At 57.0% G+C, this 57,375-nt stretch carries 50 protein-coding genes, 1 tRNA gene, 1 pseudogene and 1 riboswitch (1 of these 53 only partly in view); of the genes and pseudogenes, 19 read left to right on the top strand and 33 right to left on the bottom strand.

Annotated features, from left to right (window positions below):
- On the top strand, window positions 1–806 hold the 3' portion of the coding sequence (locus tag MJ257_RS05685) for a polyprenyl synthetase family protein (RefSeq protein WP_240268323.1). 175 nt of this gene lie to the left of the window's left edge; the window shows 806 of its 981 coding nt (coding positions 176–981); its start codon lies beyond the left edge, outside the window; its stop codon occupies window positions 804–806.
- Between the two features lie 72 nt (window positions 807–878).
- Here the strand turns inward: MJ257_RS05685 and MJ257_RS05680 are convergent, their stop codons facing one another.
- The 9 genes from MJ257_RS05680 to MJ257_RS05640 form a co-directional block, all read right to left on the bottom strand.
- Window positions 879–2,141 (bottom strand): MDR family MFS transporter, encoded by a 1,263-nt coding sequence (locus MJ257_RS05680; protein ID WP_240268322.1) that lies wholly within the window; start codon window positions 2,139–2,141, stop codon window positions 879–881.
- Between the two features lie 284 nt (window positions 2,142–2,425).
- Window positions 2,426–3,298: a UbiA-like polyprenyltransferase gene (locus MJ257_RS05675; RefSeq protein WP_240268321.1), complete on the bottom strand. Its 873-nt coding sequence runs from the start codon at window positions 3,296–3,298 to the stop codon at window positions 2,426–2,428.
- Window positions 3,299–3,609: 311 nt separating this feature from the next.
- Window positions 3,610–4,893, bottom strand: a complete 1,284-nt coding sequence (locus tag MJ257_RS05670) for an aspartate aminotransferase family protein (protein ID WP_240268320.1) — start codon at window positions 4,891–4,893, stop codon at window positions 3,610–3,612.
- A 23-nt stretch (window positions 4,894–4,916) separates the two neighbouring features.
- Entirely contained in the window at window positions 4,917–6,968 is a 2,052-nt protein-coding gene (locus tag MJ257_RS05665; RefSeq protein ID WP_240268319.1) for a peptidase U32 family protein, read from the bottom strand.
- Between the two features lie 469 nt (window positions 6,969–7,437).
- Entirely contained in the window at window positions 7,438–8,238 is an 801-nt protein-coding gene (locus MJ257_RS05660) for an energy-coupling factor transporter transmembrane component T family protein (protein ID WP_240268318.1), read from the bottom strand.
- Window positions 8,228–9,163, bottom strand: a complete 936-nt coding sequence (locus tag MJ257_RS05655; protein WP_240268317.1) for an energy-coupling factor transporter ATPase — start codon at window positions 9,161–9,163, stop codon at window positions 8,228–8,230. Before MJ257_RS05655 ends, MJ257_RS05660 begins: the two co-directional genes overlap by 11 nt.
- Window positions 9,163–9,984 (bottom strand): ATP-binding cassette domain-containing protein, encoded by an 822-nt coding sequence (locus MJ257_RS05650; RefSeq protein WP_240268316.1) that lies wholly within the window; start codon window positions 9,982–9,984, stop codon window positions 9,163–9,165. The genes MJ257_RS05655 and MJ257_RS05650 overlap by 1 nt, the downstream gene beginning before the upstream one ends.
- 44 nt (window positions 9,985–10,028) lie before the next feature.
- Window positions 10,029–10,583 (bottom strand): Gx transporter family protein, encoded by a 555-nt coding sequence (locus tag MJ257_RS05645; RefSeq protein WP_193416659.1) that lies wholly within the window; start codon window positions 10,581–10,583, stop codon window positions 10,029–10,031.
- Window positions 10,567–10,956: a NusG domain II-containing protein gene (locus tag MJ257_RS05640; protein WP_240268315.1), complete on the bottom strand. Its 390-nt coding sequence runs from the start codon at window positions 10,954–10,956 to the stop codon at window positions 10,567–10,569. The genes MJ257_RS05645 and MJ257_RS05640 overlap by 17 nt, the downstream gene beginning before the upstream one ends.
- 531 nt (window positions 10,957–11,487) lie before the next feature.
- Between MJ257_RS05640 and MJ257_RS05635 the strand changes: the two genes are divergently transcribed.
- The 4 genes from MJ257_RS05635 to MJ257_RS05620 all read left to right on the top strand — a co-directional run bounded on the left by MJ257_RS05635 (window position 11,488) and on the right by MJ257_RS05620 (window position 15,285).
- Window positions 11,488–11,646, top strand: a complete 159-nt coding sequence (locus MJ257_RS05635) for a hypothetical protein (protein ID WP_055106627.1) — start codon at window positions 11,488–11,490, stop codon at window positions 11,644–11,646.
- A gap of 126 nt (window positions 11,647–11,772) precedes the next feature.
- Window positions 11,773–13,128, top strand: a complete 1,356-nt coding sequence (locus MJ257_RS05630; RefSeq protein ID WP_240268314.1) for a spore germination protein — start codon at window positions 11,773–11,775, stop codon at window positions 13,126–13,128.
- Window positions 13,121–14,200, top strand: coding sequence for a GerAB/ArcD/ProY family transporter (locus MJ257_RS05625; protein ID WP_240268313.1), 1,080 nt, complete (start codon window positions 13,121–13,123; stop codon window positions 14,198–14,200). Before MJ257_RS05630 ends, MJ257_RS05625 begins: the two co-directional genes overlap by 8 nt.
- Window positions 14,197–15,285, top strand: a complete 1,089-nt coding sequence (locus MJ257_RS05620) for a Ger(x)C family spore germination protein (RefSeq protein ID WP_240268312.1) — start codon at window positions 14,197–14,199, stop codon at window positions 15,283–15,285. The genes MJ257_RS05625 and MJ257_RS05620 overlap by 4 nt, the downstream gene beginning before the upstream one ends.
- 3 nt (window positions 15,286–15,288) lie before the next feature.
- On the opposite strand, the gene MJ257_RS05615 is transcribed toward MJ257_RS05620, so the two are convergent.
- Window positions 15,289–16,212: an AraC family transcriptional regulator gene (locus MJ257_RS05615; RefSeq protein ID WP_240268311.1), complete on the bottom strand. Its 924-nt coding sequence runs from the start codon at window positions 16,210–16,212 to the stop codon at window positions 15,289–15,291.
- A gap of 185 nt (window positions 16,213–16,397) precedes the next feature.
- On the opposite strand from MJ257_RS05615, the gene MJ257_RS05610 reads away from it, so the two are divergent.
- Window positions 16,398–17,135, top strand: coding sequence for an SDR family oxidoreductase (locus MJ257_RS05610; protein WP_240268310.1), 738 nt, complete (start codon window positions 16,398–16,400; stop codon window positions 17,133–17,135).
- A 70-nt stretch (window positions 17,136–17,205) separates the two neighbouring features.
- On the opposite strand, the gene MJ257_RS05605 is transcribed toward MJ257_RS05610, so the two are convergent.
- A complete protein-coding gene (locus tag MJ257_RS05605) occupies window positions 17,206–17,625 on the bottom strand; it encodes a hypothetical protein (protein ID WP_240268309.1) in 420 nt (139 codons plus the stop codon).
- A 158-nt stretch (window positions 17,626–17,783) separates the two neighbouring features.
- Between MJ257_RS05605 and MJ257_RS05600 the strand changes: the two genes are divergently transcribed.
- From MJ257_RS05600 to MJ257_RS05590, 3 genes and pseudogenes are all read left to right on the top strand, one after another.
- On the top strand, window positions 17,784–18,353 hold the full coding sequence (locus MJ257_RS05600) for a cupin domain-containing protein (protein WP_240268308.1): 570 nt from the start codon (window positions 17,784–17,786) through the stop codon (window positions 18,351–18,353).
- Window positions 18,354–18,476: 123 nt separating this feature from the next.
- A pseudogene (locus MJ257_RS05595) lies at window positions 18,477–18,832 on the top strand (NAD(P)H-dependent oxidoreductase); the annotation flags it as partial.
- Window positions 18,833–18,875: 43 nt separating this feature from the next.
- Window positions 18,876–19,514, top strand: coding sequence for an HD domain-containing protein (locus MJ257_RS05590; protein ID WP_240268307.1), 639 nt, complete (start codon window positions 18,876–18,878; stop codon window positions 19,512–19,514).
- 80 nt (window positions 19,515–19,594) lie between these two features.
- Here MJ257_RS05590 and MJ257_RS05585 read toward each other — a convergent pair.
- Both MJ257_RS05585 and MJ257_RS05580 read right to left on the bottom strand, forming a co-directional pair.
- A tRNA-Thr gene (locus tag MJ257_RS05585) sits at window positions 19,595–19,667 on the bottom strand.
- A 79-nt stretch (window positions 19,668–19,746) separates the two neighbouring features.
- Window positions 19,747–20,046, bottom strand: a complete 300-nt coding sequence (locus MJ257_RS05580) for an MTH1187 family thiamine-binding protein (RefSeq protein WP_155608263.1) — start codon at window positions 20,044–20,046, stop codon at window positions 19,747–19,749.
- A gap of 523 nt (window positions 20,047–20,569) precedes the next feature.
- Window positions 20,570–20,821: riboswitch (cobalamin riboswitch) on the top strand.
- Between the two features lie 178 nt (window positions 20,822–20,999).
- Between MJ257_RS05580 and MJ257_RS05575 the strand changes: the two genes are divergently transcribed.
- The 5 genes from MJ257_RS05575 (at window position 21,000) to MJ257_RS05555 (ending at window position 29,884) form a co-directional block, all read left to right on the top strand.
- The gene (locus tag MJ257_RS05575) at window positions 21,000–22,976 is read left to right on the top strand and encodes an anaerobic ribonucleoside triphosphate reductase (RefSeq protein WP_240268306.1); all 1,977 of its coding nucleotides are present in this window, start codon (window positions 21,000–21,002) and stop codon (window positions 22,974–22,976) included.
- Window positions 22,973–23,491: an anaerobic ribonucleoside-triphosphate reductase activating protein gene (gene nrdG, locus MJ257_RS05570; RefSeq protein WP_240268305.1), complete on the top strand. Its 519-nt coding sequence runs from the start codon at window positions 22,973–22,975 to the stop codon at window positions 23,489–23,491. Before MJ257_RS05575 ends, nrdG begins: the two co-directional genes overlap by 4 nt.
- A gap of 237 nt (window positions 23,492–23,728) precedes the next feature.
- A complete protein-coding gene (locus MJ257_RS05565; RefSeq protein ID WP_240268304.1) occupies window positions 23,729–26,062 on the top strand; it encodes a ribonucleoside-diphosphate reductase subunit alpha in 2,334 nt (777 codons plus the stop codon).
- A gap of 606 nt (window positions 26,063–26,668) precedes the next feature.
- A complete protein-coding gene (locus MJ257_RS05560) occupies window positions 26,669–27,700 on the top strand; it encodes a ribonucleotide-diphosphate reductase subunit beta (protein ID WP_240268303.1) in 1,032 nt (343 codons plus the stop codon).
- A gap of 165 nt (window positions 27,701–27,865) precedes the next feature.
- Window positions 27,866–29,884, top strand: coding sequence for a Na+/H+ antiporter (locus MJ257_RS05555; protein ID WP_240268302.1), 2,019 nt, complete (start codon window positions 27,866–27,868; stop codon window positions 29,882–29,884).
- Between the two features lie 332 nt (window positions 29,885–30,216).
- Here MJ257_RS05555 and MJ257_RS05550 read toward each other — a convergent pair whose 3' ends face one another.
- The 3 genes from MJ257_RS05550 to MJ257_RS05540 are packed head-to-tail and all read right to left on the bottom strand — an operon-like array spanning window position 30,217 to window position 32,263.
- Window positions 30,217–30,591, bottom strand: a complete 375-nt coding sequence (locus MJ257_RS05550) for a VOC family protein (RefSeq protein WP_240268301.1) — start codon at window positions 30,589–30,591, stop codon at window positions 30,217–30,219.
- Complete coding sequence (locus MJ257_RS05545) at window positions 30,591–31,355, bottom strand: class I SAM-dependent methyltransferase (protein WP_240268300.1); 765 nt, start codon at window positions 31,353–31,355, stop codon at window positions 30,591–30,593. Before MJ257_RS05545 ends, MJ257_RS05550 begins: the two co-directional genes overlap by 1 nt.
- Window positions 31,356–31,375: 20 nt before the next feature.
- Window positions 31,376–32,263: a TIGR01777 family oxidoreductase gene (locus MJ257_RS05540; RefSeq protein WP_240268299.1), complete on the bottom strand. Its 888-nt coding sequence runs from the start codon at window positions 32,261–32,263 to the stop codon at window positions 31,376–31,378.
- A gap of 151 nt (window positions 32,264–32,414) precedes the next feature.
- Between MJ257_RS05540 and MJ257_RS05535 the strand changes: the two genes are divergently transcribed.
- Window positions 32,415–32,720, top strand: a complete 306-nt coding sequence (locus MJ257_RS05535; protein ID WP_240268298.1) for a putative quinol monooxygenase — start codon at window positions 32,415–32,417, stop codon at window positions 32,718–32,720.
- Between the two features lie 228 nt (window positions 32,721–32,948).
- Here MJ257_RS05535 and MJ257_RS05530 read toward each other — a convergent pair whose 3' ends face one another.
- The 9 genes from MJ257_RS05530 to MJ257_RS05490 all read right to left on the bottom strand — a co-directional run bounded on the left by MJ257_RS05530 (window position 32,949) and on the right by MJ257_RS05490 (window position 44,362).
- Entirely contained in the window at window positions 32,949–33,815 is an 867-nt protein-coding gene (locus tag MJ257_RS05530; protein ID WP_240268297.1) for an SDR family oxidoreductase, read from the bottom strand.
- Between the two features lie 137 nt (window positions 33,816–33,952).
- Entirely contained in the window at window positions 33,953–34,714 is a 762-nt protein-coding gene (locus tag MJ257_RS05525; protein ID WP_240268296.1) for an AAA family ATPase, read from the bottom strand.
- Window positions 34,714–36,654, bottom strand: coding sequence for an ABC transporter ATP-binding protein (locus MJ257_RS05520; protein WP_240268295.1), 1,941 nt, complete (start codon window positions 36,652–36,654; stop codon window positions 34,714–34,716). Before MJ257_RS05520 ends, MJ257_RS05525 begins: the two co-directional genes overlap by 1 nt.
- Window positions 36,632–38,410, bottom strand: coding sequence for an ABC transporter ATP-binding protein (locus MJ257_RS05515; RefSeq protein ID WP_240268294.1), 1,779 nt, complete (start codon window positions 38,408–38,410; stop codon window positions 36,632–36,634). Before MJ257_RS05515 ends, MJ257_RS05520 begins: the two co-directional genes overlap by 23 nt.
- A gap of 166 nt (window positions 38,411–38,576) precedes the next feature.
- Window positions 38,577–39,617, bottom strand: a complete 1,041-nt coding sequence (locus MJ257_RS05510) for an ABC transporter substrate-binding protein (RefSeq protein WP_240268293.1) — start codon at window positions 39,615–39,617, stop codon at window positions 38,577–38,579.
- 159 nt (window positions 39,618–39,776) lie between these two features.
- Window positions 39,777–40,739, bottom strand: a complete 963-nt coding sequence (yjfF, locus tag MJ257_RS05505; protein WP_240268292.1) for a galactofuranose ABC transporter, permease protein YjfF — start codon at window positions 40,737–40,739, stop codon at window positions 39,777–39,779.
- Window positions 40,732–41,760 carry an ABC transporter permease gene (locus MJ257_RS05500; RefSeq protein ID WP_240268291.1) on the bottom strand — a complete coding sequence of 343 codons (1,029 nt, stop codon included), beginning with the start codon at window positions 41,758–41,760 and terminating at the stop codon, window positions 40,732–40,734. Before MJ257_RS05500 ends, yjfF begins: the two co-directional genes overlap by 8 nt.
- On the bottom strand, window positions 41,757–43,277 hold the full coding sequence (locus MJ257_RS05495; RefSeq protein WP_240268290.1) for a sugar ABC transporter ATP-binding protein: 1,521 nt from the start codon (window positions 43,275–43,277) through the stop codon (window positions 41,757–41,759). Before MJ257_RS05495 ends, MJ257_RS05500 begins: the two co-directional genes overlap by 4 nt.
- A gap of 14 nt (window positions 43,278–43,291) precedes the next feature.
- Window positions 43,292–44,362 carry an ABC transporter substrate-binding protein gene (locus tag MJ257_RS05490; protein ID WP_240268289.1) on the bottom strand — a complete coding sequence of 357 codons (1,071 nt, stop codon included), beginning with the start codon at window positions 44,360–44,362 and terminating at the stop codon, window positions 43,292–43,294.
- 248 nt (window positions 44,363–44,610) lie between these two features.
- Here MJ257_RS05490 and MJ257_RS05485 point away from each other — a divergent pair, with 248 nt between their 5' ends.
- Genes MJ257_RS05485 through MJ257_RS05475 form a run of 3 tightly spaced genes read left to right on the top strand, consistent with a single transcriptional unit; the run spans window position 44,611 to window position 49,130 of the window.
- Entirely contained in the window at window positions 44,611–46,440 is a 1,830-nt protein-coding gene (locus MJ257_RS05485) for a cache domain-containing sensor histidine kinase (protein WP_240268288.1), read from the top strand.
- A complete protein-coding gene (locus MJ257_RS05480; RefSeq protein ID WP_240268287.1) occupies window positions 46,415–48,082 on the top strand; it encodes a helix-turn-helix domain-containing protein in 1,668 nt (555 codons plus the stop codon). The genes MJ257_RS05485 and MJ257_RS05480 overlap by 26 nt, the downstream gene beginning before the upstream one ends.
- On the top strand, window positions 48,051–49,130 hold the full coding sequence (locus MJ257_RS05475; protein ID WP_240268286.1) for a substrate-binding domain-containing protein: 1,080 nt from the start codon (window positions 48,051–48,053) through the stop codon (window positions 49,128–49,130). The genes MJ257_RS05480 and MJ257_RS05475 overlap by 32 nt, the downstream gene beginning before the upstream one ends.
- 76 nt (window positions 49,131–49,206) lie before the next feature.
- On the opposite strand, the gene MJ257_RS05470 is transcribed toward MJ257_RS05475, so the two are convergent.
- The 7 genes from MJ257_RS05470 to MJ257_RS05440 form a co-directional block, all read right to left on the bottom strand.
- On the bottom strand, window positions 49,207–49,809 hold the full coding sequence (locus tag MJ257_RS05470) for a P-loop nucleotide/nucleoside kinase family protein (protein ID WP_240268285.1): 603 nt from the start codon (window positions 49,807–49,809) through the stop codon (window positions 49,207–49,209).
- 171 nt (window positions 49,810–49,980) lie between these two features.
- On the bottom strand, window positions 49,981–50,526 hold the full coding sequence (gene ssuE / locus MJ257_RS05465; RefSeq protein ID WP_240268284.1) for an NADPH-dependent FMN reductase: 546 nt from the start codon (window positions 50,524–50,526) through the stop codon (window positions 49,981–49,983).
- Window positions 50,527–50,705: 179 nt separating this feature from the next.
- A complete protein-coding gene (locus tag MJ257_RS05460) occupies window positions 50,706–52,403 on the bottom strand; it encodes an NAD(P)H-hydrate dehydratase (protein ID WP_240268283.1) in 1,698 nt (565 codons plus the stop codon).
- Between the two features lie 29 nt (window positions 52,404–52,432).
- Window positions 52,433–53,101 carry an NAD(P)-dependent oxidoreductase gene (locus MJ257_RS05455; protein WP_240268282.1) on the bottom strand — a complete coding sequence of 223 codons (669 nt, stop codon included), beginning with the start codon at window positions 53,099–53,101 and terminating at the stop codon, window positions 52,433–52,435.
- 234 nt (window positions 53,102–53,335) lie between these two features.
- On the bottom strand, window positions 53,336–53,719 hold the full coding sequence (locus MJ257_RS05450; RefSeq protein ID WP_240268281.1) for a DUF1634 domain-containing protein: 384 nt from the start codon (window positions 53,717–53,719) through the stop codon (window positions 53,336–53,338).
- Window position 53,720: 1 nt separating this feature from the next.
- Window positions 53,721–54,527 (bottom strand): sulfite exporter TauE/SafE family protein, encoded by an 807-nt coding sequence (locus MJ257_RS05445; protein WP_372489747.1) that lies wholly within the window; start codon window positions 54,525–54,527, stop codon window positions 53,721–53,723.
- 97 nt (window positions 54,528–54,624) lie between these two features.
- The gene (locus MJ257_RS05440; protein ID WP_240268279.1) at window positions 54,625–55,053 is read right to left on the bottom strand and encodes a GNAT family N-acetyltransferase; all 429 of its coding nucleotides are present in this window, start codon (window positions 55,051–55,053) and stop codon (window positions 54,625–54,627) included.
- A gap of 133 nt (window positions 55,054–55,186) precedes the next feature.
- On the opposite strand from MJ257_RS05440, the gene MJ257_RS05435 reads away from it, so the two are divergent.
- Entirely contained in the window at window positions 55,187–56,122 is a 936-nt protein-coding gene (locus tag MJ257_RS05435) for a hypothetical protein (RefSeq protein ID WP_240268278.1), read from the top strand.
- Between the two features lie 99 nt (window positions 56,123–56,221).
- Here MJ257_RS05435 and MJ257_RS05430 read toward each other — a convergent pair whose 3' ends face one another.
- Complete coding sequence (locus MJ257_RS05430) at window positions 56,222–56,446, bottom strand: YezD family protein (RefSeq protein WP_178025137.1); 225 nt, start codon at window positions 56,444–56,446, stop codon at window positions 56,222–56,224.
- Window positions 56,447–57,375 lie beyond the last annotated feature (929 nt).

Genomic DNA, 57,375 nt, shown 5'->3' with positions numbered 1-57,375 from the left:
GCTTCGGCCCCGAACCCGATCCGAAGAAGGTATGGCGGCTTGCAGCCGCCGCGGAATTCATTCACGCCGCGTCCCTCATCCATGACGACATCATCGACGATTCGCCGATGCGGCGCGGCCAGAAGGCGATGCATATCAAGCTGGGCGTCAGCGGCGCGTTGCATGTCGGCAACTATATGTCCGCCAGAGTCATCGAGCTGATCTCCGTGTATTCCGCGGAACGGGAGAAATTCGTTTACGATCTCTCCTCCATGGCGACAACGAAGTTATGCTTGGGCGAATATCAACAGCTCTCTCATTTGTTTGATTACGACGTGACGATTTCGGAGTACTTGGAGAAGTCGAAGAACAAAACCGCCCAACTCATGGCGACCTGCCTGCAGATCGGCGCGAAAGCCGCCGGTGCGGACGCGGAGACGGCGGAACTGCTGTACACCTTCGGCGAAAAGCTTGGCATGTCGTTCCAAATTCGCGACGACGTGCTCGACTTCACCCAATCCGCAGAGAAGCTGGGCAAGCCGGCCGGCAGCGACCTGCGCAGCGGCCAGGTCACGCTCCCCGTCCTCTATGCCCTGCAGGATGTGGCACTTGCGCCATCGATCCGGGCGATTACGGCAGACAGCCCCATAGACGAAGTTGACGCCGTTGTAGCGGCAATCCAAGCGAGCGGCGCGCTTGAACAAACCGAGGAGTTGAGCCGCCGGTACCTGAGCGAGGCGCAAGACATCATCGATCGTCTGGGCCATTATCCGGCGCACCGCGATCTGCAGGCGCTGCTGAATTATTTTGGCGGCCGGGAGAAGTAATCCATACGAAAAAGCGCGAACCTCAGGGAGGAATGCCCTTGCGGTTCACGCTTTTTTTGCGTCTATAAGCGACTAAGAGGTTCCCGAAGAAGGGGCTTCGGGCTCGGGAGACATGCGGTAGAGCTGAAGATAAAACGCAACACTGACGAGGGCGAAGGCCAAGATGACCGTAAACACGCCCATAGGGGGCAGCCAGGCCGACAGGGTGATGGTCACCGGCGCCAGCATCCGGCCAAAGGTATATTGCAGGTTGTCCGCCCCCATATACTGCCCCCTCGCCCGCTCCGGCGCATAACGGCTAATAAAGCTTTGCGTAACCGGCATCCTGACCATTTCTCCGAAGGTAAACAAAACGGTTACCGTAAACAGGTACCAGATCTGCGGATTCAGTCCGACGGCAAAGGTACCTCCTCCGGAGAGCAGTGCGGACATCACAAATATATCCCGTTCCTTCCAATGACGAAGCCATTTGGTGATCGGGAGAACGAACAAGACGAACAAGAGTCCGTTAAACCCGAGGATCCAGCCGTAAATCTCCTTCCCCGACAACGTCAAGCCGCCCCCGTTCCAATGAAACAACGCCTGGGCCGGTACGTCATTGGATAAATAGACCGCCAAATATAAATCCAGCTGCATGATCGGCACGAGGGCAAAGACTCCGGCCAGCAGATAGACGAGAAACACCCGATCGCGGAGAATGACGCCGTATCCTTCCCACTGCTCTTTCAACAACCGGGGAAGAGACACGGACTGCGCCTGCTCCCCCCCGGTTGCAAGCGGCCTCGTCTCTCGAACCATCATATAGATCGCGATATAGTAAAGCAGCAGGATCCCCGCACAGGTCCACAACAGCTCTTGCCGATATCGGAAAAAGAATACGGCTCCCAGGGCAGGTCCGAGTACCGCCCCCAAATTGTTCGCCGTCGTAAACGTCGCAAACACCTGCCTGCGGTGTTCGGCAGGAACCAGATCGGCCACCATCGCTGAGCTAGCCGGCCTGTAGGCCGCGCCTCCCAGCCCGATGCCGATGTAAGCGAGGTATTCGAGCCAATGGGAGGAAGAAACCGCAAACAGGACGAACATCAGCGCCTGAATCAAGGCGCCGGCCAGCATCACCGGACGGCGTCCGATCCGGTCCGAAAGCGCCCCTCCCACCAGGTTGCCGAGCATGCTAAAGAGCGGGGGCACAGCCATTAATAGACCGGCCATGCGATTTCCCAACGCGGATCCGAAATAGACGGCGATAAACGGGAAGTACATCCAGAACAGCAGGTTAAAGAGCGCCTCTCCCACTAATCTGATTTTCAAATTGGCATCCCAGATACGTAACTGCACGTGCTCCTCCTTCATTTCGTGAACGTGTTCCCGGCCGGGTAACCCCACTATAAGGGATCGCGATAGGAAAATATAGACTTATCTTCGCGGCTGTTTTATACTAATAATATGAAAATCGAATAAGGGCCCTCCTATTTGCGATGTGCCATAAATCGAACATAAGTTCTTAATTTTTCAATCCCTTGCCGGCTTGGTCGCGCGAAGGGATTTTTTCGTTGTACGCGAACACCCCCGCCCATGCATGTCTGGGCGGGGGTCTGACGTCTATACGGCACGCAGCCGGTTTACAACAGGAAGTAATCGGCAAGGGCAAAGAACAGGATGACCATGCTGATGACCTGGTTTAAATTGTAGGAGGCCACGTTCATGCGTTTTCGGTTCGACGGCTTGATGATTTTGTGTTCCGTCATCAGCAGCAGGATGGCCAGGATGATTCCCGTGATATAAAGCCACCCCAGCTGGCGGATCGGGATTAACGCGATCAGCAGCAGGACCATGATGAAATGCAAGCCGGCCGCGATGCGCAAGCCGTTCTTCAGTCCAAACGCGCTGGGAATGGACCAAAGGCCGTGGCTGCGGTCAAAGTCGATGTCCTGCGAGCCGTAGATGATGTCAAACCCGGCAATCCACAGCATGACGATCGTGCCGAGAATAAACGGCGTAAACGCGAACTGGCCGGTGACGGCGAACCAAGCGCCGATCGGAGCCGAAGCGATCGTAAAGCCCAGGTACAAATGGCTGAGATACGTAAACCGCTTGGTATATGAGTAGGATGAAATCAGGAAGATGGCGACCGGCGACAGGATCAGGCACAGCGCATTCAACATCCCCGCGGCAAAAATAAAGATCGCATAGTTGACCGCGACGAACGCCAGCACCTCCTTCGACTCCAACAGCTTCCGCGGCAGGTGGCGATGCGCGGTGCGCGGGTTTTGCGCATCAAAGACGCGGTCCACCACGCGGTTAAAGGCGTTTGCGCCGTTTCGCGCGCCGATTAAGGCGATCAGCCCCCACAGCATCACGCGCCACGACGGGAATCCCTCCGCTGCCCAGATCATCGAGATGATGGCGAAGGGCAGCGAAAACAACGTATGCGAAAACATCACCAATTCGCTGTACAACCGGATTTTGGTGCCGATTTTACGGGCTACTTCCATGGGATGGTCACTCTCCTTCAAAAGCATTCTGCATGAAGCCTCAGTTCCCCCGCCCCTACACCGTCGCCGCCATCCAGATAGCGGTAAAATATACCGCTATTTATCCAGTTAACCGCCGGTTTGGCTGAATTAGCGGTATTTTCTACCCTTATTTCGCGCCCAACGGCGGGTTTTCCCGGCATCGGCGGCAAATAAGGGTACTTTTTACCGCTATTTGGGCGACCGGAGGCCGGGAGCGGTGAAATAAGGGTATTATTTACCGCTATTTCAGCCTGTGGCTGGGGCTGAAGCTGGCTGCCGGGCTGGCGCCGTTACGCCAACTCCGCCAGCACGGCCTCGAGCGCGTCCAGCATGCCGCGCACGTCGTCCTCGGCGATGACCAGCGGCGGCTGGAAGGCCAGAACGTTGCGGTTCACGCCGTTCTTGCCGATGATATAGCCGCGGTCCAGCATCGCCTCCAGCACGTCGTCGGTGAGCTTCGCGCCGCGCTCGGGCTCCTCGGCGCAGAGCTCCGCGCCGAGCATCAGCCCCGCGCCGCGCACTTCGGAGACGTGCTGCGGGAACCGCGCGGCGAGGCGCGTCAAGCCGCCGCGCAGCAGCTCGCCGAGGCGCTCGGCCCGCTCGGGCAGGCGATGCGCCTCGATGTAGTCCAGGACCGCGAGCGCGGTCACGGACGAGACGGGGTTGCCGCCGAACGTGGAGGCGGATGGCCGGTTCAGGCTGGCCGCGATCTCATCGGTGGTGGCGAAGCCCGCCACCGGGATGCCGCTGCCGAGCGCTTTGGCCATCGTCAGGATGTCCGGCGTGACGCCGTACCGGTCCATGGCGAACATCCGGCCCGTCCGGCCGAACCCGGTCTGAATTTCATCGGCGATGAGCAGCACGCCGTGCTGCTCCAGCAGGCGCTTCACTTCAGCGAAATACCAGTCCGCCGGCGCGACGATGCCGGCATTGCCCTGGATCGGCTCGGCGATCATCGCGGCGATGGTATCGCCTTTCTCCGCCAGCGCCGCCTCCAGGGCCGCGAGGGAGCGGCGTGCCGCCTCATCGGCGCTAAGGCCCCGCTCGTACGGCCGGGGAATAAATGTGACGTCCGTGTCCTGGGCCAACTGTGGATCAGTCCGCCACATTTGGAGACCGGTCACGCTCATCGTCAGGTACGTCCGGCCGTGAAGCCCCTGCTCCAGCGCCAGGAAGCCCCGCCGCCCCGTATGCATGCGGGCCAGCAGCAGGGCGCCTTCATTCGCCTCCGAGCCGCTGTTGACGAAGAATGTCCGGCGCAGTCCGCCCGGCAGTACGCCGGCCAGCCGCTCCGCCAAATCCACGTTGGGCTGCGTCAAATAGATTGTGCACGTATGCTGCAGCGTTCGCAGCTGCTCGGCCGTCCGCTCGGCGATTTCCGGGTTGCAGTGGCCGCTGGCCACCACCGACACGCCGGCAAAAAAGTCGGTGTACCGCTTGCCGTCATGCCCGAACAAATACTGCATTCCCCCCTTCACCAGCTGCGGCGGATTCCGATAAAAGTGGCTGGTGCATGGATAAAAATACTGCTCCCGCTTCTTCAACACTTGTTCCGGTCCGATATAGCTCTGCATGTCCCTTCGCTTCCTTTCCGCCGTTAGGCTTGGCTTGCCGCGACTTCCGCTTGCGCGCCGGCAGCGGCATCCTCTTCCGCCGCATTTCCCGCTTCGCTAGCTCCAGCGCCTGCTGCCCCGCTGGCGCTGCCGCCGTCAAACTGCAGCGCGCCCAGCGTGTATCCGGCATACACCGGCGTCAACCGGGCAAACTGTTCCCCGGCCGATTCCGGATCGGCCAGCGCCGCTTTGTAGGCACGCACGATCTCGGCCAACTGCGCCGGCTTGTAGGTGGCACCTTCGATACGGAACACGGACAAGCCTGCCGCTAGCAGCTCTTTTACGACCGGCATCAAGCACAATTCCTTGGCCATCATCAAATGGTTGCGGCCATGGACGTCCCGATAAACCGGGTTTTCGCCTTTATCCGTTTTCAGCACCAAAATGCTGTTGTCGACGTAGTGATTATCTTCCTCGGCGATGGCTTGGTACACCTCCGCGTTCTCGTACAGGTCATGCTCCATATACATGATCGCCGGCGAACCGTGCACGATGGCCTCAATTGGTCCCGGCGCATGAGCCAGCAGCCCCGTCAGATCCTTCAGAGGAAGCTCCATCGACGCAGTCAACCGTCCAACGCCAAGACCACGGTAAAATTCGGCCGACAGCCGGTTGTACACGTTCAGATTGAAATCCCCCACCACCGGGTAGCCTTTGCCGGCAAACTTGCGGATGGCACCGAGATTCGTGACCATCAGGCCGTCAATCGGCAGGCGCTCGCCGAACAACAGCCCTTCATAGAGGTCGAAATGCTGCTCCGTCATCATCCGCGGCAAACCGAGATAGAGCTTGGCGTTCCCTTTCAACGCCGCCAGCTCCTTCACGTCTTCCTTCGTAAACGGACGATCCGGCTCGAACACGTCGCCCGACAGATAGAGATGGTCGGCACCCGCTTCCAGCGCGGCTTTGGCTTGCGCCATGTTGTTGACATGCACGGATACGCCAACCGGAGCGCCATTGTTCCCCGTCATGCCCTTCTCGTCGCCGACGGCCACAAGCGCCTGGCGGATTGCTTCTACGCGCTTCTCGCCAAGCTCCCGCTCTTCCGTCGGGGTGCTGAAGACTTTGCCCGTGCTGTAGAACTTGCCCGTACCTTCATACCGCCGGTTGATGTTGGACAATCCCGGCCGGCCAAACGCGTACCCGGTCGAGAAATCGCGTTTGCGATTTTCGTACAGCAGCTTCGTGTCGCGGCTGCGGTCGAAGCCGACCGGATCGTTAATATAACGGTCGATCGCGTCTCCGTAGGCTTTCACGAGCATGACGACGAACGCGGCGTCGCGCATGCGTCCTTCGATTTTGAAGGAGGTGATGCCGCCGTGGATCAGCTCCGGGATATGCTCGTACATGAACATGTCTTTGACGGCCAGAGGGTATTCCGCCGGATAGACGTTGCCGTCTTTTTTCACGCGGTAATCCCAGCGGCATGGCTTCAGGCATTTGCCCCGGTTGCTGCTCATGCCGAACACCATGGAGCTAAAGTAACAGTTCGCCCCATGCACCGAGCACATATCCCCATGTACGAAGTATTCCAGCTCCATGCCGGTTGCTTGTTGCAGATAGCGGGTCGTCATCAGATCCATCTCTCGCGACGTGACGACGCGGGTCACTCCCATCTCTTGCAAAGCGCGAACCATTTCCACGTTATGCACGTTCATCATGACGGAGGAATGCACCTTAATGTTAAGTCCCATTTCCCGGATCAACGACAAAACGGCGAAGTCCTGCACGATAATCGCATCCGGACCCGCCGATTCCAAGAAACGCAAATACGCCCGCGCTTCGTCCAACTCGCCTTCGTTTAATAGATTGTTGACGGTGACGTACACTTTTTTGCCAAGGCCGTGCGCGATTTTGACCGCCTCCGTAATTTCCTCCAGGCTGAAGTTGAAGCCTTTGCGCATCAAGCGCATATTCAGGCTGGGCCCCCCGAAATAAACCGCGTCGCAGTTCTCTCCAATCACTTCTTTGAAAATTTCAAACGTCCCCGTGGGCGCAAGCAGCTCGACTTCTTTCCCATTAAAAAAACGTGCCACAGTCGTTTCCCCCTCACATGATTAAATGGCCAACCTATCAACCTATCAACCTATCAACCTATCCCATCCAACTCTATCTGCATCTTTCATTTGCGGAGAACCTTGCATTTTGTACAACATTTTCACGGCTATTCCGGTGGGTTGGGCCAAAATGTTGTAAAAACTGCAACATTTCAGTGGCTTCCCGAGCGTTTTTAGCAAAAATGTTGCAGAAACTACAGCATTTCAGCGCCCCTGCGAGTGTTTTCCGTAAAAATGTTGTATGAAATACAACATTCCGCCGACTTTCGTTGCTTGCCCACCCCAAATGTTGTATTTCATACAACAATCCGCGCAGAGGAAGGCAAGCAAGCCTGGGTGCTGGGTGTTGCAAAGGGGCGCAAGGCGCAACCCTAGTGCACAAGCTGTAAACCTAGGTGCAGAGTGCCATGCAGGCGCACACCGCGCATTGCAAAGCCCAGGCACCAGTTCAAATCAAACGGTAAACCACGGCTGCCGCCGCTAGAATCACATAGGACACCACAAACCAGGTGTCCCGTCCCTTCCAGGCCAGCAGGTGGTATTCCGAGCGCGGCGCGCCGATCGTATAGCCGCGGGACTCCATGGACAAGACGAGTTCTTCTGCCCGGCGGAAAGCGCTGACCGTGACCGGAACGAGCAGCGATACCAGCATGCGCCCCTTCTCCTTCCAAGGCAGCTCCTTCAGGTCCGCGCCGCGGGCGGCCTGCGCTTTCAGGATTTTGTGCGTTTCGTCCAGAATCGTCGGAATGAAGCGCAGCGCAATGCTCATCATCAGCGTTAGGCGTTCGGACGAAATGCCGACCCGCCGCAGCGGCTTCAACACGCCGCTGAGACCCTGATTCAACAGCCCCGGCGTCGTCGTAAACGTCAGGATCGCGGTGAAAGACACCAGCAGCCCCATGCGGAAAGCGGCGATCAGCCCGCTGCTGACCCCTCCGCTGTACAGGGTCCAGGAGCCGATGCGCCAGAGCGCCGCCCCCGACTCGACCGTCAAGCATTGAACGACGAAGATGAATACCATCAGGACCCACAGCGGTTTGGCCGCCTTCAGATAATACTTCAGCGGGATCTTGGTCGACAGCATATAGCAGATCGAAAATGCGGCAGCCACAGCCAAAGCGGGCCAGGAGCCCACCGCCACGATCGCGACCAAATACAGCACCATCCCGGTCAGCTTGGCCCGCGGGTCAACGGCATGCACCCAGGAGCCGGTATCGATGCTGCGACCGAACAACAGTTTATTGCGCATGTCCACCGCCTCCTTCCCCGGGAGCTCCGGCCGGGACCGCCTCTTCCGCCTGGGCGGTTGCCGTCCGCCGGTCCTCCGACAGCCGTGCCAACCGCTCGGCCAGCGCCTCCGCCGTCAGGCATGGCGGCTCGCCCGTCAAGCCGTATTGCTCCGCCGCCTTGTTCCAGTAGCGGATGCATGCCGGAATCGCCAGTCCTTCGGCCTCCAGGCGCGATGCCTCTCGTGCCAGCTCCGCCGCGCTGCCCTGAAACGATTTGCGCCCTTCTTTCATCACGATCCACTGCTCCGCGTACGGAAGCATTTCCTCCATCCGGTGCGTCACCACGATCACCGTTTTTCCCGCTTCGCGGTGCAGCCGCGACAGCATTTCGGCCAATTCGGCCCGGCTTTGCGGGTCCAGCGTTGCCGTCGGTTCGTCGAGGGCGATCACGTCCGGCTCCATCGCCAGCACTGAAGCGATCGCCACTTTGCGCATCTGGCCTCCGCTGAGGTGGAACGGGTTTCGGCTGAGGAACGTATCATCCAGCCCGACCTGCGCCAACGCGCGGCTGGCTCGCCCCTTCGCTTCATCTAAAGAACAACCGAAATTGAGCGGCCCAAAGCATAGATCCTTCTCCACCGTGTCCTCGAAGAGTTGCTGCTCGGGGAACTGGAAGACGAGTCCGACCCGGCGCCGCAGCTCCCGCATCGGCGGCATCTTGCCGCCGGCCTCCATCGTCACGTCCAGGACGCGCACCTTGCCGCCCGTCGGCTTCAGGATGCCGTTAAAATGCTGCAGCAACGTGGATTTGCCCGATCCGGAGGCGCCGGCAATCCCGGCAAACACGCCGTCCCCCAAGCGCAAGTCGACCTCTTCCAATGCGCTGTGGCGCCATAGGCTGCGCTCGTCATAGGCAAAGCTGACTTGCTCGAACTCAATGGCCATCAGAGATCCGCCTCCTCTTCGCCGTCCAGTCCGAAGCCGGCTGGAAACGGCACTCCCCGCCGCTCCAGCTCCTGCTGCAGTCTAATCCGATATGGGGCGATCAATCGACAAGCGGAAAGCAGCACCTCATCGCGAAATAGCTCGCCCGGCGTCAGGTCGGCGGCTACCGCCCCGCCGCCCAGCACGATTGCCCGGTCGGACGCCAGGATCTCATCGGCATCATGGGTGATCGATACCATCGTGTAACGGCCGCTTTGTTTCATGTCCCGCAGGATAGCTAGCAGCTCTCCGCGAGCTTTCTCGTCCAGCATCGAAGAAGCCTCGTCGAAGATCACGATGCCCGGTTCCATCGCCAATATCGAAGCGACGGCCACCCGCTGTTTTTGCCCCCCCGACAGCTCGGCGGGATGTTTGGACAGCAGATGGCCGATTTGCAATTTATCCGCATATTCCCGCACGCGGCTCACCATTTCCTCCCGCGGCAAGTTCCGCCCCTCCAAGCCAAAGGCGATATCCTCTTCAACGGTGGCACCGATAAATTGATTATCCGGATTTTGAAACACCATCCCGATCCGCGGACGCAGCTGCGAAACCGTATCCCGGTCCAGCCGGGTTCCTTCCACGACAATGGTGCCGCCGTTAACGGCCAGTAGTCCGCCCAGTAATTTGGCCAACGTCGATTTGCCGCAGCCGTTTGGCCCCACCAGCGATACCCAACTGCCCGAAGGGATGCTCAGCGTGATTTCATGAAGTACGGGATGCGCCGGGTGATACGCGAAGGAAACCTCCCGAAGCTCATAAGCCCATCCGGTTTCGCCCATTTCTCTCTACCCCCTCAGGAATGAAGCGCGGGGCCTCCCCCGGCTTAAGCCGTTTCCGCCAGAAAACCTTCAAATAAAGACAGCTTCGACAGCGACGGAATCAAATATCTCACGGCAATCCCGACCGCAATCCCGGTAAGGACCCCCATAATCAACAGCATCGGCAAGTAATAGAAAATTTTCGACGTGTTGAAGTACAGTGCCGCCGCCGTCAATTGCCCGATATTATGGGCAATCCCCCCCACGATGCTGATCCCGATCACACTCAGCCGCTTCCGGCCGACCAACAGCAGGAACCACATCGCTGCAAAGCTGAACAACGCCCCCATAATACTGAATAGGAAGCTGGAAAAAGTCCCGAAAATAAATGCGGTCAGCAGCGTCTTCAGCAGCACCATCATCAAGGCGTCGCGAGCCCGCAGAAAATAGAGGCAAGTCAGCACCATAATATTGGCTAACCCCAGCTTTGCCCCCGGCACGCTCATGTTCACCGGAATGACGGATTCCACCAGGCTGAGCACGACCGCCACCGCCGCGAAAATCGCCACGATCACCGTTCTTTTTAACATGAGATTGGATTGTTCATTTAACGAGCGCATCGACATCGTCTCCTTCTCCCGAGGATACCACTTCGACCATTAATTTATGTGGTAGGCATACGATCGTCCCGCCGTTCCGGTCGATAAACCCGAAGGTCAGGCACAATTTGTCCGGGCAGTCGGCGTCGATCATCTCAATGCCGTAATCATGCACCTTCAAAATGTTGTAACCGTACTCCGTTTGGATGTCCACGGTCTGTTCTTCCCCGGTTAACTGAACCGTTTTGAACAGCTTCCCGTCAACCGTGATTCTCGCTACCCGGTCCACATTGTTGTGATTGTTTTCACTTGAATCGCCAAGCCATCTCGGCACCAAGAACACCAACGCGATGGCGACGATGAGCCCGATCAACAGGATATCTCCGCGTTTCATGGCAAACTCCCTTATTTTTTGATTATATAAATCTTAGATGAACTCATTATACATGGTGCCTTCCCTACTCCAGTGTGACAATTGTCTCACCCGATGTGGATTTCCCGGGGTTTCACAAAATCATCACTTTAGAAGGGATTTTATGGATAAGTATTGCATTTTTTAATAATTCAAAGTATAATAATATATTAGTTGTTATGACCACGTTGCAGTTCCTCAAAAGATTATAACTCTCCTTATACCATTCCGGTATGAAATTCCTATTTGAATGACCCAATAAAAGTAAGAATTTTGACGTTTTTCTGATTCACACTGGCGCGGTCATCGGAGCCGCAAGGACAAATGAGAGGTAGGGCTTTTGTTGTTTTAGAAACAGGCAGTTTGTTGTAGTCGAAGCAGGAACACAGGCCGGTCTTCACGTGTACATGAAGGCTTGGATAACAATACGAAGCGGGCATTGGCGCGAATAGCCGATGCCTGTTTTGCTTAGAATAACGTTGTCTTTCCAAACCAACCAAAGGGGTGTGTGAAATGCGCGAAGGATTAATTCCTACCGTTCTTGGAGCTGTAGTATCCGCTTCGGCCGCATCACTGCTTGGAAGCAAGTATAAGCTTGCCGCTACCGGCGCGCTTGGATTCGGTTTGGCCCATATCGTGCTAGGGACGATCGACCTCATCGAGCACCGTTAGCCATCCGTTTGGAAGACGGACGCCCCGGGAGCATAAGCTTCCGGGTTCTTTTTGCGTGACACATACATATTCCCAATGCTTCCAACAAATAATGGGGTTAATCATATAGAGAAAGAGGATTCGCCTATGAAGCTTCCAGACCAAATTCGCAACCGTTTTGAGCAGGACGGCGATTTTTTTATCGAAGGTCATATTTTGGCTGAACCGCCTGTCCGGATTATGGGGTTTAAGTCGTTGGTTGATCTGCCGAAAACGTGGGCGAATCTGCAGTCCCGCGTTCAGGAGGCGGACCCCGATATCGCTTCGGATACGCATTCGTCCCCGGCTTCGGCGTTAACCGTGCTAAACAAGCTTGGCCAAAAGATTTCCGAGCCCGACGAATCCCGCCTGCTCGCCGCACTAACGGCTGGAGATCTGATTATCTGCTATGAAGATCCCGAAACCTATCTGGATGTCGTGCCGATCCCCATCACCTTGACTCGCAGCATCGAACAACCCTTAAACGAAAACGTGCTGCAGGGCTCGGCCAGCGCCTTCAACGATGATCTCGCAACGAATATCGGCCTGTTGAAAAGGGAGCTGAACACCGCGTCGTTACGCACCCAAGTTTACCTCGCCGGGAATAACTCTCCCCGTAAACTGGCCTTATTGTATTTGGAAGGCCAGGTTGAACCCGCTCTGCTCCAAGAGGTTTCGGAACGCCTTGAGGCCAAGAAGAGCTGGGATCTCTATAACCTGCAGCGGCTATGCAAAGCGCTGGGCTTCCAGCCCTGGAAAGCCGTACCCAAACTTTACACGACCGAACTGCCGATGGAGGCCGCCCATGCGCTTCGTCAGGGCCGCGTCGTCCTCTTTCTCGATCGGTTTCCATTCGCCATGATTCTTCCGGCACTTATCGGCGATATGTTCATGATGGAGAACGATCGGAATTACCCGATCCTGTTCATGCACCTGATTCGGGGGCTGCGTATTGCCGGCATCTTGATCAACCTCATCATGCCGGGCCTCTACGTGGCGCTCGTCTCTGTGAATCCGGAGGTTCTCCGGATCGAGCTGGCGCTTACCATCGCCGAGAGCCGTTCCGGCGTACCGTACCCGGCTTTCATAGAGACGCTGCTGCTGCTGATCGTGCTCGAGCTCATCATCGTCGCCAGCGTCCGGCTGCCAAAAAGCGTCGGACCGACGCTAACCGTGGTCGGGGGGATTATATTAGGACAAGCGGTCGTAGAAGCCAAGCTGGTCAGCAGCTTGCTCATCATTATTCTGGCGGCCACCAGCATTGCCAACTCGGCCGTGGTCGGATTTCAAAATTCGCTGCCTATCCGCCTGTTCAAATATCTCACGCTGGTTTTGGCTTCCCTTTACGGCGTTCTTGGCGTCATGTCCGGTCTGGTCATTATCTGCGCTTATTTGGCCAGCGTGACGACCTACGGCATCCCCTATTTGCACTTCATCAAACCAAAGGATGATTCGAATGGATAAAAGCCTGCAGGTCGTGGTTGTCCATATCTTGATCCACATCGGGCTTATTTTTTTTATCTTTCCGACGAACATTATCGACAGCGCCAACGCCGCCCATTGGATACCGATCCTGCTCGGCTTCCTGCTGCACTGGACCCTCGTCGCTTTATATACCAAAGGTTTAAGTCGGTTCGAGAACAAGAATCTACTGGACATTTACATTCAATTCGGCAAGCCCGTCGCCGTGATTTTTCTGCTGCCGCTGTTCGTTTATTTGTTTATGGTGACCACGGTAACGATTCGGGCGTATGCGGAAACGATCTCCCTCGTGTTTCTATCCAACACGCCGTTATGGGCAATCATGCTGTTGACCTTGCTCATTTCGACGTATATTACCTCCCTGGGTGTGCAGGCCCTTTTTCGGACCGGCGTGTTAATGGCCCTGATCTTCTTTCCGTTGATCGCCTTCGTCCTGTGCATGTCGTTTCAAAACATCGATTGGCACTATATTTTCCCCTTATGGGACAGCCGTTTTTCGTTTCTCTCCGACCCGAATTACCTGGAAAGCTCATTTGCGTTTTTTGGCGGGTTTATGTACCTGGGATTCATCCAGCCGAAAGTCCCCTATAACCGAAAAAAAATCGTTTGGTGGAGCCTCGCGCTACTTCCGTTCTTTCTTCTGGCCGTCTACATTCCGGTCCTCACCTTTGGGGAAGATACGGCCTCTCAGTACCATTTTCCATTTATCGTCGCGGTCGATACGATTGACATCACCTGGCTGATGTTTGACCGCATCACGATGTTTTTTCTGCTTTGCACCGTCACGTTCGTGATGTTGTTTACGGCTTTGACGGCTTGGGTCAATGTGGAGATCTTGAGACGCTGCGTGCCCAAATCGATCCGAACATCCTATATCGTCATCGGGTTGTCTCTGCTGACCTTTATCGGAGGCATTCACATTCCCGATTGGCGGGACGTCGACTCCCTATTTGGATTGAACGCTTTGTTGCGAATATACGTATACATCACGATTCCCTCTTCCGTGTTTGTTTTGGGAAGACTCTCCCGACGAAAGGCAGCGGCTGCCACATGAATCTCCTTCCCCTTCTACTAAAAATCACGTTGGTCGCCTGCTGTACCCTGGCCCTCGGCGGCTGCTGGGATAACCGGGACATCAACCACCGTTCCCTGCCGATCGTCATGGGGATTTCCCGGGAAGATTCTAAATACAAGGTATTTCTCGACATTCCGCAATCCAGCCAAGACGGGACCCGTTCCATGCTCGTGACGCGAACCGGGCAGACAATTACGGAAGTGGTCGACGAAATCAGCTCGAATTTGGAGAGCCGCGTCGACCTGCTGCATTTGAAAGTGATCATCTTCGAACGGAAATATGCCGAGGAAGGGCTGATGGACAGCATCTCCAGTTTCATGCGTTCCCGCGAGATTTCGGCCAAAGCGATGGTCGCCATTTGCGACGAGGATCTGGGCACGTTTTTTAACAAGCTGCAGGAAAACTCATCCACGAATCAAACGGTGCTTTACAATTTTTTCGAAAAAAACGCAGGTTGGAGCCCCTCGGTCGCGGTAACGCGAACCTGGGAAATTTTTCGCAGCATCCATTCGTATACCCGGGATATCGCCATTCCGATCATTAAATCAGGAACAAGCACGGTGATTGAGAACGTTGGAGCGGCCATTATCAGGAACGGCCGGATGGTCGGACGGATTACCGAGGATGAAACCCTCCTGATGAACGCCTTTGACGAGGAAAGCGCGCATGGCAAAATCGAAGTCATGAATCACGCCAGCGTGTTGATCGTCAGCAATTCCACGAAACACCACGTCGCACTGAAGGACGGAGCCCCGTATATGCGCAGCCAGATCAACCTGAAAGTGTCCGTCCTGGAGACAAGGGGCGATCCTTCTGTGGATACGATTAAAGATGAGCTGGAGAAACTGTTGACAGAGCGTTTCAACAAGATGTTCAAGTCCATTCAAGAGCACGAGGCGGACATCCTTGGCGTGGGTCAATATTTTCGCACCAAGATCCCGAGGGACAAGCTAGCCCACTGGCGAACCGATTATCTTCCCCGTCTGAAAATGGACTTGGAAGTTAAAACAACAATACAAAACGAAGGCAATCTGAAAACCGTCAGGGATGAGCACATCAGATAGGGCTCAGCGCGGTACTTCGGCAATCGTCTCGCGAAGCTCCCGAATATCCAGCATAGGGGGCCGGCCGTACATCCGGGCGTATTCCCGGCTGAATTGGGACGGGCTCTCGTAGCCTACGCGGAAGGCCGCGTCGGCGGCCAGCATCCCTTCGGTCAGCATGAACCGACGCGCTTCCTGCAAGCGCACCGTTTTCTGGTATTGCAACGGACTCAGGGAAGTGACCCGTTTGAAGTGTTTATGAAACGCCGAAGTACTCATATGAACAGACTCCGCGAGCTGATCGACTGCCAGCGGGCAGTCGTACTCCCGGTTGATTCGTTGAATGGCCTTGGCAATCCTTTGCGCATGGCTTCCGATCATCGCGAATTGGCGAACGAGCGCGCCTTGTTCGCCTTGAAGCACGCGGTACAGGATTTCTCGGATCACGAGCGGCGATAGAATCGGGATGTCCTCAGGCGTGTCCAACAGCTCCAGGAGTCGCACAACGGCTTGGAGCAAGGCCGGCGATACCCGATTGACCGCAAGCCCCCGGCTTGCCTCTGCCCTGTCCTGCTGGCAAGGCTCGCCCATCTCTTTGACGATGTCCAGAACGACATCCGTGTCGAAGCTAAGCTTTGACGCTAGATAAGGCACCTCCGGCGAAGCCTCGACAATTCGGCCGATCATCGGCAACTCCACGGACACGACCAGGTAAGTCGTTGGATCATACCGGTAGGATTCGTCCGCCAAGGTGACCGTTTTCGCCCCTTGAGCCACAATGTAAACAGAGGGTTGGTGCACCGATTCCATCGGTTCCGACGTCTTGGTGGCATGCCGCAAAGTTAAGGCGGGCACGGGCGTGGAATACGTGCCGTCCGCCGGGGCATGACGCTGGATGAGGTTGGCCAATTGTTGCATGGATGGGTTCAGTTGCCTCGATTCGTTCATATGGCGTCTTCTCCTTTCGCGCAATCCTAGCATTTCCTTTATCATAACCACGCCGAAGAGAATTAGGCAAGAATTGAACAGTTACGATCTAACGGGCTGAGCCGTTCCTCCCTTATGATGTAGAAGCAAGGCTGATCAAGAAGCCGAAAGCGTCAGCCCAATTCGGACCTAAGGAGCGAACGAATATGAAATTACACGAAAAAGTTGCCATTGTTACCGGAGCGTCGCGGGGCATCGGCCGACAAATCGCCATCCAATTAGCGCAAAACGGTGCCAAGGTGATCGTCAATTACGCCGCGAATCGGGAGAAAGCCGATGAAGTGGTCAAGACGATCGAGCAAGCCGGCGGCACGGCAGCATCCATCCGCGCCGATGTCAGCAAGGTCAGCGAGGTAGAAGCCTTATTTGTAGAAACGCTTAAACTCTTCGGACGCGTGGACATTCTGGTCAACAATGCCGGTATCTTGGAATATACCGCCATTCAGGACGTGACGGAGGAATTGTTCGATCGGCATTTTGCCATTAATGTCAAGGGGACCTATTTCGCTTGTCAGCAAGCCATGAAATACATGGCTGCCGGCGGGACGATCATCAACCTGTCGACTTCCATCTCGGGAGCCATGCTGCCGACGTACAGCGTGTATGCCGCAACCAAAGGCGCGGTGGAGCAACTAACCCGCCAATTGGCTAAAGAATTCGGCCCGCGGGATATCGTCATCAACTGCGTAGCACCTGGGCAAGTCGCTACCGATTTGTTTCTTAACGGCAAAACCGAGGAAACCATTGACTCCTATCGTCGCATGAATGCGTTCGGACGTCTGGGCGAACCGGAGGATATCGCTAACGCGATCGAGCTCCTTGTCAGCGACAAAGCCCGTTGGATTACGGGTCAGACCCTTCGCGTCAATGGTGGATTTAATTAAGCTAAGTTACGGAAAATCCCCCTCCGGGTACCGGAGGGGGACACACTCGATATGGGATCAAGAGATCGAATTAGCCACCAATTGCCGTTGCCGAGAACACAATCGGTCCTACGACTCTCGCCGAACTATTGTTATCTTGATTTTCTACGATCAGCTGATAGTTTTGCACTCCTAGCGGTGCGTGTTCTACCATATGCACACTGATGAGACCCCAGTCGTTGAAGACATTCTCCAACTCTACCAAACCATAGAAGATTTCGGTGCCCGCTCTCCAGATGCGCACCAACACATTCGGCGTATCGGCCAGCGCTTCAACACCGATCGTCGCCTTCAATTCGACACGGTTGGTCAAGGATGCGGGGTCGGCCGGATCGATGAACACGGAAACCGCCGCAATTTGCACGCCGCCGACGACCGGAATCGGAATGTTCACGCCGTTCGTCACCGGTGTCACTACGGTAGAGTTGTAATCCAAAAGCGTTTTTGCCATACCATCTTCTCCCCTTTACTAAGGTATGCTCTATTCTATGTCAGGGAGATTTAAGATTCTTAGATGATTGTATCAGTAGAATTGACTCAATTTTGCAGCTAATCACGCGACCGGAAGATGGGCATATGATGGGTAATAAACCTTGGAGGTCATGTTCAATGAATGTTTATCCCGGACCGTACCCTTACCCTGCGTATGCCGTCCCTCTCCTGCCCCCCCATGCTTATCCATACGGCGTGAACACAGCGCCGCCGTTCATCCCCCCGGGATACTACCCAGGGATTGATCCCTATCCTTCACGATTGGCCTCCTGGGGCGAGCTGCCGCTTCATGATTACGGACAACAGCCGTTGGTTCTGAACATCAACCGGGCCGCAAAACAAAACGAGACGTTTCGCACGGCATTGTGGACCGGCAAACATTTTCAGGTCACCTTAATGAGCATTCCCGTGGGGGAAGATATCGGGTTGGAGGTCCACCCTCACACGGATCAATTCGTTCGGATCGAGGAAGGCCAAGGGGTTACGCAAATGGGCGATCTTCGTGAGAAATTGGATTTCGTGCAAAATGTTCGCGATGACGACGCCGTCTTCATCCCCGCCGGAAAATGGCACAATATCACTAATACCGGCAGCAGCCCGCTTAAGGTCTACGTCATTTACGCGCCGCCCCAGCATCCGTACGGTACGGTACATCAGACAAAGAGGGATGCAATGGAGGAAGGCTGAGTTTAGTTTTACGAGAGATCGGGAGGTTTGCGAAACCTCCCGATTTTTTTCTGCTATGTCACAAACCCGTTCCTTCAGTTGTCTTAATGATGTACTAACAAAAAAACACTGGAGGAGCCATCTATGAGCAAACTACTCATCATCAACGCACACCCGGAAGTGAATTCTACTACTACCTATAAAGAGGTCATTCCAATGACGAGGTCATAGAGCAAATTAACTTGTACGACGACGTCGTTCCCATGGTGGACCAAACGGTTCTAAGCGCATGGAGAAAATAAAAGAACGGAGAAGCATTAACTCGCGAAGAGCAGGAAGTTACCGGGCATATGGACAAGGTCTTGCAGCAATTCAAAAGCGCTCATAAAGATGTCATTTCATACCCTTTGTATAACTTTAACATTCCGTCAAAGTTGAAAGATTATATGGATAATATCATGATTGCTAGGGAAACCTTCAAATATACCGACCGAAGAAGCGGCCTTAAAACTCGCACTTAAATGAAGAAGGGGGAAGTACTAAATGACGAATTACATCGCGGATATCAAAATTCCAGATAGCAAGCTGGCCGTTGAAGCAGCCGAATTGTTGCGCGAGCACGGCGACGATCTTCTATGGAACCACTCGAACCGTGTATTTCTGTTTGCGGCGATGAAGGGGAATCTGAGTCAAATCAAATACGATGCCGAGTTGCTTTATATCAGCTCGCTCTTCCACGATCTCGGCCTGACTCCCGCATTCCGGAGCCCGGACAAACGCTTTGAGGTTGACGGGGCGAATGCGGCCCGAGATTTTCTAAGAAGCCACGGCATTCCGGAAGATTCCGTTCGGCTGGTATGGAATGCAGTTGCCTTGCATACCACCGTCGGAATCGTCGAATATATGGAAACCGAGGCGGCGCTGATGAACTTCGGCGTCGGTTATGACGTCGTCGGGAAGAACTTTGATCTCATTCCGGGAGAAGTGCGGAAGCAAGTCGTCGAAGCTTTTCCCCGCAACCAGTTCAAACACGACATCTTGCACGCCTTCTGGGAAGGCTTCAAGCATAAACCGGAAACGACGTACGGCACGATGAACGCCGACGTGTGCGAAATGTTTCTTCCGGGCTATCAACGGCCTAATTTTTGCCATCATGTCCTTCATTCCAAATGGGAGGAGTAATCCACAGGAGATTCCTACTTGCTGAAACAAAAAGCGCGCCCTCCGAAAACCTCGGAGGGCGCGCTTGGCTTGCATTAAGATGCTGGTGAAGGGATTCGAACCCCCGACCTACGCATTACGAATGCGTTGCTCTACCAGCTGAGCTACACCAGCAAGTTCGTTTTTAGCGAACAAAATTTATTATACCCCGATTTAAAAATAATGCAAGCGTAAATGTTTGGAAATTTGCAGGTCACAATTTCTCGCGAACGGAGCGCAGCTTCTGCTCCGAGGAGCTGGCTTTGTCGCGGCGGTCGTCGATCTTGATCGACGTCGACACGCGGCCGGCGCCCGACTGGAACGGAGCCTCATGGATGGCACGAATGGCGGCGAAAACGTCGTCCAGCGGCCCTTCAATAATCGTGCTCATCGAGGTGAGGGTAAAGGTGATCCCCGTCTGCTTCTCCAGTACCCGATGCAACTCGGCAACATAAGCGCTCAGGCTGGTACTTCCCGTTCCGATCGGAATGACGGTAACTTCGGCGATAGCCATAATGCGGTCCCTTCTTTCCTGGTAGTGGTTTTGTTTTCAATCACGAGCTTATTATTCAATCTACCTCCATTCTACCCATCCTTGCTCTTGAAGATCAACCGTGTGATGGAGTTTGTTACAGAGGCCAAACTTCTAACGGAACGTAGCGCCCTTATTCACTCATTTCCCGGCTATTTCCCGCTGTAACAGAACTCAGAGACCTTATTTGCCTCAATTGGTGGAGATTCAACCGCATTTGTCCGGAATAGGGGCTCCTGGTTCCGTTATAAATAGAAACATCTGCAATACGGACAAATAGCGGCTCTAGATTCCGTTAGCCAACACCGTTCCCGTTCAAGCGCAACCTCCCCAACTATCCTCCTAGTTCCCCGGTCCCATTCATAAATGTTCACAATTCGCCCTCGTCTCCCACTCTCCGCATCGTTATAAGGACTGGAGACTTTCACGACGTTTTCAAATCATTTACATGGTAAAAATTCGGTTTACAAACACAATATCTTGGGCTATCCTTAGAACAACGCAACAAAATATAGTGTGAACGGGTGATCCGGCGGACAAGCCGCCGGACCTTAAAAGGGAAGTGCGGTGCAAATCCGCTGCGGTCCCGCCACTGTAATCGGTAGCTAGGTGCTTGAGACGAAGCGTTTCGTCGCATCGTCATTAAGGCCCAGCCGTTCGACTGACATGTATGCCACTGCGGCTTGATCCATCAGCTGCGGGAAGGCGTCAGCAACGACCCGAAAGCCAGGAGACCTGCCCGTTTGGAAGACACCGACGGAAAACCTGCGAGGAACAGGGATGGTGTCCGCTTGCCGCTGAACCCTAGGGCTTCTGTTTCTATGCCCAACGTTATCGTTATGATGCAGCGCATTCGGGCATGTCCACCCTCGTAGGGTCGGACATGCCCTTTTATATGGAACAAAAGCTTAGTTTAATGGGAGGAGAACTTTGTTATGGCACTGCTAAACCAGAAGTATACCGGCCGGGACACCTTGCTGGATGAAGTCATTCAATTAGGCGAGGAAATCGTGCACAGCCGCAATCTTGAGGTGCTGCGCGAGAACGCCAATTTGAACGGGGAGAGCTTCTCCGGCAAGATGAGTAAATTCGGCAGCGAGTATGCCAAATGGTACGCAAGCCATTTCGTCATGCCGGCCCGCTTGGTGCAGGCGATTCAGGACAACATCGTTTATGTCCACGACCTGGACCAATACGCCATCGGCACGACCAACTGCATCTTTATCCCGTTCGAAAAGCTGCTGCGGGAAGGCTTCAACACCGGGAACGGCAGCGTTCGCCCTCCGACCTCGATCATGACGGCGATGGCGCTCGTGGCGATCATTTTCCAATCTCAGCAAAACTCCCAATACGGCGGCGTATCCGCGAACAAACTGGACTTTGATCTCGCCCCCTACGTCGCCAAATCGTTCGCCAAGTATTTTCGCAAAGGGCTGGATTATTTCGAGGAAGGTGACGCAAGCGTTGATTTAGGCGACATCGCGATGAGCCGCAGCGATCTGCGGGACGGATACCCGAAGTCCTTTAAATACGCGTTGAAGGAAACCGAAAGCGAAACGCTGCAGGCAGCCGAAAGCCTGATCCATAACCTGAACACGATGTCGAGCCGGGCCGGCGGGCAAATTCCGTTCACCAGCATCAACTACGGCACGTGCACCTCACCGGAAGGGCAACTGGTGATCAGCTCGCTGCTCACCGCAACGATGCGCGGGCTGGGCAGCGGAGAAACGCCGATTTTCCCGATTCAGATTTTCAAATGCAAACAAGGCGTCAATCAGAATCCGGGGGAACCGAACTACTCCCTGTTCCTAAAAGCGGCGGAATGCTCGGCCAAACGGCTGTATCCGAATTTCGCCAATCTGGACGCTCCGCTCAACCTGATGTATTACGATCCGTCGAATCCGGATACGGAATTCGCCACCATGGGCTGCCGCACTCGCGTGCTGGCCGACCGGTTTGGCCGCAATCATCTGTCCGGCAAAGGCAATCTTTCCTTTAATACGCTGAATTTGGTCAAGCTGGGGCTGGAGCACGGCATCGCGCTGGGACACCGCAAAGAGGCTGACGAGCGCGGATTCTACCGCGAGCTGACGCATTATATGGATATCGCGCTGGAGGGGCTGCTGCACCGCTTCAACATCCAGGCCTCGCAAAAAGCGAAGGCTTCCGATTTCATGATGCGCGAAGGCGTCTGGGAAGGCGGCGAAGCGCTCGCGCCGGACGACGCGGTTGGCGACCTGCTCAAGCACGGCAGCTTGTCCATCGGATTCATCGGGCTGGCCGAATGCATGAAGGCGATGTACGGGAAGCACCACGGCGAAGACGAAACGGTGTATCAAAAAGCGTACAATCTGATCGCCTACCTGCGCGATTATTGCGACCGCCAAAGCGAAATCCACAACCTGAACATCACGTTGTTCGCCACCCCGGCGGAGGGGCTGTCCGGCAAGTTCACCAAACGCGACCTTGCAACGTATGGCAACATTCCGGGCGTGGTGGATCGCGAATATTACACGAATTCGTTCCATATTCCGGTGTACTACAACCTTAGCGCCGCGCGAAAAATCGAGCTGGAAGCCAAGTTCCACGGGCTGTGCAACGCGGGAGCGATCTCCTACATCGAGCTGAACGGCAATGCCCGCAGCAACCCGGCGGCGTTCCTGAAGATCGTGCAATACGCCCTGCAGCAGCAGGTCAGCTACTTCAGCATCAACCACCCGATCGACCGCTGCTCGGCTTGCGGCTTCGAAGGAATCATCGGGGCGACCTGCCCTTCCTGCGGGAGCCATGAGAACGACGTGCATATCCGCCGCTTGCGCCGGGTCACCGGGTACTTGACCGGCGACTTCCAAACGCGGTTTAACGCCGCCAAACAAGCGGAAGTGCGCGACCGGGTCAAACACGACGTATGAATCTTTGCGGCTACTACCCGGAATCCATTAATGAAGGCGAAGGCTTAAGGGCCGCCGTATTCATCAGCGGCTGCCGTCATTATTGCAAGGGCTGCTTCAGCCCAAAAACCTGGAACTTCGATTACGGCGAACCGTTCACCTTGGAGCGCGAGGCCGAAATCATTCATGACATTAAAAGCAATCCCTTGCTAAGCGGTCTATCGATCCTTGGCGGGGACCCCTTCTTCTCCGCCGCCGAGGTCAGCGGGTTTATCGACCGGCTGGTTGCGGAGACGGGACCGGCATCGATCTGGATATACAGCGGCTATACTTTCGAGGAATTAATAGAACGTCCTGGCTCACCCGAATATGAGCTGCTGCGGCGTTGCGAGGTGCTGGTCGACGGAAGATTCATCGAGGAGCTTCGCGACCCTTCCCTGCTCTATCGCGGGAGCTCCAACCAGCGGTTGATCGATATTCAGCAAAGCCTGCGGCATGGACAGGCCATATTATGGGAGTCCATGTTCTCTTTCTAGCTTATAAATAGGCAGTTCAAAAAGTCATCTTTTGATCACGAAGGATAGAAGTTTCTGGTATAATTAAAAGCCTGTGACCTTTGTCACAGGACGACAATATTCATCACGGAGCGCAAACGAGTTTGCGCCCCCTTTTTTCACCCGTTATCTGCAATTTAAAAATTCAAGATTTGCGGTAACGCCGGCGGTTTGCCGCATTCATCCAACCTTAATTCACGGAAAGCGAGGATTCATCTAATGCCCACTCTAGTGACGAAACCTAATAACCGACAGCTTGCGTTTGACGGCGAGCGCCTTGGCGTGTATGCCGACCGTATTTTGCAAGGATTACATAACCTCGATAAGGAGCGCCTGCTGCGCGGCGTGAATGCGAAGCTCCGCCGCGAGGATGTGACGGGCGAAGAAATCAGCAATGCGTTTACAATGTCCGCTCTGGAGCTCGTCAGCAAGGACGAACCGGAGTGGAAATTCGCGGCGGCCCGCTCCCTGCTTACTTCCTTATATAAAAAAGCGGCGGTCAACCGCCGTTACAAAGCTTACCCGGAGGAGCCGTACGGCTCGTTTTACCATCTGATCTCCGAGCTCTGCAAGCTGGGCATTTACCGCGAAGAACTGCTCGAGTGCTACACGAAAGAACAAATCGAAGAGCTGGGCCGGACGATCGACCCTTCCTGCGATCTCTTGTTCGACTATATCGGCCTGCTGACGCTCACCGAACGTTACCTCGCCACCGACTTCGACGGACGGACGATGGAGCTGCCGCAGGAACGCTACATGGTCATCGCCATGTACCTGATGCATAAAGAGCCGGAAGAGAAACGCCTGGAGCTGGTGAAGGAAGCGTATTGGGCGATGAGCAACATTTATATGACCGCGGCGACGCCAACGATGTCCAATGCCGGCAAAAAAGTAGCCGGCCAGCTGTCCAGCTGCTTTATCGATACGGTGGACGACTCGCTTGAGGGCATCTTCGACTCCAACACCGACGTAGCCCGACTGAGCAAAATGGGCGGCGGCATCGGCGTTTACCTCGGCAAGGTTCGGGCCCGCGGCTCCGATATCCGCGGTCACAAGAACACCAGCTCCGGCGTCATCCCCTGGATCCGCCAGCTGAACAACACCGCCGTCAGCGTCGATCAGCTTGGAACGCGGAAAGGCGCGATCGCGGTATATTTGGACGTTTTCCACAAGGATATTCTCGCCTTCCTCGACCTGAAGCTGAACAACGGGGACGAGCGGATGCGGGCGCATGACGTTTTCCACGGCGTCTGCCTGCCCGATCTGTTCATGGAAGCGGTGGAGTCTCGCGGCGAATGGAACCTGTTCTGCCCGCATGAAGTGAAGAAAACGATGGGCTGGAAGGATGAGAATGGGCGCGCGCTGGGTCTGGAGGATTTCTATGATGAGGAGTTCGGGAAAGGCAGTTTCCGCGAAAAATACGCCGAGGCCGTCGCCCACCCTACTCTCTCTCGCATTACGATGCCGGCGATCGATATCATGAAGCGGATTCTGAAATCGCAGCTCGAGACCGGTACGCCTTACATGTTCTACCGGGATACAGTGAACCGCGCTAACCCGAACCGCGCGCACGGGATGGTTTACTCGTCCAACCTGTGTACGGAAATTATGCAGAACCAATCGCCGACGGTCGTCGAGCAAGAGGAACTGGTGACGAAGGACGGGCAAACCCGCATCGTCGTGTCCAAAATCCCGGGCGACTTCGTCGTCTGCAACCTGAACTCGATTCACCTGGCCCGCGCGGTGCCGGCCGGCGTGCTGGAACGGCTGGTGCCGATCCAGACGCGGATGCTCGACAACGTCATCGATATCAACAATATCGAAGTATTGCAGGCGCAATATACCAACAGCCAGTATCGGGCAATTGGACTGGGCACGTTTGGCTTGCACCATCTGCTCGCTCTCGAAGGGATCCGCTGGGAATCCAAGGAGGCCGTGGAGTATAACGATGCGCTTTACGAAAAAATCAACTACCTGCTGGTCAAATCCAGCATGGAGCTCGCCAAGGAAAAAGGCAAATATCCGAAGTTCGCCGGCTCCGACTGGGAAACGGGGCATTACTTCGAAGCCCGGAACTACACGGACGGCACGCGTGAAGGCAAATACGTGACGACCGAGCAATGGCGTGAGCTGCAGCAGGAAGTCCGCGAGAACGGCGTGCGCAATGCCTGGATGTTCGCGATCGCGCCAAACGGATCGACTTCGATCATCGCCGGCTCCACCGCCAGTATCGATCCGTTATACGAGCTGCTCTCCTATGAGGAGAAGACGACCTACAAGATCGCCAACCCAGCGCCGGACCTGTCCGAAAAAACGATCTGGTACTACAAAACGGCGTTCCTGATCGACCAACACTGGTCGATCGACATGGCCGGCGCCCGCCAGCGCCACGTCGACCAGGGGCAAAGCTTCAACCTGTACGTGCGGCCGGACATTAAAGCCACCGAGTTCCTGGAGTTGCACCTGCATGCCTGGAAGGCCGGGCTAAAGTCGACGTATTATGTGCGCAGCCGGGCGCTCACGATTGAGGAGTGCGAGTCGTGCGCATCATGAGTTGCTCAACCCTCCCCACCCCTCCCTTACCGTAAGGGAGGGCGCCCGAGGGCCCGCTGCCCTCTGGGCTCCCGCAAACTGGGGGAACGTGGGAGTGACTGAGGCGCTCCTGCACGCTCTCCCCTGCGGGGATACGCTTAGGTTGGCTCGTGGAGCGCTTTTCCCCCTTCGGGTACGTCTTACTTTGGGTGCCCCCGGGTCACCTGGTAAACCGTGCTGCTCATGACTGCTGCTTTCGGTGCACCCGGGTGACGCGGGCGATGGGAGCCGCTTCTCGCCCTTCGGGCCCGCTCTACTGTGGCGCTCTTGCGGGGCGGGGACTGCGACTGTGGCGGTAAATGGTGCTGCAGCGTGCGTAACCCTCGTTGTCCCCTTCGGGGATGCACTTACTTTTAGTGCAAAGATTAGTTAGTTAAAGGACGAAGTAGCGGCAGGGGCGGTTGAAATGCCACTGCGTGCTAGAGGCGCTGTCCCCTGCGGGGATGCGCTCGCGTTTGAGCCTATATACATGCGGGGAATGGACCAGAGGGTGAAATGATTCCGTAAGAACATTTCAACCGGCGGCCCCCTCCCGCATGATTCACTACAATTAAGGAGCGAAATCCCATGCAACTTCAAACGATTTTTAATACGGAAGCACCGAACAAATCGACGCGGATCATCGGCGGCGAATGCTCGGGCATCCTGAACTGGAACGACATCCGCATGCCGCATATGTACAAGCTGTACAAGGTGCTGCTGCTGAACCACTGGATCGCGGACGAGATCCCGATGGCCAAAGACGCGCAGCAATTCGCCCTGCTCGACTCGGAAGAGCAGCGTACGTTCAAAATCAACATCTCGCTGCTGGCGGTGCTCGACTCGATGCAAACGATGTTCGTCGGGGACGTGAAGCGTTACTTCACCGACTCTTCGCTGGAGGCGATATCGGCGATCATCGGGCAGCAGGAAGTGGTACATAACCAGTCCTACTCGTATGTGCTCTCTTCGATCGTGTCCGAGCAGGAGCAGAAAGAGATTTTCGAATACTGGAAGCACGACCCGGTGCTGCTGGACCGCAACAAGTTCATCTCCGACATCTATCAAAACTTCCGCAATGATCCGACGCCGCAGTCGTTTTTCGAAGCGTTGGTCGCCGACCTCATTCTTGAAGGGATTTTCTTCTACAGCACGTTTGCATTCTTCTATAACCTGGCGCGCGATCAGAAAATGATGGGCACGAGCCAAATGATTTCGTATATCCAGCGGGATGAGAACCAGCACTGCTACTTCTTTGCCGAAGTGTTCAAGCAGTTGCTGATCGATTATCCGGAGTTGAACACGAAAGAAAATATCGACTACGCCTACCGCACGATCAACCGGGCGGTGGAGCTGGAAACGAACTGGGCGCATTATACGCTGAAAGACGTCCAAGGCATCGACTTGAACGAGTTGTCCGATTACATCAAATACATCGCCAACAAACGCTTGACGTTGATGGGCCTGGACAAAGCGTACCAAGGCGTCGATATCAACTGCATGCCGTGGATCAAACCGTTCTCCGACGAGGCGCTGAACGCGACGAAAACGGACTTTTTCGAAGCCAAATCCCGCAATTACGGCAAGGTTGGCGACGACAACGGGTTCGACGACCTGTAAGTAGATACGATTTCAACCTGGCGGCTCTTCCGCATTCGCTGCGGAAGGGCATTTTTTCGCAAAAAAATGGATCCCATTTAACTTCGGTTTAAAAAAACGGGTTATGCTAATATCAACTACCAAATCGGCCCAGCGCCTCGACTCTCGGAAGGACGGTTTGCCTCCATGGATTTACTGATCACCGTTATTATGCTGCTCATCTGTCTGGTGGCCTCGAACATCATCAGCCACTATATCCCGCTGATCCCAACGGCGCTTACCCAAATCGCCCTCGGGATCGTCATCGCGCTGGTCTTCAACGGGTTTTCGTTGGAGCTTGAGACGGAATGGTTCTTGCTGCTGTTCGTTGCCCCCCTGTTGTACAATGACGGGAGGTATTTCCCCCGCGACCAGCTGTGGAATATGCGCGGGGCGATTCTCGGGAACGCGATCATTCTGGTGGTGTTGACTACGCTGGGGGGCGGTTACCTCATCCATGCGGTGATTCCCGACATTCCGCTGGTTGCGGCCTTTGCGTTAGCCGCCATCCTGTCCCCTACCGACCCGGTGGCCGTCAACGGGATCGCCAAGCGGATTCATCTCCCAGAGAAGGTGCTGAATCTCGTCCGCGGGGAGTCGTTGATCAACGACGCCTCGGGCCTGGTGGCTTTCAACTACGCGGTTGCCGCGGTCGTGACGGGGTATTTTTCGCTGCGGGAAGCCTTGTTTGATTTCTCCTATATGTTCGTAACCGGGGCCCTACTGGGTCTGGTGCTCAGCTTGGTCATGACTTGGATCCGGTTCTCCCTGCTCAAACAAGGGATTAAGGACGCCACGCTGCATTCGCTGCTGCAAATTCTGACGCCGTTCCTGATCTTTATCATCACGGAGGACTTCCTGCATGCTTCCGGCGTTATTGCCGTTGTTGTGGGCGGTATCGTGCATTCGCTGCTTCGGGAGCGGACGGAAACGATGCTGGCCGAGGAACAGGTGTTGACGGAAAATATCTGGTCCACCGTGCTGTTCATCCTGAACGGGATCGTCTTCCTGCTGCTCGGGCTGAACATCCCGTCGTCGATGCAGGCTACCGTCGAAAACCCGAATATTAGCAATGTGCTGGCGATCGGTTACGTGCTTGTCGTCGGGGTTGGAATTTTGGTGATTCGCTTCATCTGGTCGCATTTCTTTGCCCTTTATGAATACCGGAAAGCCAGAGGTGGTGAGGTAGACAAACCTACGGTAAAATCCAGCCTGCTGCTGACCCTCACCGGGGTCCGCGGCGCGGTCACGATGGCCGGGGTTTTGTCCATCCCCTATGTGGTTGCCAGCGGCGGGCCGTTTCCGGAACGGTCGTTGATTTTGTTTTTGGCGGCAGGCGTAATCTTGTTTACGTTGATTGTAGCCACGATCTTTTTGCCGATGCTAAGCAAGGGCGGCGCGCCCGGCGAAGAAGCCGATGAGTTCCTCAATATGGATGAAGCCCGGGCCCGCGTGCTGCGGGTTGCGCTGAACAAGATCAAAGAGGAAATGAATGAGGATAACAAGGCGGCGGCCTACCAGCTCATGGACGAGTACAGCCGGTTGCTTCAACCCGCCTTGGATCAATGGGGAGCCCAGCAGTTGGACCGGCCGGCCATGCTGAGTAAAATCACCGAGCTGCGCCGGACCGCGCTGAAGGTGGAACGCGGCTATATTCAACAGGCCATGCAGGACGGCGGCTTGGACAAAGACATGTTCGAAGCCTTCGAGAAGGCGCTGGATCTCCGGGAAGAGAAGCTGTCGCAAAGCGGCCGCGCCCGCTTCTTCTTCCTGGTTGGCAGTGCCGTGCGGGACTTCCGGCGCGCGAAGCGCAAATACAAGGAGTACGCCAGGAAAGCCGAGGGCCGGGACATCCAGCTCCGGGCGCTGCAAGCGGCGCTCGAGCATTTGCAGGGGCTGAAGAAAGGAGACGAGTCGGATACCCTCCTCCAATTCGTCATCCTGGATTACAAACGCGCGATAGCCCGGGTGAAGGGCGCATCGGCTCACTTTAACGAGAAGTCTGAAGCGCAGAAGGAAGAGCTGCGACTCTTGGTCATGGACGCCGAGCGAGCGGAAATCAGCCGCATGTTCGAAAATGGCGACATCCACCGGGAGCAAGCCCGGGAGCTGCGCCGCACGATCAACCAGATCGAAAGCATCACCCTCTACGAGCACGAGGAATAGCTCAAAGCATTAAGGCGGCCTCACATCCGTTTCGGGATGTGGGGCCGCCTTTTGGCGCGATAAGGCGCCGGGGCAAGGCGCAAGCGCGGGGCGCCCCGTACGGGGAGCAGTGCGGGGCGCTGCGCGAGCGTAACGGAACGTAGCGCGCTTATTCGGCGAAAACCAGATGACGCTATTGGGATGAATTTGCCTCGGATCAGGCAAGAAACAGCCCAATAGCGTCTTTACGTTCCGTTAGATTTGAATTCCGGCGTTTTTTGCCGAAATAAGGCCTTCTCGTTCCGTTACGCGAGCGGCGCGGCTCCTGCCCCGTCCGTCACGCCCTAGCGCTTCTACTGCTGAACCCTGCTTCGAAAGCAGACGATATTGCCGTCCGGATCGCGGAAATGCATCGATCTGGCACCCCAAGGATACGTCGTCGGAGGCGCCACGAATTCCACGCCAAGCGCCTTCAACCGCTCATATTCCGCATCGACGTCCTCAACATTAAACCCCAAAGTGAAGTTCCCCGATCCCCAATAGGTCGAGAAATCAAACCCCATGTCCGTTTCCGCCGCCCGGCGCGAGTAAATCGCGAGTCCGGTGCCCTGGGTCTTCACTTCAACGTGAATCTCGTCCCCCACCGCCGTCGTTTGCAGGATCGTTTCATAAAATCGGGTCATCGCTACCACCTGATCCGTCAAAAGCGCAACATCCACAAATATCATTAAGATCTCCCCCTCCGCGCTAGGATCACAAACCGATGCTCCCGGCTGGACACATGCCCAGTTTGCTCTACCTTGTTCTGTAGCTCGCATAACTTATCGAAACAACGATCCACGGAAAAACCGGCAAACTCCCATTCAATGATTTTGGCAAAGTAGACGAGCGCACCCACATCGCGAAACTTCACCTCGGGAAAAAACTCCCGCTGAACCTCAACATCGAATCCCGCTTCTAGGAGGTCTTGGACCGTGTAGGCTAAATCGAAATCAGCCGGCGTCTCCATCGCTCCTTCGCCAAGCAAATACCGCGACAATTCCCGGTTGTTCTGCCCTCCGACCTGCTGGGTGATAAACACCCCGCCCGGCTTCAGAATCCGGTAGACCTCCTTGGCCGAAAACGATTCGTGACGGTTGATAACCAGATTGAAAAATTCATCTTCGTACGGCAGCCGATCATCCTCTTCCACCTTTGCCACTTCGATGCCGTAGGCAGGCAGCTTGGCGCGGCATAGCTCATAATTTGGCAAATAGGCCTCCGTCGCATAGGTGCGGCCCGGCGGCGGCGACAACGACAGCAGGAACTCGCCTCCGCCGGTTCCCATATCAAGCATCACCGTATTCTCGTTCATCTCCTGCTGAACCAGGGTCCGATAATCCCACGGCAGCTCCTCTTCCTCCAATCGCCCGTTCAGCGCGGAAAAGTCCCAACCCTGAAAGACCTTAACTTCCTCCGCTTCCCATCGCTTCTTCAGTTCGTTTCGATCCATAGCATCCACCCTCCCGTGTACTAATTCCGCTCCACGATTTCATTCAGCGCTTTCTCCAGCGTATCATAACGGAAACTAAATCCCGCCCGTTTCAGCCGTTCCGGCAACACCCAGCGACTCTTCAGCACGAGCTCGGTTTCCGTTCGAATGAGGCGTGCCCCGAGTTCCAGCAGCCAGCGCGGCGCAGGCAGTCCCACCGGAACGCCCATTGCCCGGCGCAGTCTTGCCATCAGCTCCCGGTTCGTGACCGGATGCGGGGCGGAAGCGTTAAACACGCCGTGCAGCTCAGGATGCTCCTGCAGGAACCTGACGATCCGGAACAGGTCCTCCATATGAATCCAGCTGAACTGCTGGCGGCCGGACCCCTGAGCCCCGCCCAGCCCGAAGCGGACCAGATTGCGCAAGGGTGCCATCACCCCACCGTCGTCCAGCACGATCGCGATACGCAAGGCAACTTGCCGCGTAGCCGGGAGGTCGAAAGCAAAAAAGGCCGCCTCCCACGCCTTCGCGACGTCGACCGAAAACCCCGTGCCGATTTCTCCGCCTTCCTCCGTCATCGGCCGATCTTCCGCATGCCGGTAGATCGTCGCCGTACTGGAGTTAATCCATAACGCCGGCGGACGGCTGCAGGCAAGGACGCTCTCCCCAAGCAGGCGCGTCGTTTCCGTCCGGGAGTCCAGGATGAGTCGTCGATTTTCCGGCGTATAGCGGCAATTCACCGATCTGCCTGCCAAATTGATCAGCAAATCCGCCCCTTCCAGCGCCTCCACAATGGCTCTCCGGTTCTCCCAGGGGATATGGGAAGCTTGTCTGGAAATCACCTTGACCTCAGCCCCCAGTTCCCCGAACCGGCGCGCAAACGCCTGTCCGACAAACCCGGTGCCCCCGGCCAAAACCACTTTCGGCATGCAATCCACTCCTTTATCCTGATATTTTGTTTTATTATACCATGGGTCGGAGGATGATTTTTCCAATGGATTGTTGCCTGAAGGTCGAGGTTAGGCGATAATGCTCCTAAGCGGAGTTGAAGTTGCAGGTAAACAGATGAGGAGGATGCAGATGGACAAGTTCGGCATGTACGCCAAATTCAAGGCGAAACCCGGGGAGCGCGACCGACTGGTCGACATCTTGTTGGAAGCTGCCGCCGGAGCCGGGGCGGCTCCAGACTGCGAGTTGTATGTGGTGAACGTTTCGGAGACGGAACCCGACACCGTGTGGGTCACGGAGGTATGGGGCAGCGCGGAAGCCCATGACGCCTCGCTCCAAGAAGAAGCTACGCGAGCGATGATTCAGCGGGCGATGCCGTTGATCGCCGGCGTGGAATCGATACCGATCCGCCCGGTTGGCGGGAAAGGCATCAGGTAGTCGCGCACGAAATGCAAAAGTGCAGTTCTTTTTCGCCAATTCGGTTCGAATCGGGTGATCAAATGCAAAAATGCAGTCTACATCCGGTAAATTGCCTCTTCTCCCGGATACACCCCGGATTCAAATGCACTTTTGCAGTTGGCGGCTGGAGGGGAAGGCTAGCAAACGCAAAAAAAGGCCCTGTTTCGCGGCATAACCGGAACAGGGCTTTTCGTTGTTCTTTCGTGGTTAGGCTTGCAGTTCTTTCACGATGCCGCGGACCGCGTCAACGAGCGGAGTGGACGGCCGGCCCAGCAACGCTTCCAGGTCGCCGCTAGGAACGTCCAAAGCGCCTTCACGGATCGAGCGCTGAATGGAGACGAGGAACGGAACCACCGGTTCCGGCACGCCCGCACCGCGCATCACTTCAGCATATGCCGCATCGTCGACGTGTTGGACCGGAACTTCGCGGCCCAAGGCCTCGCCGATGATCCGGGCCAGATCGGCATGGGGGATCGGCATGCCCGACAGCTCATAGGCCTTGTTCCCGTGGACGTCGCCAGTCAGCACCGCCGCTGCCGCTTGGGCGTAGTCCTCGCGCGTAGCCCAGCCGACCTTGCCTTCTCCGGCAGAAGTCACGAGCGGCGCTCCGGCCAAAATGCCCTGGATCGTGCCGATTTCATTCTCGATGTACCAGTTGTTACGCAGGAATACATAAGGAATTCCCGTTTTCGTGATCGCTTCCTCGGTCTCTTTGTGAACGGGCGCCAACTCCAGCGAATTATCGGGTGCGTTCACCACGCTCGTATATGCGATGAGCTGAACCCCTGCACGCTCCGCCGCAGCGACGGCCGCCAAATGCTGGCGGATCCGCGTGTCGTTATCGCCTTGCGTCGATACGATCAGGAGCCGCTCCACGCCGGCAAATGCCGTTTCCAGCGAGGCCGGATCCTCGAAATCTCCGCGGCGCACGTCCACGCCGCGCGCGCGGAATGCGCTGGCCTTCTCCGGATCGCGCACGCTAACCGCCAACTGCTCTGCCGGTACCTTTGCCAGCAGAGCCTCAACCACTTTGGCGCCGAGCTGCCCCGTCGCCCCTGTCACTACTATCTTCATCTTGGAATCCTCCTTATCAAATGGGTTGCCATGAAGTCTAATGTTTACCTGTAACCATTATAGTTACACTCAATCGATAAGTCAAAGACTTCTTTCCCGGGAACCTAGGGGTCATCGGCTGATCGAGCTCTCCCTGTTTAGTCCTCCCTCAGCAGTTCCCTTAGCATACCCTCCCGATGATTGACGAACTCCTTCATGATGAGGTAATGATCGGTTTCTTCCAGCGTGGTCTTCTCGATCCCGTCCGGCGTGAGTTGATACATAAGGCTATCCGGATAAGCCATCAGAATCGGCGAATGCGTGGAGATGATGAACTGCGAGTGCCGTCCGACCAGCTCGTGAATCCGCGCCAGCATCGCCATCTGCCGATACGGAGACAACGCCGCCTCCGGTTCGTCCAGGATGTACAGGCCGCGCCCGCTGAAGCGGTTCATGAACGCGGCGAAAAACGACTCGCCATGCGACATCGTATGCAACGATTTCCCGCCGTAAGACTCAACAACCCGCGGCGGACTGACCCACGCATGATTTTCCCGATCCAAATTATCGATCTCCGTCGCCAGGTTATAATAGCTCTCCGCCCGGAAAAAGAACCCGTCCCGCGGCCGCACTGGCCCTCTTACGGTACGGAGATAACGATGCAGCTCGGAGTGGGTATCGGCCGTTGCGAAGCTGAAATTCATCGTGCCGCCTTCCGGGTTAAACCCCAAAGCGACGGCGATCCCCTCCAGCAGCGTGGATTTGCCCATGCCGTTTTCGCCGATGATGTACGTGACTTTCGGATGGAACTCCAGCTGTCCCAGCGAAGAGACTGCCGGCAGATGGAAAGGATAGTCGTCAAACGTCGGCACTTCGTTCCGCTGCAGCGTAATCCCCCGCAGATAGGCACTCAACTCCATCAGACGTCGCCCCTTTCCGCATCCAAGCCGCTGTGGTACAAGCTATGATAGAACCCGTGCCGCCGCAACAGCTCCTCGTGCGAGCCCTGCTCGATCAAGCGTCCTTCCTTCAGGACGAGAATCTTGTCGGCCTGGCGAATCGTATTCAACCGGTGGGCGATCACGAAGCTAGTTCTTCCTTGCATAAGCCGTTGCAGACCCTCTTGGATTTTGATCTCCGTGACGGTATCGATGCTGCTGGTCGCCTCGTCCAGCACGAGGATCGAGGGATCGGCCAGAATCGCCCGCGCGATGGCCAGCAGCTGTCGTTGTCCTTGGCTGATGCCGCCGCCGTCCGCGCCGAGCACCTTATCGTAGCCGCCAGGCATCCGCACGATGAAGGAATGCGCATTCGCCAGCTTGGCGGCCTCTTCCACCTCCGCATCGGTCGCATCCAACCGCCCGAAGCGGATATTGTCGCGGATCGTGCCCTGGAACAGGAACGAATCCTGCAGCACGAACGCCATCTGCGAGCGCAGGCTGTCGCGCCGGATCGTCCGGATATCGCGGCCGTCGACCGTAATCGTCCCCCGGGACGGCTCGTAGAAGCGCGACAGCAGCTGGATCAGCGTCGTTTTGCCGGCGCCCGTCGGCCCGACCAAGGCGATCGTCTCGCCCGGGTTCGCCGTAAAGCTGATCTCCTCTAACGTATCGCCGTCCTCGTTTCCATGTTCCTCATAAGAAAAATAGACGCCCGAAAAGACAACCTCGCCCCGCACGGACGACAGCTCCACCGCCTCTTCTTCGTCGCTGGCTTCAACCTCCTCGTCCAGCACCTCGAACACCCGCTCCGCGCCGGCGATCGCCGACAGCAGCGTATTCCACTGGTTCGCCAGGTCGTTCAGCGGCCGGGTAAACTGCCGCGCGTATTCGACGAACACGACGATCACCCCGACCGTCACTCCGGCACTTCCGCGCACGGCCAGCACCCCGCCGATTCCGGCGACGATGGCGAAGCTGAGGTTGTTCAGCCCGTTCATCAGCTTCGGGATGAAGCCGGAGATCGTCTGCGCCCAGAAGCTGGAGCTGCGAATCGCCTCGTTCCGCTCGCGGAAGCCTTGCAGCACCCGCTGCTCTTGAGAGAAAGCCTTAATGATCCGCTGCCCCGACAACGTCTCCTCAATGTAGCCGTTCAGGCTGCCGAGATCCTGTTGGCGCCGCTTGTACAGCGGTCCCGTCCGCTTCGTGATCCAGCGCATCCCGGCCATCATCAGCGGCACCACGAGGAACGTCAGCACCGTCAGCAGCGGGCTGAGGTACAGCATCACGGCCAGCGTTCCGACCAGCGTCAGCACGCTGGAGAAAATCTGGATCGCCGAGCTGTTGAGCGTCGAGCTGACGTTGTCCATATCATTGGTCAGCCGGCTCATGATTTCGCCTTGCTGCCGTTTGCCGTAATACGGGATCGGCAGCCGGTGCAGTTGGGCGAACAGCTCGGAACGCATACGGTACACCGTCTCCTGGGCGATTCCGATCATCCAGATGTTTTGCAGCCAGGAGGTGAGCGAAGAGCCTGCAAATACCAGCGTTAATCCGACGAGGAACATCGCCCACGGCCGGCCGCCGCCGCTCTCCAGGTAATCGTCCACCGCCATCCCGACCAGATAAGGGCCCAGCAGCGCCAGCCCAGAGCTGAAGACGACCATCAGCAGGACGGCGGCCAGCCGGGCTTTATGGGCAGACAGATAGCTCCAAATCCGGCCCAGTGTGCCGGACCAATTCTTGGCCCGCACCTTGGGCCTTACGCCGCCGGGTCCGCCGCCGTGACCGGGCCGGCGCGGCGCAGCCGCCGCAGCAGCCGATGCGTCCTGACGTTCCCCTCCGCCTTGCGGTGCCTGCGATGACGCCCCCAGCTTCGGGTACGGATGGCGAAACGGTTCAGTGAAGGTCTTGAACGGCATGGGGTTCCGCCTCCTTTCCTTGCTGGGATTCGCAAATCCGCCGGTACAATTCGGAACGCAGCAGCAATTCCTCATGCTTGCCGCTGGCGATCAGCCGCCCGTCATCCATGAGAAGAATCAGATCCGCCGTGATCGTGGAGCTGATCTTCTGCGTAATGAGCAGCGTCGTGCAGGAAAGGCGCGAGACTTCCTCCAGCAAGGCCGCCTCCGTACGGACGTCCAGCGCGCTTGTGCTGTCGTCCAGGATCAGGATGGCCGGCTGGCGCACCAGCGCCCGGGCGATCGACAGCCGCTGCTTCTGTCCGCCGGACAGATTGACGCCGCGTTGTCCGAGCCGCGTCTCGTAGCCGTGCGGCTGCCGTTCGATCGTCTCGTGGATCTGCGCCTGCCGAGCCGCGGTCTGGATTTGCTCCAGCGTAGCATCCTCGCGCCCCCAAGCGATGTTCTCCCGGATCGTGCCGGAGAATAACATCACTTCCTGCGGCACATAACCGATGGCGCGGCGCAGCCGTTTCCGGTCCAGCTGGCGGATGTCCGACCCGTCGATGCGGATCGTACCTTTCGTCGGCTCATACATGCCCGGGATCAGTTGCACCAGCGACGATTTCCCCGAGCCGGTCGCGCCCAGGATGGCGATCCGCTGCCCCGGCTCCGCCGTAAACGAAACCCGCTCCAAAGCCATGACGTCGCGGCCCGGGTAGCGGAACGAGACGTCGCGGAATTCGATGCGGCCTTGGATCGGCGCAACCGCCGTCTCTTCCTCCGTCTTCTCACCGCGAGCCTCTGCCGCGCGGCCTTCGCGCTCGCCGGCCGGATCGTCCTCCTCCAGCACTTCGCGCACCCGCCCGGCGGACGCCGCTCCCCGCGACAGGGAGCTCATGATCCAGGACAACGCGGACAACGCACCGATCGTGCGCAGCGAATAGTTGATGACGGCGACGACTTCGCCCACGCTGGCGCCCCCGTCCGCAATTTCGATTCGGCCGAACCACAGCACCGCTATGATTCCGGCGTTCATGAGGAACAGCAGGAACGGCATCGTCGTCTCCGTCAGCTTCAGCGCGGCGACCGTGCCCTGACGCAAATCCCGGTTGCGCTGCTCGAAGCGCCCGATCTCATGCGACATCCGGACGAACACGCGGATGAGCCGCATGCCGGTCAAATTCTCCTGGATCAGGCCGTTGACATGATCCGTGCGCCGCTGCACCGTGCGAAATAATGCGGACGCTTTCCGGATCATCCAAAGCACGAACCCCAGCAGGACGGGCACGGTGATCGTCAGCAGCAGCCCTAGCTTCACATGCACGACCAGAGCCATCACGACGCTCCCGATGACAACCAGCGGCACCCGTGAGGCAAAACGCAAACACATGAAAATCACGTCTTGCAGCACCGTGATATCCCCGGTCAACCGGGTGATCAACGACGAAGCGGCGAACCGGTTAAACACCTCGTACGAAAAAGACTGCACCTTCTCGTACAGCTTGTCGCGCAGGTCGTAACCGAAACCTTGGCTCGCATGCGAGGCAAAAAACGAGCTCGTAATCCCGGCGAGAAACGCGGCCAAAGCGCTCGCCATCAGCACCCCGCCCCAGATCCAGGCCACGGACACGTCGTGCTGCCGAATCCCGTGGTCGATAATCCGCGAGATGATCAGCGGCTGAATCAGCTCCACCGCCAGCTCGATCAGCAGCATGACGATCGCCGAAATGGCGGCGACCCGGTATTTTTTGAAAATAGCGGTCATGACGGACATCCTGATTCCTCCAGTCCGGGTGATTCCGTAAGAATCGCCAATTTGGTAAACTATGCTGTTTTATTATAAAACAGTTGGGGGAGCTTGTGTATTTGGCGACAGGCCTTGGCCACCAGAACAGGAAGCCTCTAAGGAGGAGGCTCTCATTTCACGATCCTCGCCCGAACTAGTATTTTCGGTTATCCGCCTCCAACTCAGCGGTCACCTCGGTAAAGACCGTTTCGGGGGTGACAATCCTTTTGGGCAACGTTCTTCCTTCCGTCAGTTCCCTCACCGCCTGCATCAGATTCGGCCCGAGCAGCGGGTTGCATTCCACCACCGCGTTGATTTTGCCTTCGGCCATGCTTTTCAGCGCCCTGCGCGTCCCGTCGACGGATAGGATCACGATATCCTTCCCCGGCCTGAGCCCGTAAGCCTCGATGGCGTCGATGGCGCCTAGCGCCATGTCGTCATTATGAGCGTAGAGCACGGCAATCTCCCCGCCATGGCTCTGCAAAAAAGAGCGCATGACCTTCTCTCCTTGTTCCAGCGTAAAATCGGCATGCTCGCTTGCCAGCACTTTGAATCGCTCGTCCCCGAGGACCGTATCGGCAAATCCCCGGCCGCGATCAATCGAAGGCGTCGAACCCTCCGTCCCTTTTAATTCGACGATTCCGATTGGCCCGGGGCGGCCGACCATTTTGTCCAGCAAAAATTTGCCCGCCTTCTTCCCCTCTTCGTACAAATCGGAGCCGATCAAGGTCACGTAATTGGACGCATCGACCGCCCTGTCGACGATGATGACCGGGATTCCCGCCTCCTCCGCCTCGTCCAGAATCGGTTCCCATCCGGTCTGAATGACCGGAGCGATCGCGATCACGTCAACCTTTTGCGAGATAAAGCTGCGAACCGCCTCAAACTGCTTCTCCTGGGATTGCTCGGCATTTTCAAACAGCAGCTCGATGCCCGCCTCTTTGGCCGCAGTTTTGATCGATTGGCTATTCGCGTTCCGCCAGTCGCTCTCCGAACCTAGCTGGGAGAACCCCAGCACGATGCGGTGTTTCGCCGAAGCCGGTTCTCCGGACGAAAGCTCCGGGCTTGAGGTAACATAAGTCGTGGTCGTTTGATCCGTTTCGGCAGGGACCCAAGCTTCCTCTGCGGTTCCGGCCTGACAGCCGGAGAAGATGAACAGAAGCGCAAACAGGACCAGAAGTGGCGGAGGTTTCAATAGATATGAGCGATAACGCCTTTGCATGACTCGTCTCCCCCTATTTCGTGACATCCCTATTAACCGGAAGCTTATCACAAGCGATTTCTTTGGAAAAGAGCGAAAAAAACCTGAGCGTTTCGCCTCAGGTTTTTTTCGTGCGCATCCCCCTCATTCTCCTTACCCTCGCTCGGCGAAGCGCCGCTCGCCTAGCAGCCGCTGCAACAAAATGAACAGCAGAAGCAGGATGCCGATGACAATCCGCGTCCACCAGGAGCTGAGCGTCCCTTCAAAGCTGATGATGGTCTGAATGACGCCCTGGATCAGAACCCCGAAGAAGGTGCCGACCACATACCCAACGCCGCCGGTCAGCAAGGTACCGCCGATGACCACCGCAGCGATCACATCGAGCTCCATTCCGTTCGCGTGAAGCCCGTATCCGGACAGCATATAGAACGTGAATACGACGCCGGCCAACGCGGAGCATAAACCGCTAAAGCCGTACACCATTATTTTCGTACGGGCTACCGGCAACCCCATCAGCAAGGAAGAAGCCTCGCTTCCGCCGATGGCGTACGTGTTACGCCCGAATTTCGTGTAGTGGGCCAGGTAAATGCCAAGGGCAACTACCACCAGGGCGATGATGACGCTAATCGATACGAAATGATCGCCCGGCAATTTGATCTTCGTCTGGGCCACCGCCGTATAGAAGGCATTATCGATCGTAATCGTGTTAATGCTGATGACGTAGCACAGGCCGCGGGCCAGGAACATCCCCGCCAGCGTGACGATAAACGGCTGGATGTTGAAATAATGGATCGCCGCCCCCATCGCCGTTCCGAATACGATGCCCATGGTCAGAACAAGCAAGATCACAAGCGCAGGCGGCCACCCCTGCTGCAGCAAGCTCGCGGAAACCATCGTCGTCAAGGCGATCACCGAGCCGACGGACAAATCGATCCCGCCGGACACGATCACGAAGGTCATGCCGACCGCAGTAATGAGCAGAAAAGCGTTGTCGATCAGCAGATTGAGCAGCACCTGCCCGGAGAAGAACCCCGTATACCGGAACGAACCGGCGATAAACATCAACAGGAAGAGGCCGATCGTCACCCCTAACGGAATATAATTACGCTTAAGCATGCGGCTTCACCCCCGGTTTCGCTGCGGCCGGCGTTCCTGGTTTCCGTTTCCCGCCCAGGGCAGCCCGGAATTGATCCGACTGAATCAAACAAACCGCGAGCACCACAACGGCCTTAACCACTAAGGTGATTTCCGGCGGCACGCCCACCATGTAAATCGTCGTCGTCAGCGTCTGGATAATAAGCGCCCCCACCAGCGTTCCCGCCAAGTGGAAGCGGCCGCCGTTCAGCGAGGTACCACCGATAACGACGGCCAAAATCGCGTCCAGCTCGTACCATTGCCCGGCATTGTTCCCGTCGGCGCTCGAAACGTTGGAGCTGAGCAGCAGGCCGGCCATCCCCGCGCATAAGCCGCAGAACGAATACACGGCCAAAGTAACCGTCCGTGACCGGACGCCTGCCAACCGGCTGGCGGTCGGCTTGCAGCCGACCGCCTCGATAAACAGGCCCAGCGCGGTTTTGCGGGTCAGCAGGGATGCGGCCGCGAACACCACCGCTACGACAAAGATCGAAAACGGCAGCGAGAACAAAAAACCCGCCCCCAGATACTGATACTTCGGGCTCTGTACCGTGATGATCTGGCCGTTTGTGATCAACTGGGCGATGCCACGTCCGGCGACCATCAAGACCAAGGTGGCGATGATGGGCTGAATGCCGATCCGGGAAACGAGAAATCCGTTCCAGAGGCCAAGCATGATGGACAGAACGAGCGCAAGGCCGGCCGCGGCCAGCACGGAGATCAAGCTGTTCGGGTCCACCGACTGGCTAATCTGCAAACAGGCCATCGCTCCCGCAATCGCCACGACCGAGCCCACGGAGAGATCGATGCCGCCGGTGGCGATGACCAAGGTCATCCCGATCGCCACGAGAATCAGCGGGGAACCAAAATTCAAGATATCGATCAGACTGCCGTACAGATGGCCGTCCCGCACCTTGATCGAGAAGAAGTCCGGCGAATAAATCAGATTAAAGAGCAGCAGCAAGGCGAGCACCAACAAAGGCCATACCAAACGATGCTTCATTTTCCCTTCTCCCCTCCAGCGATCGCCTGCATCACCTGCTGTTGATTCATTTCGGCGCCCCTCATCTCTTTCACCTTTCGGCGGTCGCGGAGCACGGCAATCCGATCGCTCACCCGAAGCACTTCCTCCAGCTCGGAGGAGATGAACAACACGCTCATCCCCTTCTCTGCCAGCGTCAATACCAGTTTCTGAATTTCCGTCTTGGCGCCGATGTCGATTCCGCGTGTAGGCTCATCCAGAATGAGCAGCTTGGGCTCGGTCACCAGCCAGCGGGCCAGCAGAACCTTCTGCTGGTTCCCCCCGCTCAGGTTGCGGATCAATTGCTCCGAATCGGGCGGGTGAATATTCAGCAGGCGGATGTACTCCTCCGCGATTTCTTCCTGTCGCTTGCGCGGAATCGCGCGGAACCATCCCTTGGCCGCCTGAAGCGCCAATACGATGTTTTCCCGGACGGTCAAATCATCGATAATACCTTCCTTTTTCCGATTCTCGGAGCAAAAGGCGATGCCTTCGTCGATGGCCTGACGGGGGGAGTGGATACTCCCGCCGCCGGCCGTTTCGAGGCTTCCCTGATCGCGCCGGTCCGCCCCGAAGAGGAGCCGGGCCATCTCGGTCCGGCCGGAGCCAAGCAACCCGGCCAATCCGACAATCTCTCCCTGGTGAATCTGCAAATCAAAGGGCTCAATCGAACCTTGCTTCCCCAATCCCACCGCGTTAAGCAGCCATTTCCCCTCCGGCTTGCCGCCGTCCTCCGCAGAGTTGGGGAACTCCTCCAGCAACTCCAGTTCCTTGCCGATCATCTTCGAGACCAACTCGATCCGGGGAAGCTCGCTCACAAGGGATTCCCCCATGAACTCCCCGCCGCGAAGGATCGTAATCCGGTCGGAGATTTCGTAGACCTGATCCAGAAAATGCGTGACGAACAAGATCGCCAGCCCTTCCCGCTTCAGCTTCCGCATAATGGCAAATAACTGCTGGACCTCGCTCTCGTCCAAGCTGGAGGTCGGTTCGTCCAGGATCAACACTTTGGCGGAAATGCTGAGCGCCCGCGCAATGGCAATCAACTGCTGAACCGCGACCGAATAAAATTCGAGCGGACGGGTCACGTCGATGTCCAAGTTCAGCCTTTCCTTAAGCAGACGCTCCGCGTTCAGGTTCATTTCTTTCCAACGGACCCGGCCGAACCGGTACGGTTCGTGACCGATATACATGTTTTCCGCAACGGACAAGTTCGGGCAAAGGTTGATCTCCTGGTACACGGTGCTGATGCCTGCAAGCTGCGCCTCCTGGGGACTATGCACCCTGACCGGCTTCCCTTCCATCTCCACAAGCCCATGGTCCGCGGCATAAACCCCGGTCAGCACCTTGATCAAGGTCGATTTGCCGGCACCATTCTCGCCCATCAGCGCATGCACCTCACCGGGAAACAGCCGGAAATCCACGTTTTTCAATGCTTTTACGCCGGGAAACGTTTTATGGATCCCCGACATGTGCAGAATCGGTTCCATAAGTTCCATATCCGTCATCTCGCTTAATACTTCCGGTTAGGCAGCTCGCGTTTGGCGTCTTCGGACGTAAACACACCCTCTTCGGTCACGATCCGCTTCTCGATTTCCTTGCCGGCGACGACATCCTGAACGGCTTGCATCAGCTGGGGTCCCAGCAACGGGTTACATTCCACGATAAAATTGATCTTGCCTTCGCTCGCCGCGACGAACCCGTCCTTGACGCCGTCCACCGTGATAATGATGATATCCTTGCCCGGTTTCAAACCGGCCGCTTCAATGGCCTGGATGGCGCCAAGCCCCATATCGTCGTTGTGGGCGTACAGCACATCGATCTTCTTGTTCGCCTTCAGGAAGGACTGCATGACTTCTTTCCCTTTCGCCCGGGTAAAGTCACCCGTTTGCGAAGCGATCACCTTCAGATTGGGATTCGACGCAATCACTTCCGCGAAGCCCTTCTGGCGGTCAATCGCCGGCGCGGAACCGGTCGTTCCCTGGAGCTCCACGATATTGACCTCCTCGGTCGAGTCCTTGTATTGGTCGAGCAGCCATTGTCCAGCCCGGCGTCCCTCTTCCACGAAGTCGGAACCGATGAACGTCTTATACAGCGTGTCGTCAGGCGAATCGACCGCTCTGTCGGTCAGAATCACCGGAATCCCGGCATCCTTGGCCTCCTTCAGCACGGTATCCCAGCCCGACTCCACCACCGGCGAAAAGGCGATGACATCCACCTTCTGCTGGATGAAGGTACGAATCGCTTTAATCTGGTTTTCCTGCTTCTGCTGGGCGTCAGAGAATTTCAGATCGATGCCGGCTTCTTTGGCCGATTCCTGGATCGATTTCGTGTTCGCCGTTCTCCACCCGCTCTCCGCTCCGACCTGCGAAAATCCGAGCACGATTTGTTTGCTCTCCGTGGTTGTGTCCTTCGCATTCTCCGTCGTTGCGCTGTTTGTCGAATTGGTTTGCTCCGCCGGTTTGCCGCCGTTATTCGCCGGCTCCTTGGCATTCGCGCCTGAGCCGCTGCCGCCGCAAGCGGAAGCAAAGAGCAGCAATAAAGAAGCCGCTACAATCAATCCGGATTTTTTGAATGAAACCATGATCAAATTCCTCCCCTTTTTGGATCACCATTGTCTGGCGTGCCCTGATTATAAAACGCTTTCATTTCTGCAGGATACGGAGGATGATCGCGGTCGTTTGCGTTTTCTTTCGTTTCTTTGCCGCGCTGACGCCGGTCCGGTTTGTTTTTTTGCGGCGATCTTTTGATTTTTTATGAATGATTGCGTTTTCAAGGGGGTTGCTTCATAATATGGGATCAAAAGAGCCCTTCTTGAAAGGCAGGCCTCCCATGAAGCTGATCAATTGGATCTCCTCCAGCCTGCGCGCGAAACTTCTCCTGATGTTCCTGTGCCTGACCGTCATTCCGCTCATCGGAATCGGGCTGGTCGCTTATCAGAAATCCTACAACACGGTTTACGAAAACAGCAAAGCCAGCGCTGTGCTCACGGCGGATCAACTGGCGCGAAGCCTGGGGACGTTGTTCACCGACAGCAGCAAATTGCTCGAACTCGGCAACCATTCCCAGGTGCTGCATTTTCTCTACTCGCAAAACGACGCGTATGAAGATGCCAAAGAGATCCTGCGGACGATCGATTCCTACCGTCAAACCTACAAATACGAAAGCGTCCTGAACATCACCATGATCAACTTGTACGGAAGGGGCATCAGCGAGCGGCGTGGCGTTTTTGTGCTGGATAAAAACCCGCTGCGCAATCCCCATTTTGCCTATTTAATCGACAACCCCGACGTCGTGCTCACCGTCCCTCCGCTCGACGCCTTGGCACTGGATCATCCCGACGGTCTTCGGGAAAAACCCGCCATTTCGATCATGGCCGCCGTCAAGCAGCGGATCACGCACGAAACGATCGGTTTCATCGTCATCGAGGTGGATGCGTCTGCCGTAAGCCGGTTTTGCGACGAGGTCAAGGTGGGAAAGACGGGATTTTTTTATATCGTCGACGCCAGCGGGCGTCCGATCTTCATGCCCTCGGGGCTCGTCCCGGATCAAGTCCTGCCGGAGCGGGACGTCTTGGCCCGCATGGCTACCGGCGCTTTAAGCAGCTATGTGGACAAATCGGACGGCGGGCCGAAATTTATTTTCGCCTCCTCCCCCCAGGCCGCAGGCTGGAAAATCATCGGCCAGGTCCACTTGCGCGAAATCGTCAAAGAGGCCGATTCGATTCGGCAATTGATTATCGTCAGCGTGGCGCTGAGCATTTTATTCGCCGTTTCATTGCACTTCTTCATCTCCTCCCGGCTTACACGCCCGCTCAAGCTGCTGAAAAACAAGATGAAGCTTGCCGCGTCCGGCTTTCTGGAATCAAAGGTCACGCCCGCAGGCAACGATGAAGTCGCCGAGTTGGGACGCAGCTATAACATCATGCTGGGAAAAATCAAGACCCTGCTCGAGCAAAGCATCCGGGAGCAGGAAGAGATGAAGAAAGCCGAATTGCGCGCCTTGCAAGCTCAGATTAACCCCCACTTCCTGTACAATACGCTCGATTCGATCTTGTGGATGGCGGAAGCCGGCAAAAACGACCGGGTCATCACGTTGGTGCAATCGCTCTCCCGCCTCTTCCGCATCAGTTTAAACCGAGGGCGCGACTGGATTCCCCTGGAGAAAGAAATCGAGCACGTCCACAGCTACCTGATTATCCAACAGATGAGGTATCGCGATATTTTGGAATACCGGATCGAGGTAGAGCCGTATCTTCTCCCCTGCCCCGTTCTCAAAATGACACTCCAGCCGATCGTGGAAAATGCGCTGTATCACGGCATCAAAAATAAACGGGGCAAAGGGATGATCACGGTGTCGGCCCAGGAAACCGCGGCATGCGAGCTCCAGCTTACGGTACGGGACAACGGATGCGGAATGCCTTCCGATAAGCTTGAGCGGCTGCGCCGCGATTTGTTGAACGGACGCCTGCCCGTGGAAACCGGCGAAGAAGTGTCAGGCGGATTTGGCCTTCATAACGTCCATCAGCGGATCAAGCTTTTTTACGGAGAATCCTACGGGGTTCGGATCGACAGCGTTGCCGGGGAAGGAACGACCGTAACGATAACCATTCCAAAAGGGCAAGGAGGAAGGACCGATGAAGAAAGTGCTGCTCGTCGATGATGAAATTCTCGTCAGAGAGAACATTCGGGATTGCGTTCCGTGGGAACGGGAAGGCTTCCATTATCTCGGCGACGCCTCCGACGGGGAGCTCGCTCTGCCGATGATCGAGCAGCTGCAGCCCGATATCTTGATCACGGACATCAAAATGCCGTTCATGAACGGCCTCGAGTTATGTGACGTGGTGCGTTCCAAATTCCCTCAGATCAAAATCATTATTCTGAGCGGACACGGAGAATTCGATTATGCCAGAAAGGCGCTCAGCCTCGGAGTCGAGGAGTATTGCCTGAAGCCGATCAGCGCCTCGGATCTGGTTGGTCTGCTTCGCGGGGTAAGCGACAAAATCGATCAGGAGCGAAACGAAAAGGACCGGCTCGCCGAATTGATGCGCCGAGAGCTGGAGAAAGCCGGCAATTCACAGCATAAATTGTTAAGCGATTTATGCGGCGGACTATTGTCGGCGCCCGAGGCTATTCAATCGGCCGAGCATTTGTCGGTTCCGCTTGTCGCCCGCTGGTACGCCGTAGCCATTACCGATATGCGTCCTATGGAACCGTCCGAAGTCATGGATGCCGCAGGCGGCATGGAATGGATGGATCTGCTGGAGCACGTTCGGCTGGAGTGCGCCCGTGGTCAAATGCTGCAGTATCCGGCCAGCCGCACCAAGACGGTATATATTGTCAAAGGGGATACGGAAAGTGCGGCCAAGCAGGTTTTGGACCCCTTTCGCCGAATGCTGGCCCTCCTCGAAGAGACGGCCTGCCGTTTCCCGCTCTCCCTTGGAATCGGATCGGGCCATGAACGCATCCAGGGCATTCATCTCTCCTTTCTTGAAGCGGAGGAATCGTTGCACTGGCAGCGGCTTACGCGGCAAAACCGGCAAAACCTGCTGGAGGTGACGCGCAGCTCCATTCAGCACAACATTTTATTGGACCGGCAGGCCTTCATTCGGTTTCTCAAGATCGGAACCTCCCGGGAGCTGTCCTCCTTCATCCCCGAATTCGCCGCCGTGCTTCAACCGATCGATTGGGATGCAACCCTAACCGGTTACTATATCCTGAACGATCTGACGTTGGAAGTGTTCAAGGTTGCCGAAGAGTCCGTCCGGGGAGCCGGCGACTCCGAACAAAGCCTTCGCGCGTTTCAGGGACGGATCGAAGCGGTGCGCTGCTGGGAGGAAGCCTGCGTTTATTTGACCCACCTGGTGGAACAGTTCTGGCTGTGGCGCGCAAGATCCGCCGATCGTTACGCTGACCTGCTTCATCGGGTCAAGGAATATATCACGGCCAATCATGACAAAAGTTATATTTCCTTGCAGCATGCCGCCGAGCACGTCAACATGAGCCCGAGCCATCTTAGCAAAATTTTCAGTCAGGAAACCGGTCAGACCTTTATTGAATTTTTGACGGAAACGAGGATTCGTAAAGCGATGGAGCTGCTGCAGTCGACGCAGTGCAAAACGTATGAAATCGCTTGTCAGGTCGGATATAGCGATCCGCATTATTTCTCGAACCTGTTCAAGCGGGTGACCGGGATGACGACGACCGAATTCCGCAAGCATGGCGCAATGTCCTCCGCCCGGACCAGCGTTCGCATTGCAAGGGGGGAATCGCATGATCGTGCCGTCTCAGGGTCGATGGAATAATCTTTCGAAAGGGATCGCTTGGTTAGGGGGGCTGGTGAACGCACATGCCTTTTGGCCAGTTTTAGGTTCGCTGTTGGTTCTGTCGCTCACGGGATGCCATGGGGCGTCGTCCCCCGCGACGGAAGGTGGAGGCGCAATCGAAACAGCATCGACCACCGCACCCTCCACAGTCCATACGCCTACGGCTCCCCCGCAGCTCCAGGCGCCGAAATTCATCTTCGGCATCATCTATCCGATGGCGCATCCCTTTTATGAGGAAATCACGCGGCTCGCGGAGGAGGCGGGCTCTCCCGAGAACGTGAGGCTTGTCGTTAAAGCTCCCGAAACCGTAAGCGCGGAACAACAAATCCATATGATGGAGACGATGATTCAACAGCAGGTCGATGGAATCGCGATTTCCCCGATCGACTCCGGCGCGCTCACTCCGGTCATCAACAAGGCGGTAGACGCCGGAATTCCCGTCATCTGCTTTGAATCGGACGCCCCGGACAGCCGGCGTTCGGCTTATATCGGCACGGACAACGTGGAAGCCGGAGCGGAAATGGGCCGCGTGATCAAGAAAAAGATGAAAAACAAGGGCATGGTCCTCGTCGCGTCCGGCGTTCAGTCGATGAGCCAGAACCAGGACCGTCTGCAGGGTTTGCTGAATTTCTTGCATGGCGAAACGAATATCCAGGTGTTAGAGGTGCGCCATGACGAGGGAGACGACGGCAAAGCGCTGGCCGATCTGGAGGCCATGATCGATGCCCATCCCCACTTCGACGCCTTCATCTCGACCGATCTCACCTCCAGCTCCGCCTCGGTGCTCGTCTGGAAAGCGATGGGGCTCAACCGCTATGCCGTCGCTTTTCATATGACGCCGGAAATGAAGGAAGGTCTGCGCAACGGACAAATTACTTCCGTGCTTTCGCAAAATGAGGAGGGCTGGGGCGGTCTGCTGGTCGGCCAACTGCTTCGGCTGGCCCGCGGCGAGCAGGTTCCCGCCTTTACCGACACCGGCCGTACCGTCATCGACGGCTCATCGGAGGCGTTGGCAACCCATCCATAGGGAATTACGGCATGCCTGCTAAAAATCAAGAAGCCCTTCCTGCGGACCGGCCGCGGAAAGGGCTTCTCTTCGTTATTTAAGCTTGTCCTTCTTCTCCTAAGACAAAGCGGTAAACCCTGTCCGCCTTCTCCTCCGTCAACTCGCCGCTGTTGTCGAATTCGAGGATGGATGAGGCCGGGATCTCCCAGTTTACCTCCGGCACGAACTGCACGCGGTGCTTGAAATCGTCCCAATGCTCCAGCTTCCAGGTATCGCGGTCCGTGCAACGGTCGATGATTCTTTCCTTTTGGGTTTCCATGTCCTTCAACGTGACGACGACGACCTTGACGTCCACTTCCCGCTTGGACAACCCAGCTTCTTGAAGGAGCGTTTCGAGCCAGTCCTTGCTTTTCAGTTCCGCCGTGAACGGGGAAATCATAAAGACGTTTTGGCCGGCCGCCAAATTCTCGATGCAGATGTCGCGCGTCGTATCGTACTCCAGGTCACGCAGGTGCTTCTTGTAAAACTCGGAGTCGCGGTCGTTCACATCCAAGCCGTTCATCTCCAGGATTTTCTCCACAAAACGGCCCCCCACCGTATCGCGGTCCAAAAAAGCCGCCGGCATCCGTCCAGCCAGCTTGCGGGCTACCGTCGTTTTCCCCGTACCGGCGACCCCTACGAAAAAGACCAATTTCAACATGATGTCAAAGTATCCTCCTTCGGCAATTGCGAGCAGTTATGTATTTTGTCCTATTGTACCATTTTTCGTCCGATTGCGCCGTTGGCCGTCGCCATAAGAAAAAAAACCGGCCCGGGAAGTTTCCCGGAAACCGGCGATTCAAGCCCATCCACCGCGATCCGCACAGATTACTTAGGACTGCTGCCCCTGCCGCAGCCGCGTTTCCCGGACGAGCTCCTTGACGTTCTCCTCGAGCCGGCTGCGCAGCTCCTCGGCGATTTCGAAACCGCCGGCCTCGGTACGTGCCACTTGGGCATCCACGGTATAGACGCCGCCTAAAATATAACGTGCGCCCAGCACGGACAGGACCGGCTTCAGCGCGTAATCGATCGTAAGCAGGTGCGCGAGACTGCCCCCGATAAAGAGCGGCAGCACCACTTTGCCGGCCAGGCCCTTTTGCGGCACCAGATCCAGAAACGTCTTCAGCACGCCGGTATACGACGCTTGATAAACGGGGCTGGCTACAATGATCGCATCCGCTCCGGCTACCAGCGCATTCGCTTTCACGATCGCTTCGCTTTCGAATTTAGTATGGATCAAATCCTCCGGCGGCAGCTCCCCCACGTTCAAATGGCTGACTTCGAAGCCTTCGCCGCGCAGCAGCTCCTCCGTCAGCGCAATCACTGCCCCAAGCCGGGATCCCGGCGTTGGACTGCCGTTAATGACTGTAACCTTCATCTCGGATTCTCCCCTTTTCTATTAGAGTTTGTTCGTCTTCCCGCGAATCCCGACGAATTCCCTAAATTTTAAAACGATGCTATCAAGATTTGCCTGAAAAGTCAATCCAGACGGGGCGTCCGTCTGGGCACCCGCTATCGTCACGTTCAACCGATGGGAGCGTTAAGCACGCGCGTTTGTTACAGCGCTTCGATGATATCCCCGGCGAGCAGCGACGCCGGGTTGCCCCTGCGGGCTGCGGCCGCGCGCTCGCCGGCTTGGCCGTGCAGGTAGACGCCGAACGCCGCGGCTTGCACGGCGTCCAGGCCCTGGGCCAGCAGCCCGGCGATCAGGCCGGTCAACACGTCCCCTGAGCCCCCGGTCGCCATGCCGGGGTGCCCGGTGACGTTGACGAACACGCGGCCGTCCGGGGCCGCCACCACGGTGCGCGCGCCCTTCAGCACGAGCGTTACGCCGTGCTGGATCGCGAAGCGCCGCGCCAAGCCGATGCGGTCCCGTTGCACCTCGGCCGTGGACAGGCCGGCCAGCCGGGCCATCTCGCCGGGATGCGGCGTCAGGATTGTCGCCGCATCCCGGTGCCGCCACGCCGAGAGGCCGTTCGCGGCGGCGAGGATGTTCAGGGCGTCCGCGTCCACCACGAGGGGACGCGGGGCGCCCTCCCATACGGCGCGCAAGAAGCCGTCCTCGCCCGGGAAGCGGCCCAGCCCCGGGCCGACGGCGAGCACGTCGCGCGCCTCCAGCAGCCGCAGCAGCTCGGACGACGCTGCGGCGTTCCACGCGCCGGCTTCGCCGCCGGCCGGCGCGAGCATCAACTCGGGCACGGCCCCGAGCACATGCGGCAGCAACGCCTCCGGCAGCGCCCACGTGACGAGGCCGCTGCCGGCGCGGAGCGCGGCTTTGGCGGCCAGCAGGCCGGCGCCGCTCATCGTGAGGCTGCCCGCCGCGAGCAGCACGTGCCCGTACGTGCCCTTGTGGCCGTCGGCCTCGCGCCGCCGGGCCGGGTCCACCCCGAGCTCGCCGCGCAGCGACGACTCGGCGAGCAGCACCCCCGCTTCCGCCGCGATGCCCGGCGGAAGCGCGCGGGGGATGCCGATATAGCGGACGACCACGTCCCCTGCGGCCCTCGCGCCCGGATATTGCGTTAGCCCCGCCTTCAGGAGGGCGAGGCACACGGTGATCCGGGCCTGGATGCACGGGTCGTGGACTGCGCCGGTATCGGCGTCCAGCCCGCTGGGGATGTCGGCTGCCACGATCGGCAGCCGGCTTTCGTTCGCCTCCCGGATGAGGGAGGCGTAGGCTCCCCGGGGCGCGCCCTTCGCCCCGGTGCCCAGCAAGGCGTCCACGATCCCCGTCACCCCGCGGGATCGGGCCGCCGCCACCGCGCCGGGCGTATACGTCTCGCCCGGTAGCCCCAGCGCTGCAGCGATGGCATGCTGCAGCAGCGCTTCGCCGCCGAGTCGCTCCGGCTCCTCGGCGTACAGCAGGCTCACCTGCACGCCCGCATCCGCCAAATGGCGGGCGCACACCAAGCCGTCGCCGCCGTTGTTCCCCTTGCCGACGAGGATCAGCCAATGCTCCGCCGGCAAAGGCGGCTGACCGCTGTCCCGGAGCGGTGCGGCCTCTCCCGCTCCGCCGTCAAGGCATGGACCGGGGTCGACATGATCCCGGTCCAACCCGTACGCTCCGGCTTGGCGCTCCCGGATCGTCTCCCCCGGGTGCTCCGGCAGCCGGCCTTCCCGCCGCCCCCGGCACAAAGCCAGCACCTCCTCGGCGATCGCGCGCCCGGCGTTCTCCATCAAGGCAACCGCCGGAATCCCGACCCGCTCGATCGCGTAGCGGTCCACGGCGCGCATTTGCTCCGACGTCACAAATTTCATTGGTTCCCCTCCCCCGCTCTTGCTCCTGCTTAGTACCCCACCGTGAATCGGGCACCGATATAATACGGATCTTCCGCCTCGTCCAGCAAGGCTGCCGCGTAGTCCTCCGCCGTAATCCGGCTGTTCTCCCGCTCGTCGACGACCAGGCGGTCCAGACCCAGCCGGAACACGCCCGTGCGCTTGCCCGGCTCGATGAGCGCCGGAGGGCTCAGCACGGTCCATTCCAGCTCCAACGTCCGGTATAGGCTTAGCGCCTCTTCATGGGCCCGGGCCAGCGGCCGCACTTCCTCGGGGAATTCCGGCGTATCCATCAACCGTACGCCCGGAGCGACCTCCAGCCCTCCTGCGCCGCCGACGGCGATCAACCGCCGGACGCCGCCGCGTTTAGCGCCTTCGATCAGCGAGCGCGTCGCCTCCTGCATTTCGTCCTCTTCCCCAAAACGCGGCCCGTACGCGCTGATCACGAGGTCCTGCCCCTGCACCAGCCTGGCGATCGAATCCGGGACCAGGATGTCCCCTTCGGCCATGACCAGGCTTCCGGCCTTTTTGGAGTCCGCCGGGACGAGTTGAGGCAGCCCCATCTCGTCGGCTCTCGCCCGGTCTCTAACCGCTGCCGTCACTTCATGTCCGCGGTGCAGCGCTTCCGCCGCTATTCTTTTTCCGATCGAGCCCGTCGCGCCAAACAATACGATCTTCATCTATCGCTTCGCCCCTTCTTCGCAGTTGGATGGTATTCCCAAGTTTTGCTGTTCTCATTATAAACATCCTGCCCCGGCAAGTCCAAAACAAACAGGGCTTCCCCGCTGCCATGCAGCCAGAGAAACCCCAAGTCACCTATCGAAGATCGATTGTTGCATTTTAGATATGTTGCAGGTTTTGCAACATTTATGCGTTCGTTCAGCCGTTCTATACCGCCCCTAAGCCCTTACCGTTTACCCCGCTTTTCCTAACGCGAAGCTCAGGATCAAAATCACGAACACGATCGCGGTGATGATGACATACCGGTAGTCCCGTTCCGCCCAGAACAGGAATAACGAGACGAAAACACGCAGTACCGGCGTCAGGATCAGCAGCAACAGGCCGGTCTGGATGACCGCGGCCGCCTTAAAGGCCAGCAGCCCGGACACGATAGCGCCGAAGCTGGTCGGATACGTATCCCCCGGATACCCGCTGTCTCCGGTCACTAAGAACTGGACAAGCCCAGCTACGATGACAATCGCGGCGAGGATAACGCCGATCCGCAGCATTTTGCTGATGGCCGTCTCGACCTCGAAGCTGCGGCTTTGCGCCTGCGCCGCTTCGTTATTGTCGCCCATGTCAGCCCCTCCATCCTTGATAGATCATTTGGAATGCCACGTACACCATCACCGGGATAAAAAGCTTACGGATCGTTTTGCTCTTCATCCGCTGCATGAGGCGCGACCCTACGGTAGCTCCGATCAATACGCCCAGTGCCACCGGCGCCGAGATAATCGGAATAATGTCGCCGCGAAGCAGATAAATGCCTGCACTGGCCGCCGCCGTTACGCCCATCATAAAATTGCTGGTGGCGCTCGACACCTTTAGTGGCATTTTCATAAATACGTCCATGGCCATCACTTTGAAGCTGCCGCTGCCAATGCCCAGCAGCCCGGAGATGACGCCTGCGCCGTACATGACTCCGAACCCCTCGTAAACGCGGTCTACGTTATAGGCGACGGTTTTGCCAAGCGCTTTGTCGTAATATTCTCCCTGCAGACCGAGCTTCTGAGCAACCGGATGCAACGGGACATTCTCCGGCACTTCCTGCTTGCCTTTCTTGATCATGGCATATGCGGAGTACAGCAAAAGTAACGCAAAAATGATATATAGTATCCGCGGGGCGATCAATGCCCCAATAAATGCACCGGTAATCGCCCCGACGGTCGTGGCGATCTCCAGAAACATGCCGACGCGCAAATTGGTGATCCGGTCGCGGATATACGCCACCGCCGAACCGCTTGAGGTTGCGATGACGGAGATGATGCTTGCCCCAATGGCGTGGTTGATGTCAACGCCAAACAGCAGCGTCAGCGCCGGCGTGACGATGATTCCCCCGCCCAATCCGAGAACGGAGCCGACGATTCCCGCCAGAATGGCGATCATGAAAATTTCGATTACTGTGGAAGTCAATCCGATGGCATCTCCTTTGCCCTGTACTTAATGCTTACCTGGTAGCTGACCTGCTTCGGACGCCTCCTTGTCAGTGCTTTCTCCAGAACATCCCGTGGCCGCCTGGTGCGGCATACTCGAAGCCGAATTGGCGGTACAGCTTGTCCGCCGGTACATCGGCGATCAGGCTGACGTAGGTTAGAGGCGGCGCGTGCCTCTCCAGAAACCCCATGATTTCGCCCATGATCGTTTTGCCTAAGCCTCTTCCCTGAAGGTCCGGACGCACGACGATGTCGACCACCTGCATAAAACAGCCGCCGTCCCCGATAATCCTCCCCATCCCCGCCAATCCTTTCTCATCATACAAGGAGACGGCGAATAAGGAGTTAGCTAGGCCAATCGCTGCACCTTCTTCGCTGCGCGGGCTCATTCCGGCTAGGTCGCGAAGCTTCAGGTAGTCGCTCACCCCGGGCGCCTCGCGGATGATTTTCACCCCAGCCCCGGTTTGCCGTTCATTCATGTGGATCCCTCCGCCTGCCGATTTTCTCGCAAGTTTTCACCAGTTTTCAAGTATACCATATTTATGAATCTCTTGAACCAAGCTTGAATCCGAACGGCACGTGTGCAATAGTTGAAGGAGGAATATGGAAAGGGTGATCGCCGTGTCACTGTCGGAATGGGTTGCTTGGCTGCAGTTGCCTGAACATTCCGCGTTAGCCGCCTTCCTGGCGTTGTCTGCGTTCCTCGCGCTGTACGGCGCGACGCGCCGCAAAATCGCCCGGGATGAACAAAGCCGGCTGGAATACGTCAACTCCACCTTGGATCGTTACGCCGCGGCGGCCGGATCGTTGATGTCCGCCATGGAACTTCCGTCGCAGTCTCACTTGGACCCCGTCGTCCAAAGGGGCCTGCGGGACAAGCTCCTGGCCTGCCGAGCCGCGCCGTATACCAGCGAGAATCTGCTGGCGCAAATCTCCGCATTTGCCGAGGACGGCGACGCCTCCCGCTTGCCCCTGCTGCTTAGAACGATCGAGCGGGAAAGCGAGTCCCTCATCGCCGAACGGGACAAGCTGTTTCGCCAGATGGAACGGCCCGGCTGGGGAAGCTGGCTCTGGCGCGTTTTTCGGCCCGTTTTACCGGCGTTGTTCGCCGCCGCTTTCTTTTTGACGCTGCTTTGGTTGTGGCGCTTGCTAGGTACGAGTCTCTTCGATGAGACGGAAACGGTTTGGGATCTGGCCGCCGGCTGGATGCGATTAACCTCGTGCTGGTTTGCTTTGCTGCTGCTTTATCTGGCGGTCATGGGGGGACGGAATCGCCATGTCAACGCGGTTCCAGCCCGGCTGCTCGCCACCCTGATCGCTTTGTTGGCCGCGGGCCATTTGGCTGGCAGCCGGTTTGCCCCCTATATTTGGGGCGCCCAGCTGCTTCTGTTTCTCGGCGGTTTCCGCCTGAACCGCCGCAAGCCGCGAAAGGCACGCCCGTACGTCGGCCACGACCCACTGCCGATGACGCCGGAAGCCGGAGAAGCCACCGCCCCCGTTGCCGTTCAAGCGCAAGGCCGCCTGGGAGAAGGCGAAACGCCGCAATAAGCGCAAACAACCCCGATTCCTCGCGGGCGGGGCAGGCATTGCTGCCTGACCGCCCGGGAATCGGGGTTGTTTTTATGATGATGGATTCCGGTGAGCGGTTTACCGCTGTCCGGATTCGCGCAAAGGTTTGGCCGCATGACGGGAAGCACCGGAAGCCCTGGAGGCGCTGCCCGGATTCAGCTCGTAACGCTTGCGTTCCGTGCGTTCCATTTGCACGATTTGGCCTTCATGGACGACGATGTTCAGCGAACCGAATTCCATGCCGCCCAGTTGTTCCGCGATCCGTTCCAGCCAGATTTCGTCGACTTTCAATGGTTTCGCCATCACCCTAACCCTCCCCTATATCGGTAAATCAAAAGTGATCCTTGGATCACGATGCTCTCGCAAAGCAGCCTAACCGACGTCGAATCTTGAATTCAGCCGAGCCTTCCGTTGCTCTCGTAGCTTCCAGCTACGCTCCGCTACTCAGTCTCTAGCTTCATCCAACCTTCTTGGTGCTCCAAACCTAACTTTTGATTCTTCATTTGTACCGGTAAATCAAAAGTGATCCTTGGATCACGATGCCCTCACTTAGCAGCCTAATCGACGTCGAATCTTGAATTCAGCCGAGCCTTCCGTTGCTCACGTAGCTTCCAGCTACGCTCCGCTACTCAGTCTCTAGCTTCATCCAACCTTCTTGGTGCTCCAAACCTAACTTTTGATTCTTCATTTATACCGGTAAATCAAAAGTGATCCTTCGATCACGATGCTCTCGCAAAGCAGCCTAACCGACGTCGAATCTTGAATTCAGCCGAGCCTTCCGCCCACTGACGTAGCTCCCAACGCCAAACTCTAGTTCAACCGACTATGCTCCGCGACCTCCAACACACTTTCGGCCTTCTAACGGAACCCAGAGCCGCTATTCGTCGGTTTCGCGAGGGTCTCGAATTCTAACGGAACCAGGAGACCTTATTTCGGCCAAATGCAGTGTTTTCTCTGCTAGATCCGCCAAATAAGGTCTCTGAGTTCCGTTACAGCGGGAAATAGTCGGGAAATGGGCAAATAACGGCTTTACGTTCCGTTAGGCGTCCGCCAATGCCAATGGCCACCCTGTACCCTTCGCTCGCCACCGCCACTCACCCTTCGCTACTCGTCACCCGCCCCCACTCCCAGCACTCCGCACACTGCTTTCTACTTGCTGCCACATCAACGCCGAATTTAGTTCAACCCGCTACACTACGCCAACTCACGACCTCCAACACACTTTCGACCTT

The sequence above is a fragment of the Paenibacillus timonensis genome, assembly GCF_022427145.1.
Lineage (GTDB): Bacteria > Bacillota > Bacilli > Paenibacillales > Paenibacillaceae > Fontibacillus > Fontibacillus timonensis.
This window is presented reverse-complemented; position numbering and strand designations above follow the sequence as displayed.

What these genes read in the sequence shown, in the direction of transcription:
- MJ257_RS05675 (WP_240268321.1), bottom strand. Translation starts at nt 3,298, where the DNA reads ATGGAAGTAGCCCGTAAAATCGGCACCAAAATCCGGTTGTACAGCGAA.
- MJ257_RS05670 (WP_240268320.1), bottom strand. Translation starts at nt 4,893, where the DNA reads ATGCAGAGCTATATCGGACCGGAACAAGTGTTGAAGAAGCGGGAGCAG.
- MJ257_RS05660 (WP_240268318.1), bottom strand. Translation starts at nt 8,238, where the DNA reads ATGCGCAATAAACTGTTGTTCGGTCGCAGCATCGATACCGGCTCCTGG.
- MJ257_RS05655 (WP_240268317.1), bottom strand. Translation starts at nt 9,163, where the DNA reads ATGGCCATTGAGTTCGAGCAAGTCAGCTTTGCCTATGACGAGCGCAGC.
- MJ257_RS05650 (WP_240268316.1), bottom strand. Translation starts at nt 9,984, where the DNA reads ATGGGCGAAACCGGATGGGCTTATGAGCTTCGGGAGGTTTCCTTCGCG.
- MJ257_RS05645 (WP_193416659.1), bottom strand. Translation starts at nt 10,583, where the DNA reads ATGCGCTCGTTAAATGAACAATCCAATCTCATGTTAAAAAGAACGGTG.
- MJ257_RS05640 (WP_240268315.1), bottom strand. Translation starts at nt 10,956, where the DNA reads ATGAAACGCGGAGATATCCTGTTGATCGGGCTCATCGTCGCCATCGCG.
- MJ257_RS05635 (WP_055106627.1), top strand. Translation starts at nt 11,488, where the DNA reads ATGCGCGAAGGATTAATTCCTACCGTTCTTGGAGCTGTAGTATCCGCT.
- MJ257_RS05630 (WP_240268314.1), top strand. Translation starts at nt 11,773, where the DNA reads ATGAAGCTTCCAGACCAAATTCGCAACCGTTTTGAGCAGGACGGCGAT.
- MJ257_RS05625 (WP_240268313.1), top strand. Translation starts at nt 13,121, where the DNA reads ATGGATAAAAGCCTGCAGGTCGTGGTTGTCCATATCTTGATCCACATC.
- MJ257_RS05620 (WP_240268312.1), top strand. Translation starts at nt 14,197, where the DNA reads ATGAATCTCCTTCCCCTTCTACTAAAAATCACGTTGGTCGCCTGCTGT.
- MJ257_RS05615 (WP_240268311.1), bottom strand. Translation starts at nt 16,212, where the DNA reads ATGAACGAATCGAGGCAACTGAACCCATCCATGCAACAATTGGCCAAC.
- MJ257_RS05610 (WP_240268310.1), top strand. Translation starts at nt 16,398, where the DNA reads ATGAAATTACACGAAAAAGTTGCCATTGTTACCGGAGCGTCGCGGGGC.
- MJ257_RS05605 (WP_240268309.1), bottom strand. Translation starts at nt 17,625, where the DNA reads ATGGCAAAAACGCTTTTGGATTACAACTCTACCGTAGTGACACCGGTG.
- MJ257_RS05600 (WP_240268308.1), top strand. Translation starts at nt 17,784, where the DNA reads ATGAATGTTTATCCCGGACCGTACCCTTACCCTGCGTATGCCGTCCCT.
- MJ257_RS05590 (WP_240268307.1), top strand. Translation starts at nt 18,876, where the DNA reads ATGACGAATTACATCGCGGATATCAAAATTCCAGATAGCAAGCTGGCC.
- MJ257_RS05580 (WP_155608263.1), bottom strand. Translation starts at nt 20,046, where the DNA reads ATGGCTATCGCCGAAGTTACCGTCATTCCGATCGGAACGGGAAGTACC.
- MJ257_RS05575 (WP_240268306.1), top strand. Translation starts at nt 21,000, where the DNA reads ATGGCACTGCTAAACCAGAAGTATACCGGCCGGGACACCTTGCTGGAT.
- nrdG (WP_240268305.1), top strand. Translation starts at nt 22,973, where the DNA reads ATGAATCTTTGCGGCTACTACCCGGAATCCATTAATGAAGGCGAAGGC.
- MJ257_RS05565 (WP_240268304.1), top strand. Translation starts at nt 23,729, where the DNA reads ATGCCCACTCTAGTGACGAAACCTAATAACCGACAGCTTGCGTTTGAC.
- MJ257_RS05560 (WP_240268303.1), top strand. Translation starts at nt 26,669, where the DNA reads ATGCAACTTCAAACGATTTTTAATACGGAAGCACCGAACAAATCGACG.
- MJ257_RS05555 (WP_240268302.1), top strand. Translation starts at nt 27,866, where the DNA reads ATGGATTTACTGATCACCGTTATTATGCTGCTCATCTGTCTGGTGGCC.
- MJ257_RS05550 (WP_240268301.1), bottom strand. Translation starts at nt 30,591, where the DNA reads ATGATATTTGTGGATGTTGCGCTTTTGACGGATCAGGTGGTAGCGATG.
- MJ257_RS05545 (WP_240268300.1), bottom strand. Translation starts at nt 31,355, where the DNA reads ATGGATCGAAACGAACTGAAGAAGCGATGGGAAGCGGAGGAAGTTAAG.
- MJ257_RS05540 (WP_240268299.1), bottom strand. Translation starts at nt 32,263, where the DNA reads ATGCCGAAAGTGGTTTTGGCCGGGGGCACCGGGTTTGTCGGACAGGCG.
- MJ257_RS05535 (WP_240268298.1), top strand. Translation starts at nt 32,415, where the DNA reads ATGGACAAGTTCGGCATGTACGCCAAATTCAAGGCGAAACCCGGGGAG.
- MJ257_RS05530 (WP_240268297.1), bottom strand. Translation starts at nt 33,815, where the DNA reads ATGAAGATAGTAGTGACAGGGGCGACGGGGCAGCTCGGCGCCAAAGTG.
- MJ257_RS05525 (WP_240268296.1), bottom strand. Translation starts at nt 34,714, where the DNA reads ATGGAGTTGAGTGCCTATCTGCGGGGGATTACGCTGCAGCGGAACGAA.
- MJ257_RS05520 (WP_240268295.1), bottom strand. Translation starts at nt 36,654, where the DNA reads ATGCCGTTCAAGACCTTCACTGAACCGTTTCGCCATCCGTACCCGAAG.
- MJ257_RS05515 (WP_240268294.1), bottom strand. Translation starts at nt 38,410, where the DNA reads ATGTCCGTCATGACCGCTATTTTCAAAAAATACCGGGTCGCCGCCATT.
- yjfF (WP_240268292.1), bottom strand. Translation starts at nt 40,739, where the DNA reads ATGCTTAAGCGTAATTATATTCCGTTAGGGGTGACGATCGGCCTCTTC.
- MJ257_RS05500 (WP_240268291.1), bottom strand. Translation starts at nt 41,760, where the DNA reads ATGAAGCATCGTTTGGTATGGCCTTTGTTGGTGCTCGCCTTGCTGCTG.
- MJ257_RS05495 (WP_240268290.1), bottom strand. Translation starts at nt 43,277, where the DNA reads ATGGAACTTATGGAACCGATTCTGCACATGTCGGGGATCCATAAAACG.
- MJ257_RS05490 (WP_240268289.1), bottom strand. Translation starts at nt 44,362, where the DNA reads ATGGTTTCATTCAAAAAATCCGGATTGATTGTAGCGGCTTCTTTATTG.
- MJ257_RS05485 (WP_240268288.1), top strand. Translation starts at nt 44,611, where the DNA reads ATGAAGCTGATCAATTGGATCTCCTCCAGCCTGCGCGCGAAACTTCTC.
- MJ257_RS05480 (WP_240268287.1), top strand. Translation starts at nt 46,415, where the DNA reads ATGAAGAAAGTGCTGCTCGTCGATGATGAAATTCTCGTCAGAGAGAAC.
- MJ257_RS05475 (WP_240268286.1), top strand. Translation starts at nt 48,051, where the DNA reads ATGATCGTGCCGTCTCAGGGTCGATGGAATAATCTTTCGAAAGGGATC.
- MJ257_RS05470 (WP_240268285.1), bottom strand. Translation starts at nt 49,809, where the DNA reads ATGTTGAAATTGGTCTTTTTCGTAGGGGTCGCCGGTACGGGGAAAACG.
- ssuE (WP_240268284.1), bottom strand. Translation starts at nt 50,526, where the DNA reads ATGAAGGTTACAGTCATTAACGGCAGTCCAACGCCGGGATCCCGGCTT.
- MJ257_RS05460 (WP_240268283.1), bottom strand. Translation starts at nt 52,403, where the DNA reads ATGAAATTTGTGACGTCGGAGCAAATGCGCGCCGTGGACCGCTACGCG.
- MJ257_RS05455 (WP_240268282.1), bottom strand. Translation starts at nt 53,101, where the DNA reads ATGAAGATCGTATTGTTTGGCGCGACGGGCTCGATCGGAAAAAGAATA.
- MJ257_RS05450 (WP_240268281.1), bottom strand. Translation starts at nt 53,719, where the DNA reads ATGGGCGACAATAACGAAGCGGCGCAGGCGCAAAGCCGCAGCTTCGAG.
- MJ257_RS05445 (WP_372489747.1), bottom strand. Translation starts at nt 54,527, where the DNA reads ATGATCGCCATTCTGGCGGGAATCGTCGGCTCCGTTCTCGGATTGGGC.
- MJ257_RS05440 (WP_240268279.1), bottom strand. Translation starts at nt 55,053, where the DNA reads ATGAATGAACGGCAAACCGGGGCTGGGGTGAAAATCATCCGCGAGGCG.
- MJ257_RS05430 (WP_178025137.1), bottom strand. Translation starts at nt 56,446, where the DNA reads ATGGCGAAACCATTGAAAGTCGACGAAATCTGGCTGGAACGGATCGCG.